The organism is Halalkalibacter hemicellulosilyticusJCM 9152, assembly GCF_000513115.1.
Lineage (GTDB): Bacteria > Bacillota > Bacilli > Bacillales > Bacillaceae_D > Halalkalibacter > Halalkalibacter hemicellulosilyticus.
Window position 1 is genome coordinate 57,672 of the sequence record NZ_BAUU01000010.1, and the last position, 56,293, is coordinate 113,964.

Annotated in this window: 64 protein-coding genes, 3 pseudogenes and 1 riboswitch (1 of these 68 running past the window's edge); of the genes and pseudogenes, 50 read left to right on the forward strand and 17 right to left on the reverse strand. The window is 38.9% G+C overall.

Annotation, left to right across the window (positions count from 1 at the left end):
* The 4 genes from JCM9152_RS07510 to JCM9152_RS07525 all read left to right on the forward strand — a co-directional run.
* On the forward strand, positions 1 to 594 hold the end of the coding sequence (locus tag JCM9152_RS07510) for an Ig-like domain-containing protein (RefSeq protein ID WP_035342765.1). It extends 4,488 nt beyond the left edge of the window; only the last 594 of its 5,082 coding nucleotides appear in the window; its start codon lies beyond the left edge, outside the window; it ends in the stop codon at positions 592 to 594.
* A gap of 41 nt (positions 595 to 635) precedes the next feature.
* A complete protein-coding gene (locus tag JCM9152_RS07515) occupies positions 636 to 833 on the forward strand; it encodes a hypothetical protein (protein ID WP_035342767.1) in 198 nt (65 codons plus the stop codon).
* A gap of 207 nt (positions 834 to 1,040) precedes the next feature.
* On the forward strand, positions 1,041 to 1,739 hold the full coding sequence (locus tag JCM9152_RS07520; protein WP_035342769.1) for an ABC transporter ATP-binding protein: 699 nt from the start codon (positions 1,041 to 1,043) through the stop codon (positions 1,737 to 1,739).
* Positions 1,729 to 2,997, forward strand: coding sequence for an ABC transporter permease (locus tag JCM9152_RS07525; protein ID WP_035342771.1), 1,269 nt, complete (start codon positions 1,729 to 1,731; stop codon positions 2,995 to 2,997). Before JCM9152_RS07520 ends, JCM9152_RS07525 begins: the two co-directional genes overlap by 11 nt.
* Before the next feature lie 630 nt (positions 2,998 to 3,627).
* On the opposite strand, the gene JCM9152_RS07530 is transcribed toward JCM9152_RS07525, so the two are convergent.
* From JCM9152_RS07530 to JCM9152_RS07540, 3 genes are all read right to left on the reverse strand, one after another.
* A complete protein-coding gene (locus tag JCM9152_RS07530; protein ID WP_035342773.1) occupies positions 3,628 to 4,032 on the reverse strand; it encodes a secondary thiamine-phosphate synthase enzyme YjbQ in 405 nt (134 codons plus the stop codon).
* Between the two features lie 255 nt (positions 4,033 to 4,287).
* Complete coding sequence (locus tag JCM9152_RS07535; RefSeq protein ID WP_035342775.1) at positions 4,288 to 4,608, reverse strand: spore coat protein; 321 nt, start codon at positions 4,606 to 4,608, stop codon at positions 4,288 to 4,290.
* A gap of 16 nt (positions 4,609 to 4,624) precedes the next feature.
* A complete protein-coding gene (locus tag JCM9152_RS07540) occupies positions 4,625 to 4,909 on the reverse strand; it encodes a hypothetical protein (RefSeq protein WP_035342777.1) in 285 nt (94 codons plus the stop codon).
* A gap of 186 nt (positions 4,910 to 5,095) precedes the next feature.
* Here JCM9152_RS07540 and JCM9152_RS07545 point away from each other — a divergent pair, with 186 nt between their 5' ends.
* From JCM9152_RS07545 to yunB, 19 genes and pseudogenes are all read left to right on the forward strand, one after another.
* Entirely contained in the window at positions 5,096 to 5,452 is a 357-nt protein-coding gene (locus JCM9152_RS07545) for an arsenate reductase family protein (protein WP_035342778.1), read from the forward strand.
* Between the two features lie 66 nt (positions 5,453 to 5,518).
* Entirely contained in the window at positions 5,519 to 5,905 is a 387-nt protein-coding gene (gene gcvH, locus JCM9152_RS07550) for a glycine cleavage system protein GcvH (protein WP_035342780.1), read from the forward strand.
* Between the two features lie 187 nt (positions 5,906 to 6,092).
* Positions 6,093 to 6,335, forward strand: coding sequence for a YusG family protein (locus JCM9152_RS07555; RefSeq protein WP_235715654.1), 243 nt, complete (start codon positions 6,093 to 6,095; stop codon positions 6,333 to 6,335).
* 166 nt (positions 6,336 to 6,501) lie between these two features.
* Positions 6,502 to 6,618: riboswitch (SAM riboswitch) on the forward strand.
* A gap of 101 nt (positions 6,619 to 6,719) precedes the next feature.
* Positions 6,720 to 7,744: pseudogene (locus tag JCM9152_RS07560) on the forward strand (methionine ABC transporter ATP-binding protein).
* Positions 7,734 to 8,402: a methionine ABC transporter permease gene (locus JCM9152_RS07565; RefSeq protein WP_035342782.1), complete on the forward strand. Its 669-nt coding sequence runs from the start codon at positions 7,734 to 7,736 to the stop codon at positions 8,400 to 8,402. Before JCM9152_RS07560 ends, JCM9152_RS07565 begins: the two are co-directional and overlap by 11 nt.
* Before the next feature lie 17 nt (positions 8,403 to 8,419).
* A complete protein-coding gene (locus JCM9152_RS07570) occupies positions 8,420 to 9,241 on the forward strand; it encodes a MetQ/NlpA family ABC transporter substrate-binding protein (RefSeq protein WP_035342784.1) in 822 nt (273 codons plus the stop codon).
* 194 nt (positions 9,242 to 9,435) lie between these two features.
* Complete coding sequence (locus JCM9152_RS07575; RefSeq protein WP_052015716.1) at positions 9,436 to 9,825, forward strand: carboxymuconolactone decarboxylase family protein; 390 nt, start codon at positions 9,436 to 9,438, stop codon at positions 9,823 to 9,825.
* Between the two features lie 265 nt (positions 9,826 to 10,090).
* On the forward strand, positions 10,091 to 10,876 hold the full coding sequence (gene sufC, locus JCM9152_RS07580) for a Fe-S cluster assembly ATPase SufC (protein ID WP_035342786.1): 786 nt from the start codon (positions 10,091 to 10,093) through the stop codon (positions 10,874 to 10,876).
* Between the two features lie 38 nt (positions 10,877 to 10,914).
* Positions 10,915 to 12,222: a Fe-S cluster assembly protein SufD gene (gene sufD / locus JCM9152_RS07585; protein ID WP_035342789.1), complete on the forward strand. Its 1,308-nt coding sequence runs from the start codon at positions 10,915 to 10,917 to the stop codon at positions 12,220 to 12,222.
* Positions 12,222 to 13,442, forward strand: coding sequence for a cysteine desulfurase (locus JCM9152_RS07590; protein WP_035342791.1), 1,221 nt, complete (start codon positions 12,222 to 12,224; stop codon positions 13,440 to 13,442). The genes sufD and JCM9152_RS07590 overlap by 1 nt, the downstream gene beginning before the upstream one ends.
* Positions 13,432 to 13,866, forward strand: a complete 435-nt coding sequence (gene sufU, locus JCM9152_RS07595; RefSeq protein ID WP_035342793.1) for a Fe-S cluster assembly sulfur transfer protein SufU — start codon at positions 13,432 to 13,434, stop codon at positions 13,864 to 13,866. The genes JCM9152_RS07590 and sufU overlap by 11 nt, the downstream gene beginning before the upstream one ends.
* Before the next feature lie 29 nt (positions 13,867 to 13,895).
* Positions 13,896 to 15,293: a Fe-S cluster assembly protein SufB gene (gene sufB, locus JCM9152_RS07600; protein WP_035342795.1), complete on the forward strand. Its 1,398-nt coding sequence runs from the start codon at positions 13,896 to 13,898 to the stop codon at positions 15,291 to 15,293.
* 948 nt (positions 15,294 to 16,241) lie between these two features.
* Positions 16,242 to 17,080, forward strand: a pseudogene (locus JCM9152_RS07610) (DUF72 domain-containing protein).
* A gap of 22 nt (positions 17,081 to 17,102) precedes the next feature.
* Positions 17,103 to 18,470: a bifunctional metallophosphatase/5'-nucleotidase gene (locus tag JCM9152_RS07615; protein ID WP_035342799.1), complete on the forward strand. Its 1,368-nt coding sequence runs from the start codon at positions 17,103 to 17,105 to the stop codon at positions 18,468 to 18,470.
* Between the two features lie 73 nt (positions 18,471 to 18,543).
* A complete protein-coding gene (locus JCM9152_RS07620) occupies positions 18,544 to 18,846 on the forward strand; it encodes a YunC family protein (RefSeq protein ID WP_035342801.1) in 303 nt (100 codons plus the stop codon).
* Positions 18,847 to 19,001: 155 nt separating this feature from the next.
* Complete coding sequence (locus JCM9152_RS07625) at positions 19,002 to 20,102, forward strand: HD-GYP domain-containing protein (RefSeq protein ID WP_035342803.1); 1,101 nt, start codon at positions 19,002 to 19,004, stop codon at positions 20,100 to 20,102.
* Between the two features lie 15 nt (positions 20,103 to 20,117).
* Complete coding sequence (locus tag JCM9152_RS07630; RefSeq protein WP_035342806.1) at positions 20,118 to 20,912, forward strand: thymidylate synthase; 795 nt, start codon at positions 20,118 to 20,120, stop codon at positions 20,910 to 20,912.
* A complete protein-coding gene (locus JCM9152_RS07635; protein WP_035342808.1) occupies positions 20,909 to 21,397 on the forward strand; it encodes a dihydrofolate reductase in 489 nt (162 codons plus the stop codon). Before JCM9152_RS07630 ends, JCM9152_RS07635 begins: the two co-directional genes overlap by 4 nt.
* A 90-nt stretch (positions 21,398 to 21,487) precedes the next feature.
* Positions 21,488 to 22,228: a sporulation protein YunB gene (yunB, locus tag JCM9152_RS07640; protein ID WP_035342810.1), complete on the forward strand. Its 741-nt coding sequence runs from the start codon at positions 21,488 to 21,490 to the stop codon at positions 22,226 to 22,228.
* Between the two features lie 253 nt (positions 22,229 to 22,481).
* Here yunB and JCM9152_RS07645 read toward each other — a convergent pair whose 3' ends face one another.
* Entirely contained in the window at positions 22,482 to 23,480 is a 999-nt protein-coding gene (locus tag JCM9152_RS07645; RefSeq protein WP_035342812.1) for a M23 family metallopeptidase, read from the reverse strand.
* Positions 23,481 to 23,637: 157 nt separating this feature from the next.
* Between JCM9152_RS07645 and lipA the strand changes: the two genes are divergently transcribed.
* Positions 23,638 to 24,552, forward strand: coding sequence for a lipoyl synthase (lipA, locus tag JCM9152_RS07650; protein WP_369384540.1), 915 nt, complete (start codon positions 23,638 to 23,640; stop codon positions 24,550 to 24,552).
* 44 nt (positions 24,553 to 24,596) lie between these two features.
* On the opposite strand, the gene JCM9152_RS07655 is transcribed toward lipA, so the two are convergent.
* Entirely contained in the window at positions 24,597 to 25,172 is a 576-nt protein-coding gene (locus tag JCM9152_RS07655; RefSeq protein ID WP_052015719.1) for a YhcN/YlaJ family sporulation lipoprotein, read from the reverse strand.
* A gap of 283 nt (positions 25,173 to 25,455) precedes the next feature.
* On the opposite strand from JCM9152_RS07655, the gene JCM9152_RS07660 reads away from it, so the two are divergent.
* Entirely contained in the window at positions 25,456 to 25,773 is a 318-nt protein-coding gene (locus JCM9152_RS07660; RefSeq protein ID WP_052015722.1) for a YutD family protein, read from the forward strand.
* Between the two features lie 205 nt (positions 25,774 to 25,978).
* On the opposite strand, the gene JCM9152_RS07665 is transcribed toward JCM9152_RS07660, so the two are convergent.
* Entirely contained in the window at positions 25,979 to 26,236 is a 258-nt protein-coding gene (locus JCM9152_RS07665; protein ID WP_035342816.1) for a hypothetical protein, read from the reverse strand.
* 240 nt (positions 26,237 to 26,476) lie between these two features.
* The gene (locus tag JCM9152_RS07670; RefSeq protein WP_035342818.1) at positions 26,477 to 26,743 is read right to left on the reverse strand and encodes a DUF3055 domain-containing protein; all 267 of its coding nucleotides are present in this window, start codon (positions 26,741 to 26,743) and stop codon (positions 26,477 to 26,479) included.
* 115 nt (positions 26,744 to 26,858) lie between these two features.
* Here JCM9152_RS07670 and JCM9152_RS07675 point away from each other — a divergent pair, with 115 nt between their 5' ends.
* The 3 genes from JCM9152_RS07675 (at position 26,859) to JCM9152_RS07685 (ending at position 28,798) form a co-directional block, all read left to right on the forward strand.
* A complete protein-coding gene (locus JCM9152_RS07675; RefSeq protein WP_035342820.1) occupies positions 26,859 to 27,302 on the forward strand; it encodes a DUF86 domain-containing protein in 444 nt (147 codons plus the stop codon).
* 69 nt (positions 27,303 to 27,371) lie between these two features.
* On the forward strand, positions 27,372 to 28,004 hold the full coding sequence (locus JCM9152_RS07680) for a helix-turn-helix transcriptional regulator (protein ID WP_235715655.1): 633 nt from the start codon (positions 27,372 to 27,374) through the stop codon (positions 28,002 to 28,004).
* 17 nt (positions 28,005 to 28,021) lie between these two features.
* Entirely contained in the window at positions 28,022 to 28,798 is a 777-nt protein-coding gene (locus JCM9152_RS07685) for a TIGR01457 family HAD-type hydrolase (RefSeq protein ID WP_035342824.1), read from the forward strand.
* A 68-nt stretch (positions 28,799 to 28,866) separates the two neighbouring features.
* Here the strand turns inward: JCM9152_RS07685 and JCM9152_RS07690 are convergent, their stop codons facing one another.
* Entirely contained in the window at positions 28,867 to 29,364 is a 498-nt protein-coding gene (locus tag JCM9152_RS07690; protein ID WP_035342826.1) for a phosphatidylglycerophosphatase A family protein, read from the reverse strand.
* A 288-nt stretch (positions 29,365 to 29,652) separates the two neighbouring features.
* Between JCM9152_RS07690 and yutH the strand changes: the two genes are divergently transcribed.
* The 5 genes from yutH to JCM9152_RS07715 all read left to right on the forward strand — a co-directional run bounded on the left by yutH (position 29,653) and on the right by JCM9152_RS07715 (position 34,548).
* Complete coding sequence (gene yutH / locus JCM9152_RS07695; RefSeq protein WP_035342828.1) at positions 29,653 to 30,687, forward strand: spore coat putative kinase YutH; 1,035 nt, start codon at positions 29,653 to 29,655, stop codon at positions 30,685 to 30,687.
* A 303-nt stretch (positions 30,688 to 30,990) separates the two neighbouring features.
* Positions 30,991 to 32,286 carry a homoserine dehydrogenase gene (locus JCM9152_RS07700; RefSeq protein ID WP_035342830.1) on the forward strand — a complete coding sequence of 432 codons (1,296 nt, stop codon included), beginning with the start codon at positions 30,991 to 30,993 and terminating at the stop codon, positions 32,284 to 32,286.
* Between the two features lie 3 nt (positions 32,287 to 32,289).
* Entirely contained in the window at positions 32,290 to 33,354 is a 1,065-nt protein-coding gene (gene thrC, locus JCM9152_RS07705; RefSeq protein ID WP_035342832.1) for a threonine synthase, read from the forward strand.
* Positions 33,351 to 34,271, forward strand: coding sequence for a homoserine kinase (gene thrB / locus JCM9152_RS07710; RefSeq protein WP_035342834.1), 921 nt, complete (start codon positions 33,351 to 33,353; stop codon positions 34,269 to 34,271). Before thrC ends, thrB begins: the two co-directional genes overlap by 4 nt.
* A 46-nt stretch (positions 34,272 to 34,317) precedes the next feature.
* A complete protein-coding gene (locus JCM9152_RS07715) occupies positions 34,318 to 34,548 on the forward strand; it encodes a transcriptional regulator SplA domain-containing protein (protein WP_035342836.1) in 231 nt (76 codons plus the stop codon).
* 141 nt (positions 34,549 to 34,689) lie between these two features.
* Here the strand turns inward: JCM9152_RS07715 and JCM9152_RS07720 are convergent, their stop codons facing one another.
* Both JCM9152_RS07720 and JCM9152_RS07725 read right to left on the reverse strand, forming a co-directional pair.
* A complete protein-coding gene (locus JCM9152_RS07720) occupies positions 34,690 to 34,929 on the reverse strand; it encodes a NifU family protein (RefSeq protein ID WP_035342837.1) in 240 nt (79 codons plus the stop codon).
* A 125-nt stretch (positions 34,930 to 35,054) separates the two neighbouring features.
* Positions 35,055 to 36,122, reverse strand: a complete 1,068-nt coding sequence (locus tag JCM9152_RS07725) for an NAD(P)/FAD-dependent oxidoreductase (protein WP_035342839.1) — start codon at positions 36,120 to 36,122, stop codon at positions 35,055 to 35,057.
* Positions 36,123 to 36,351: 229 nt separating this feature from the next.
* Between JCM9152_RS07725 and JCM9152_RS07730 the strand changes: the two genes are divergently transcribed.
* From JCM9152_RS07730 to dapF, 3 genes are read left to right on the forward strand one after another with little or no spacing between them, the layout of a single operon-like run.
* Complete coding sequence (locus JCM9152_RS07730) at positions 36,352 to 36,588, forward strand: YuzB family protein (RefSeq protein ID WP_035342841.1); 237 nt, start codon at positions 36,352 to 36,354, stop codon at positions 36,586 to 36,588.
* Between the two features lie 29 nt (positions 36,589 to 36,617).
* Positions 36,618 to 36,860, forward strand: coding sequence for a hypothetical protein (locus JCM9152_RS07735; protein WP_035342843.1), 243 nt, complete (start codon positions 36,618 to 36,620; stop codon positions 36,858 to 36,860).
* 5 nt (positions 36,861 to 36,865) lie between these two features.
* A complete protein-coding gene (gene dapF, locus JCM9152_RS07740; protein ID WP_035342844.1) occupies positions 36,866 to 37,714 on the forward strand; it encodes a diaminopimelate epimerase in 849 nt (282 codons plus the stop codon).
* A 702-nt stretch (positions 37,715 to 38,416) separates the two neighbouring features.
* Here dapF and mqnE read toward each other — a convergent pair.
* Positions 38,417 to 39,511 carry an aminofutalosine synthase MqnE gene (mqnE, locus tag JCM9152_RS07745; RefSeq protein WP_035342846.1) on the reverse strand — a complete coding sequence of 365 codons (1,095 nt, stop codon included), beginning with the start codon at positions 39,509 to 39,511 and terminating at the stop codon, positions 38,417 to 38,419.
* Positions 39,512 to 39,818: 307 nt separating this feature from the next.
* Between mqnE and JCM9152_RS07750 the strand changes: the two genes are divergently transcribed.
* Both JCM9152_RS07750 and JCM9152_RS07755 read left to right on the forward strand, forming a co-directional pair.
* Positions 39,819 to 40,004: an aspartyl-phosphate phosphatase Spo0E family protein gene (locus JCM9152_RS07750; RefSeq protein WP_035342849.1), complete on the forward strand. Its 186-nt coding sequence runs from the start codon at positions 39,819 to 39,821 to the stop codon at positions 40,002 to 40,004.
* An 86-nt stretch (positions 40,005 to 40,090) separates the two neighbouring features.
* Positions 40,091 to 40,444: a HesB/IscA family protein gene (locus tag JCM9152_RS07755; RefSeq protein ID WP_035342851.1), complete on the forward strand. Its 354-nt coding sequence runs from the start codon at positions 40,091 to 40,093 to the stop codon at positions 40,442 to 40,444.
* A gap of 118 nt (positions 40,445 to 40,562) precedes the next feature.
* On the opposite strand, the pseudogene JCM9152_RS07760 reads toward JCM9152_RS07755, so the two are convergent.
* Positions 40,563 to 41,554 (reverse strand): annotated as a pseudogene (locus tag JCM9152_RS07760) (NAD(P)/FAD-dependent oxidoreductase).
* 334 nt (positions 41,555 to 41,888) lie between these two features.
* Here JCM9152_RS07760 and JCM9152_RS07765 point away from each other — a divergent pair.
* The 3 genes from JCM9152_RS07765 to spsC all read left to right on the forward strand — a co-directional run bounded on the left by JCM9152_RS07765 (position 41,889) and on the right by spsC (position 44,733).
* On the forward strand, positions 41,889 to 43,085 hold the full coding sequence (locus tag JCM9152_RS07765; RefSeq protein WP_035342853.1) for an NAD(P)/FAD-dependent oxidoreductase: 1,197 nt from the start codon (positions 41,889 to 41,891) through the stop codon (positions 43,083 to 43,085).
* 390 nt (positions 43,086 to 43,475) lie between these two features.
* Entirely contained in the window at positions 43,476 to 43,793 is a 318-nt protein-coding gene (locus JCM9152_RS07770; protein WP_035342855.1) for a YuiB family protein, read from the forward strand.
* Positions 43,794 to 44,031: 238 nt separating this feature from the next.
* On the forward strand, positions 44,032 to 44,733 hold the full coding sequence (gene spsC / locus JCM9152_RS07775) for a stationary phase survival protein SpsC (protein WP_035342857.1): 702 nt from the start codon (positions 44,032 to 44,034) through the stop codon (positions 44,731 to 44,733).
* 73 nt (positions 44,734 to 44,806) lie between these two features.
* Here the strand turns inward: spsC and JCM9152_RS07780 are convergent, their stop codons facing one another.
* Entirely contained in the window at positions 44,807 to 45,283 is a 477-nt protein-coding gene (locus JCM9152_RS07780) for a divergent PAP2 family protein (RefSeq protein WP_035342859.1), read from the reverse strand.
* Between the two features lie 498 nt (positions 45,284 to 45,781).
* On the opposite strand from JCM9152_RS07780, the gene JCM9152_RS07785 reads away from it, so the two are divergent.
* The 4 genes from JCM9152_RS07785 to JCM9152_RS07800 all read left to right on the forward strand — a co-directional run bounded on the left by JCM9152_RS07785 (position 45,782) and on the right by JCM9152_RS07800 (position 49,642).
* Positions 45,782 to 46,297, forward strand: coding sequence for a TRAP transporter small permease (locus JCM9152_RS07785; RefSeq protein WP_035342861.1), 516 nt, complete (start codon positions 45,782 to 45,784; stop codon positions 46,295 to 46,297).
* Positions 46,298 to 46,332: 35 nt separating this feature from the next.
* On the forward strand, positions 46,333 to 47,598 hold the full coding sequence (locus tag JCM9152_RS07790; protein ID WP_035342863.1) for a TRAP transporter large permease: 1,266 nt from the start codon (positions 46,333 to 46,335) through the stop codon (positions 47,596 to 47,598).
* A gap of 47 nt (positions 47,599 to 47,645) precedes the next feature.
* On the forward strand, positions 47,646 to 48,779 hold the full coding sequence (dctP, locus tag JCM9152_RS07795; RefSeq protein WP_035342865.1) for a TRAP transporter substrate-binding protein DctP: 1,134 nt from the start codon (positions 47,646 to 47,648) through the stop codon (positions 48,777 to 48,779).
* Positions 48,780 to 49,033: 254 nt separating this feature from the next.
* Positions 49,034 to 49,642 carry a hypothetical protein gene (locus tag JCM9152_RS07800; RefSeq protein WP_148296453.1) on the forward strand — a complete coding sequence of 203 codons (609 nt, stop codon included), beginning with the start codon at positions 49,034 to 49,036 and terminating at the stop codon, positions 49,640 to 49,642.
* Positions 49,643 to 49,799: 157 nt separating this feature from the next.
* On the opposite strand, the gene JCM9152_RS07805 is transcribed toward JCM9152_RS07800, so the two are convergent.
* A complete protein-coding gene (locus tag JCM9152_RS07805; RefSeq protein WP_035342869.1) occupies positions 49,800 to 50,390 on the reverse strand; it encodes a biotin transporter BioY in 591 nt (196 codons plus the stop codon).
* Between the two features lie 161 nt (positions 50,391 to 50,551).
* Between JCM9152_RS07805 and JCM9152_RS07810 the strand changes: the two genes are divergently transcribed.
* Complete coding sequence (locus JCM9152_RS07810) at positions 50,552 to 51,034, forward strand: RDD family protein (protein ID WP_035342871.1); 483 nt, start codon at positions 50,552 to 50,554, stop codon at positions 51,032 to 51,034.
* Positions 51,035 to 51,082: 48 nt separating this feature from the next.
* On the opposite strand, the gene hbs is transcribed toward JCM9152_RS07810, so the two are convergent.
* Complete coding sequence (gene hbs, locus JCM9152_RS07815) at positions 51,083 to 51,355, reverse strand: non-specific DNA-binding protein Hbs (RefSeq protein WP_035342873.1); 273 nt, start codon at positions 51,353 to 51,355, stop codon at positions 51,083 to 51,085.
* 266 nt (positions 51,356 to 51,621) lie between these two features.
* Complete coding sequence (locus tag JCM9152_RS07820) at positions 51,622 to 52,446, reverse strand: YihY/virulence factor BrkB family protein (RefSeq protein ID WP_035342875.1); 825 nt, start codon at positions 52,444 to 52,446, stop codon at positions 51,622 to 51,624.
* Positions 52,447 to 52,612: 166 nt separating this feature from the next.
* On the opposite strand from JCM9152_RS07820, the gene JCM9152_RS07825 reads away from it, so the two are divergent.
* Together JCM9152_RS07825 and JCM9152_RS07830 are read left to right on the forward strand one after the other, a co-directional pair.
* Positions 52,613 to 53,017 carry a hypothetical protein gene (locus JCM9152_RS07825; RefSeq protein WP_035342877.1) on the forward strand — a complete coding sequence of 135 codons (405 nt, stop codon included), beginning with the start codon at positions 52,613 to 52,615 and terminating at the stop codon, positions 53,015 to 53,017.
* A 58-nt stretch (positions 53,018 to 53,075) separates the two neighbouring features.
* The gene (locus JCM9152_RS07830; RefSeq protein WP_035342879.1) at positions 53,076 to 53,549 is read left to right on the forward strand and encodes an S-ribosylhomocysteine lyase; all 474 of its coding nucleotides are present in this window, start codon (positions 53,076 to 53,078) and stop codon (positions 53,547 to 53,549) included.
* Positions 53,550 to 53,781: 232 nt separating this feature from the next.
* Here the strand turns inward: JCM9152_RS07830 and JCM9152_RS07835 are convergent, their stop codons facing one another.
* A complete protein-coding gene (locus JCM9152_RS07835; protein WP_035342881.1) occupies positions 53,782 to 54,327 on the reverse strand; it encodes a cysteine hydrolase family protein in 546 nt (181 codons plus the stop codon).
* A 148-nt stretch (positions 54,328 to 54,475) separates the two neighbouring features.
* Here JCM9152_RS07835 and JCM9152_RS07840 point away from each other — a divergent pair, with 148 nt between their 5' ends.
* Together JCM9152_RS07840 and JCM9152_RS07845 are read left to right on the forward strand one after the other, a co-directional pair.
* On the forward strand, positions 54,476 to 54,970 hold the full coding sequence (locus tag JCM9152_RS07840; protein ID WP_035342883.1) for an Lrp/AsnC family transcriptional regulator: 495 nt from the start codon (positions 54,476 to 54,478) through the stop codon (positions 54,968 to 54,970).
* Positions 54,970 to 56,148 (forward strand): aminotransferase, encoded by a 1,179-nt coding sequence (locus JCM9152_RS07845; RefSeq protein WP_439644198.1) that lies wholly within the window; start codon positions 54,970 to 54,972, stop codon positions 56,146 to 56,148. Before JCM9152_RS07840 ends, JCM9152_RS07845 begins: the two co-directional genes overlap by 1 nt.
* Positions 56,149 to 56,293: the final 145 nt, after the last annotated feature.

Consider the following 56,293-nt stretch of genomic DNA (forward strand, 5'->3'; position numbering starts at 1 on the left):
GAACAACTAAATGGTATCGAGAATCGACATAATGAGCAAGTGACTGTTGAAGTAATTATGGATAATCCGATTATTATGTCAGTTGAATGTTTAGAGGAAATAACGGTTGTGAATGGAACGAATCGGGCAGACTTAAAGTTACCGAAGTATGTCGAGGTACTATTAAACAATGGAGAGACAATAGGAGTGAATGTGACGTGGGTTGATGGGAAGCCGCAGTATGATGGAATGAAAGCTGGCTCCTATGAGTTCATTGGAACGTTGGATCAGTTGACTGATATACAAAATCCTTCTAGTATCCATGCAAGCCTAACCGTTTACGTCTCTGAAAGGGTAGATCCAATTAAGGATGCCCCCCATTTAGAAGACCCTTTCATTAATGAAGAACATCATCATGAAAATGAGCATTCTCCAAAAAATCAAGAGATTTTAAGAAGAGAACATGAAGAATACACACCTTTGAGTGAAGAGGAAGAACGATTACCAGAAACAGCAACTCCATATTTAAAAATATTATTAGTTGGATTGTTTCTTGTAGTATTTAGCAGAGTTTTGCTGTTTTTGAAAAGAATGAAGCAAAGTGGAACTGAATAAAACAGTGGTGGCTGTGAACGAAGGACTATTTTCGTATTGAAATGGAGTTCGAAACCGTTGCCTTCTTTGAAAAGATTGATACGAGTGGGTTTCTCGTATCAATTGAGAAACGAGTGAAGCCATTGCTTGTCAAATCAAAGGTACTGAAAAAGTTGATTTGTACTTTTTCAGTGGCCTCGAAAGCGAGTGGCTGGAGCGCAATGGAACGAATCTGTGACAGCCACTTATTTAAGGAGTAAGCCGGAGAAATTTTACGATAAGTAAAATTTCTCCGGCTTTTTCAATTTAGAGGAGGATTTTGTCTAGCCTCATTATGTTATTTCGGTTATAACGTCTTTTGATCATCAAGAAAAATATATTGACAAAATAACTAATTGTTATTAGAGTATTAACTGTATTAATATGAATGATACAGTTGGATCAGATTGAGAAAGAGGAGTGAGACGATGATCGAGATAAATAATCTATCTTTTTCCTACAAAGTAGGAAAAGGAAATAACAAACAAGTTATTCCTGTTTTGAAAAAAAATAATTTTATTATTAATGAAGGAGAGATGGTTTCAATTGTTGGACGAAGTGGTTCTGGTAAATCGACGTTGTTAAGTTTATTGGCAGGGTTTATGCCTTTAAGTGAAGGAAGTATCAGCTTTGATGGACGAGAGGTAATGGCGTTTTCTGAAAAAGAATGGGCTCAATTCCGATTGGAGCATATTGGGTTTGTTTTTCAAAATTTCCAGCTGATTTCAAGTGCGACGGTTTTTGATAATGTCGAATTACCGTTGATTTTAAAAGGTGTCAATAAGAAGGAAAGAAATAAGAAAGTGCTCGACATATTACAAGAGGTTGGCTTAAAAGATCACCAAAATCATTTCCCAAACGAGCTTTCTGGTGGTCAGCAGCAGCGTGTAGGGATTGCACGAGCCATTATTACGGAACCTAAATACGTGTTTGCAGATGAACCAACTGGGAGTTTAGATACAAATACAGAACTGGAAGTTTTAGCTATATTAAAGAAGCTTAATCAAGAACGAAAGATGACGTTTGTGATGATTACTCATGATGAGGAAGTGGCGGCGATTGCAGATCGCACCTTACTTTTGGAAAATGGAGAGCTTCAATCAGGGGGAAAGCAGCATGCAATTTAATGATCAGTTTCAATATGTAAAACGGAATATGGGGAAAAATCGATTACGCTTATTTATGACAGTTCTAGCTACTACGATGGGGTGTGCGTTCTTAATCGTTCTTGCTTCAGTCGGCTTTGGGCTTCAAGACTCGATTGTTGATGAGATGATGCAGCATCAAATTATGAATGAGATTTCGATTTACGGGCGAGAGGAAGGTGAAGATTGGAAGGAAGTAGAGGAGAGTGATATAGAGGAAATCCGTCAGCTTGAGCACATTCAAGCGATCGTAACTCGAAGTCACGTAAGATACCCAGTGGAGATCTCTGTTGGCTCATATTCAGGTTCAGTAACGACACAGTTGACGAACTTAGAAGAAGAAGAGAAATCAGGCTATTCATTGTTAGATGGACGTTTTCCTGAACAGGAAAATGAAATCATTGTCGGATATCATACGAATGAAATATTATACGATTCAGATGAAAACGAAGAACCTACTTCTTATCAAGGTAGCCTATTAAATGAGACTGTTACATTAACCGTTTACGACTGGGAAGAAGATATTAGATATGAAGAGGAGTTTGTTATTGTAGGTATTGGAGCAGAGCCTGAACAGGAATGGCGACATGATTCATCTGTATTTATTTCTGAATCCATGTCAGGAAGGGAGATCCTTCTTTCTGAAGAAATAGACGGTGAAGTGTATTCATATGAATTAGACGTGATAAGTGTATATGCAACTGACGCTCAACAAGTTGAAGGCTTATCTAATTCGCTTAAGGATAAAGGGTTTATGATTGATTCAGTTAGTGAACGTATTGATGGAATGTCGTTATTTTTTACAGCGTTAAAAACGGGATTAATTATTGTTGGGACAGTAGCGGTCGTTATAGCTTCGATTGGAATCTTTAATACGATGACAATGGCGGTAACAGAACGAACGCAAGAAATCGGGATAATGAAAGCGATTGGAGCTGACCCGACTGTGATTAGGAGATTGTTTTTAATGGAAAGTGCGATTATAGGCTTATTAGGTGTCGTCATTGGTGTGATTCTTTCTTACGCAATTAGTTTTGCCGTTAATTGGATTATTCCAAGAGTACTCGTGGAAGTAACAGAAACCCCTGAATTTATGGATGTGACGTTTTCAGCGATTCCGATTCAACTCGTTGCTATTGCAGCATTTATTAGTATGACGGTGGCCATCGTATCAGGAATACGTCCAGCTAAGAAAGCAACAAAAATCCATGTGCTATCTGCATTAAGAAGAGAAGCATAATGATTTTGAGGTTGGAACAAAAAATGTTTTAGCCAAAGAAATGTAGTCCAGTAAAATTTCAATCTCCATATATAAAAGGTTCAGCGTTGTATTTGTTGGTAGTTTATTTTCTGAAATTAGGGGGAGGTGCAGTCTGACTGCTCCTTCCCCAATACTTTGCTTCCGTGAGAACAGAGCGAGGTCACGAGCGAATGCGGTTCCTCGTTCCTCTATTCTCGCTTTATTTCGTCTTTTCGTATGGTTTCGGTTCCTCGTTCCGCTATTTTGTCTTTTCTAGCTCATTTCGGACCTTTTGTACTCAACTAGAGGAACAAGGATTCCCTTTTCCATCATTGTAAGTGCGTTTCACCTAATTAGAGGAACGAGGATTCCCTTTGTCCTCTCTACTTGGCGTTTAGAGCGGCGGAGAAGGGCACGTGAAGACACGAGCTTCCTCGTTCCACTTTTCTCGCTTTATTTCACCTTCTCACGTGGTTGTGGTTCCTCCTCGTGCCTACTTACATTTTGCCTGGTCTATGGTATGTCTCTGCTTGAAGAGGAGATAACCCCTATAGCGAAGTGTATATTCTAAGAGAAGATCAGAGCAGGGTATCCATGTCTGTTTAATTGTTTGCTCTTACGTTGTGACACTCATATAGTGGAAATGGCTTTTAAAACGCATTTTCGTTGGCGAGGTCCATCGAATTCACAAAAATAGACTCCTTGCCATGTACCGAGCAAAAGTTGTCCATTTGAGACAATAATCGTTTGAGAGTGGCCGACCGTACTTGCCTTTAGATGAGAAGCGGTATTCCCTTCCATATGACGATCCTTTGGGTGGTTCCATGGATATACTTCATCTAGTCTCATCAGCATGTCTGTCTTCACATCAGGGTCGGCATTTTCATTAACGGTAATTCCTGCTGTTGTATGTAAAGAGTTGACGATAATGATTCCATCCTGAAAGTTAATGGATCTGATCCATTCTTGTATTCTATGCGTTACTTCAACCATTTGATCACGAGCTTCTGTTTGAATATGTAGCGTTGTTTTCATTTTCTTCTCTCCTTTCGTTTATATTTAAGTCATATCAAAAGGAAAGCTTGCTTTCAAGTGGGGAATAGGATATTTCTCGGGAAATATCGACAACGCCCGTGTGTGGTGGTATTAACGTGTGGCTTAATCCTTTTTCAATATCCTTTCTTCTAAAATCAGAAATGACTTTCATAATAACTTAAGAACGTTGCGAGCAACGCTAGAAAAAGGTCTATCCAGAGGATCGAATTAATCCTATGGAAGACCTTTCTTTTTTTATTGATAAGGAAATTGTGATTGGTATCCTGAAAATTGCTGATATGCTTCTGAAAGCTTTTGTTGTTCAGCTGCTTCTAAAGCATAAAATCCTTTTTTGAACATGACATTATAAATGGTGCGTTGACAATTTTGGGTTTCGTTATAAATGGATGAAATGTCTTGATAAAGCTGATCGTGACTTAATTCGTTTAATGCCACAGTATAGGCGTTTGACATATATTTTTCCGTCGCTAATTGATCATTGATAAAGTCACGTTCAGACATTTGTGGTGTTTTTGGTACTTGCAGTTCAGGATTTTTAATTTTTTGTTGATTCATCTATTGGCCCTCCCTATTATTGAACCGGTATTGATTGCTGTTGATTTTGAGTCGCATTCAAGTGAGTTAATATTTTTTCGTAATGGCGTTGATGCATGGATCCGGCATTTTCAAGGGCTTGAATAATGTCTTGGTCTTGACATTGCTGAGCGAAGAAATGAGCCTTTTTCATCGCTATTAAATTCCATGAAAGCATGTCTGTTAAATACAATTGGTCTTTTGTTGAAATAATCGCTGGTGGTTGCTGCATAATAGCTTGATTTTGCTGGCTTTGTTGGTTTGGGATTTGTGTTTGCTGCATGTTGATCCTCCTTTGGAATGCTGCACTTCATGCAGCGTATCCTTATGATTTGGATACACACTTAGTTTTAAGGAAATGGCAATAGTCTATTCTAGTGAGAAGTTGTTAATATTGAAACATATTGGTTGTGGTTTTACATGAATTAAGCAATACTAAGAATGAATAAATGAGAAAGGAATGTTTGTAATGGCAATAACTTTTTATCATTATCCGAAGTGTGGAACATGTCGAAAAGCTAAAAAATGGTTAGAGGAAAAAGGGATAGAAGTGAATGATGTACATATTGTCGAGAATCCACCTACTAAAGATGAACTAAAAATCATGGTGGAAAATAGTGGTTTAGATATTAAGAAATTCTTTAATACGAGTGGAAAGAAATATCGTGAATTAAATGTAAAAGAGAAACTACCAACAATGACAGAAGATGAAGCGTTAGAATTGCTTGCTTCTGATGGAATGCTCATTAAGCGCCCGATAACGACTGATCGGAAGAAAGTGACGGTTGGTTTTAAAGAGGACTTATTTGAGCAAAATTGGAAATAGGCTGTTTTTCTTTTCAACATTATCACGTTATACTAAAGAGAAAAGATGAAAAGTAGGAGGTTAACCATGAGTCAAGTACCAAAAGAGTTAACGTATTCGAAAGAGCACGTATGGGTGAAAAAAGAGGATAATCAAGTACGAATTGGGGTCACTCATTTTGCACAGGAAGAATTAGGGGATATAGTATTTGCTGAATTGCCTGAAGCGGGTGATGAACTGACAGCTAATGAGCCATTTGGGAATGTTGAGTCAGTGAAAACGGTTTCGGAGTTGTATGCTCCAATCAGTGGACAAGTGGTTGAAGTAAATGCAAATTTAGATGATTCACCAGAGCTTGTCAATGAGTCTCCGTATGAAAAAGCATGGATGCTTCTTATTAAACCAAGTAAGGAAGCTGAGTTAGACGAGCTTATGCAAGCGGAACAATATGAGGAAATGATTAGTCAAGAGTAGAAATGACAATGTAGAGGTTTCAAAGGATCTAGGTTTAAATCTTTTGGAACCTCTTTTTTATAAAGAAATTCGGTAAACATTAACAGCCGACGCTTTCTTAGAAAGTCGGCTGTTAATCGTTATGATAAGTTTGCTTATTCTGGGGAAACTATGCGTATCTTCTGTAAAATAAGGAGGAGGTGCTTACGTGAACTTGGAATTTGTGAAGGTTGATGTGACCAGTCAAGTGAAGGGGAAGTATGAAGGCGGGAAGCTTAGCCTGTATATGGGTGAAGCTAAGATTGGTCAAGTAATAGAAACAAACCAAGGCCTGCAGCATGAAATGGCAGAGGGCTTTGAATTTGATGAAGATAAAATATACAGATACGAAAATAAACAACGTAACGATGTTCAATCCTATGTAGAAAATTGTGATGAGGGTTGGTGCTAATTTGTGAGCGGTGTCCCGAAAGGGAAGTAATCCCTTTTGGGTCATTAACATAAATGGCTATTCACAAAATTGGCAAGAAATACTGATCATCATTCATTGACAGTTGATTTTTTCCTATGATATTATTCATAGGAGCTAAAATATTAGTATTTTCATATAATAAAAACTCTTATTGCGAGAGGCGGAGGGACTGGCCCTATGATGCCCAGCAACCGATAAGATGATTCATCATCTTATAAGGTGCTAAATCCTGCAAAGTGTTTACCACTTTGAAAGATGAGAGGAAGGACGAATGTATCATCCTTTCTGTCATGCGCAGGAAGGTTTTTTTATATTTAATAATATAGGCTTTTGTTTAAAGTTTTATAAGGGAAGTGGTTTTCGGTGATTTCATTAAAAGGAATCAAGAAACGTTTTAATACGAAAAATGGGCCAGTTCAAGCAGTGGACGGTGTCGATTTAACGATTGAGGAAGGTGAAATATTTGGTGTGATTGGTTATAGTGGAGCAGGTAAGAGCACACTAATCCGCATGCTAAATATGCTGGAAAGACCGACAGAAGGTAAGGTGATTGTTGGGGATCGTGATCTGTCCTCTTTGTCAGCAAAAGAATTGCGAAAGGCGCGTCAAGAAATTGGCATGATCTTTCAACATTTTAACCTTCTATGGTCACGTACCGTGCGAGAAAATATTGCTTTTCCTCTGGAAATTGCTGGTGTCGATAAAGCGCGAAGAAAAGAGCGTGTCGATGAATTAATTGAGCTTGTTGGACTTGAAGGACGTGGTGATAGTTACCCTTCCCAATTGAGTGGGGGTCAAAAGCAACGTGTCGGCATCGCTCGAGCATTAGCCAACAATCCAAGTGTGCTTTTGTGCGACGAAGCTACATCGGCTCTTGACCCGAAAACGACAGACTCGATTTTAGAGCTATTAGTTGATATTAATCAAAAGCTTGATTTAACGATTATTTTAATTACTCATGAGATGCATGTGATTCGAAAAATTTGTCATCGGGTTGCGTCATGGAAGAAGGACAAATTGTTGAAATGGGTCCTGTTCTTGAAGTTTTTCGAAGACCGCAGCAGAAGATGACAAAAGAATTTGTGAAACAAATTACCGAGCCAGAAGAGACCGTTGAGGCGATAGCTACCTTGGCGAGTGAACCAAATAGCCGAATGGTTCAATTAACGTTTGTCGGGGAGGAAACAGAAAGCCCGCTTATTACCGAATTGATTCGAGCATTTGATATTGAAGTAAATATTGTTCAAGGTAAGATTACAAAGATTCAAAATGGTTCATATGGGACGTTGTTTGTTGCACTTAAAGGGGAAGAGCACATAATCAATGATGCGATTGCCTTCATCAAAGAGAAAAAGGTTGATGTGGAGGTGATCAAGAATGATCAATGATTTTCTTGAGGAAATTAAGGTCGATCGATTATGGGAAGCAACTGTTGAAACAATTTACATGACAACGATCTCCGTTGCCGTTACATTTGTATTGGGAATCATACTTGGACTTATTTTATATGTAACGAGTAAGGGTGGCTTATGGGAGAATGCCATTATCCATTTTATTTTTAGTACGATTGTCAATGTATTCCGCTCGATCCCATTTATTATCTTGCTTGTACTACTCATTCCATTTACAAGGGCGATTGTTGGGACGATGTTAGGTGCCAATGCAGCATTGCCAGCATTAATTATTGGTGCTGCACCTTTTTACGCTCGAATGGTAGAAATTGCTCTTAGGGAAATTGATAAAGGGGTCATTGAGGCTTCACAAGCAATGGGGGCGTCCTCATTCACTATCGTTCGTAAAGTATTAATTCCAGAGGCAATGCCAGCTTTGATTTCAGGTATAACGGTTACAGCGATTGCACTCGTTAGTTATACTGCTATGGCAGGTGTTATTGCTGCTGGCGGGCTTGGACACTTGGCTTATTTAGAAGGTTTTCAACGTAATAATAGTATGATTACTTTGGTGGCAACAGTAGCCATCCTGATTATTGTTTTTATCATTCAATGGATCGGGGACTACTTTACACATAAAACAGACAAACGATAAGAGTGGGGGAAAGAAAGATGAAAAAAGTAGCAGGTTTAGTTGCAGCGTTAGGGTTATCAGTTACATTAGCAGCATGTGGGAATGGAGCAGATGAGGATACGTTAGATACGTTACGTGTTGGAGCATCAGCTGTACCACATACGGAAATATTAGAAGCTGCGGCTCCTTTATTAGCGGAGAAAGGGATCGACCTAGATATTACAACTTTCTCTGACTATATTCTACCTAATGAAGCGTTATTGGAAAATGAAATTGACGTCAATTATTTCCAAACACCTGGGTATTTAGCTTCGCAAATGGATGATAACGAAGCATATGATTTTGTTAGTATTGGTGAAATTCACTATGAGCCAATTGGTGTGTATTCAAAAGAATATAACAGTTTAGATGAATTGCCAGACGGTGCAACGATTATTATCAGTGATTCGATTAGTGACCATGGGCGTATTTTACCGATTTTTGAGCGCGCTGGATTAATTGAACTTGATGTTGAAGAAGGAGAGCTTGCACGTGTGGAAAACATCGTATCGAATCCGAAAGACTTAAAATTTGATGAATATCAAGTCGAAGCAAGAATGTTAGCTCCTTCATTTGAAAATGACGAAGGTGATGCGGTTGTGATTAATACGAACTATGCACTTGAAGGTGGAGTTGATATTGAGGCCTTTGGAATTGCTTTTGAGGGTGAGGATGTTCTCCAGCCAAATCTATTAGTTGTTCGTGAAGGTAATGAAGAGGGTGAATTAGTTCAAGCTTTATATGAAGTGTTAACTTCAGATGAAATTCGTGAATTTATTTATGAGCAATATGATGGAGCGGTTATTCCTGTTCAAAACTAAATGAACCATATAAAAGCACTAGAAACGAGCCACTGAAAAGTACAAATCAACTTTTTCAGTGGCTTTGATTTATTTGGCAATGGCGTCACTCGTATCAAGCTTTAAAAAGTAACGGCTTCGCACATTGCTCGTATATCTTACAACCTCCCTGTAAATAATACGGATGTTTAAAAGTGATTAGGAGGGATTAGGAAATGGATCAGCAACAGCAGCAAGATCAACAGGATCAAAGTCCAATTCAAATGGCGTTACAAGACTATAAAGAAGGAATAGGTGTATTTACAAAAAAAATGCCTACGATAGCGAAGAAATACAATGCTTTTACAGAGGCGTGCTTTGAAAAAGGAAAGCTAGCGAAGAAGGAAAAACAGTTAATTGCCTTAGGGATTAGTATTTTTTCTCAAGATGAATATTGTATTATTTATCATACTAAAGGATGTTTAGATGAGGGCTGCACGGAGGATGAAATTTTAGAAACGGTTGGCGTTTCAGCCGCATTTGGTGGTGGTGCAGCTATGAGCCAAGCGGTCACACTTGTTCAAGAAGCTATGAAAGAGCTAGGAGATAACCAACCTGTACAGTAAGAAATAAAAAATAGGATGATTCGATTTCGCTTGGTTCAAATTTTATGATAAAATAAAACAGAGTAGTGCCATCGGTGCTACTCTGTTTTCAATGCTTATTATAAAAAAGATAAGGTGAAAAGCCACGATCAGTCAGAGGTGGTTTCTTGAATTTTATCTAGATTTGTTATAAGATTGTAATGAGAATAAATTGAGAATCAACAATCAATTACATTTACTCGCTAACGATGAGAAATTAGCGAAATACATTGGAGGTATGGGAATTATGTCAGCACCATTTTTGAAGATTGAAAACTTGCAAGTGTCTATCGAAGGTAAAGAGATCTTAAAAGATTTCAACCTTGAAATTAAAGGTGGCGAAATTCACGCTATCATGGGTCCAAACGGTACAGGTAAATCAACTCTTGCATCGGCTATTATGGGACACCCTAAGTATGAAATTACAGGCGGATCTGTTCATATGAATGGAGAAGATGTTCTAGAGATGGAAGTGGACGAGCGTGCCCAAGCAGGATTATTTTTAGCGATGCAATATCCAAGCGAGATTAGTGGGATTACTAATTCTGACTTCTTACGTTCAGCGATTAATGCGAAGCGTGAAGAAGGAGACGAAATCTCATTAATGAAATTCATTCGTAAGCTAGATGAAAAGATGGAGTTACTTGAGATGGATGAGTCTTTCTCACACCGTTATTTAAATGAAGGATTCTCTGGTGGGGAGAAGAAACGTAATGAAATTCTTCAACTGTTAATGCTCGAACCCCAAATTGCAATTCTTGATGAAATAGACTCAGGTTTAGATATTGACGCCTTGAAAGTCGTTTCAAAAGGAGTTAATGACATGCGAGGGGAAGAATTCGGTTGTTTAATTATTACGCACTATCAACGTCTACTGAACTACATTAAGCCCGATAAGGTTCACGTTATGATGCAAGGTCGAATTGTCAAGTCTGGTGGATATGAATTAGCTGAACGTCTAGAGGCTGAAGGTTATGACTGGATTAAGAATGAGCTTGGCATTGAAGACGAGCGTGTGAATCAAGAAGCGTAAGAGAATTGAAGAAATATACGTAAAAGGTGGGTATATGTATGTCAGTAGAGACGAAAATATTGATCGGAAAAGATCAAGTTCAGGCATTCTCTAAGAAGAGAAAGGAACCTCAATGGTTAGAGGAACTTCGTTTGAAAGGATTAGAGCTTTCAGAAAAAACGGCTCTACCAAAGCCAGAAAAAACAAATATAAAAAATTGGAGCTTTCAAAAGGCTACATTTGATTTAGCTGAAAAAGAGGTTGTTTCAAGCGTTAATGAGCTACCAGCTACTGTGAAAGAGCTTATAGATGAAGAAGCGAAGGAGCAAAACCTTTTTGTTCAACAAGATACGACAGCAGTGTTTAAAAAGGTTACGAATGAATTGGCCAATAAAGGTGTTATTTTCACAGACCTTCAAACAGCAGCTCAAGAGCATGCAGATAAATTGAAGCCATATTTCTTCGGTGAAGCTGTGAAGGCAGAAGAAAACCTGCTACTTGCACAACATGCATCTGCTGTTAATGGTGGCGTATTTATTTATGTCCCACGCAATGTACATGTAGAAGTACCGTTACAAGCGATTTTCTCGTTTGAAACAGCTGAAGCATCGTATAACAACCATGTAGTCGTAGTTGCAGAAGAGAATAGTACAGTAACATATGTTGAGAACTATGCTTCACAAACAAATAGCGAAATGGTTGCGAATATCGTTGCAGAGGTTTATGCAAAGCAAGGTGCGAAAGTGGCATTTGGTGCAGTTGATAACTTAAGTAGCAACGTGACAACTTATGTTGTACGTAGAGGCCATGTTGAAAAGGATGCACGTATTGATTGGGCTTTAGGTCAAATGAATGATGGTGATACGATCTCTGAAAATACGACTCACCTTGTAGGAGACGGATCATGGACAGATACAAAGACTGTTTCCATTGGTCGTGGAGATCAAAAGCAAAACTTTACAACACAAATTTTCCATCATGGTAAGCATTCTGAAGGGCATATCTTAAAGCATGGTGTTATGCGCGAAGCGGCAACATCAATCTTTAACGGTATTACGAAGATTGAACACGGTGCAACAAAATCTAATGGTGTTCAAACTGAGCGTGTACTAATGTTAAGTGAAAAAGCACGTGGAGATGCGAACCCGATTTTATTAATTGACGAGGATGATGTAACAGCAGGTCACGCTGCTTCAGTTGGGCAGGTGGATCCAATCCAAATGTTTTACTTAATGAGTCGTGGTATTTCTCGTCAAGAAGCAGAGCGTCTTGTCATTCATGGCTTCTTAGCACCGGTCGTCGAACAGCTACCGATTGAATCTGTCAAGTTACGCTTAAGAGAAGCAATTGAAGGGAAAGTTAAATAATGAATGCAAAAGAGATTAAGCAGCTGTTCCCGATATTGAATCAAGAAGTAAACGGCCACCCGCTTGTTTACTTAGACAGCGCAGCAACATCTCAGAAGCCTGTTCAAGTCATTGAAGCGCTCGATCGCTATTACCGTGAGTACAACTCAAATGTTCACCGTGGTGTGCATACGCTTGGTACTCATGCAACGGATGGCTACGAAGGTGCACGTGAAAAAGTGCGTTCATTTATTAACGCTTCTTCAACTGCTGAGATCATATTTACAAGAGGAACGACGACGGCGATTAATACGGTCGCTTCAAGTTATGGCAGAAGTCAATTAACAGAAGGTGATGAAATCGTCATTACCCCGATGGAGCACCATAGCAACATTATTCCATGGCAACAGGTTGCAAAAGCAACTGGAGCGACGTTGAAATACGTGAAGCTCCATCCCGATGGGACAATTGATTTAGATGACCTCGAGGAAGTTCTGTCAACGAATACGAAGATCGTTTCTGTTATGCACGTATCAAATGTGTTAGGTGTTGTAAATCCTGTAAAAGAAATAGCTAAAATGGCTCACCAAAAAGGTGCTATAATGATAGTAGATGGGGCACAAAGTGCACCACATTTTAAAGTCGACGTACAAGATTTAGACTGTGACTTTTTTGCCTTTTCTGCGCATAAAATGTGTGGACCGACTGGAATAGGAGTTCTTTATGGAAAGAAAGAGCTGTTAGAGAAGATGGAGCCAATTGAATTTGGCGGAGAAATGATTGATTTCGTTGGTTTACAGGATTCAACCTGGAAGGAGTTACCTTGGAAATTTGAAGGGGGAACACCGATCATTGCGGGAGCGATTGGGTTAGGTGCAGCCATTGATTTTCTAGAGGAAATTGGCCTTGATGAGATTGCCCGACATGATCATGATCTAGCTCAATATGCAGCAGAGCGTTTAACGGATATTGAAGGAATGGCCATTTACGGTCCGAAGCAACGTACAGGTCTTGTTACATTTAATATCGATGATGTGCATCCGCATGATGTTGCAACAGTACTAGACACGGAAGGTATTGCAGTTCGTGCTGGTCACCATTGTGCTCAACCATTAATGAAATGGTTAGATGTCACAGCGACAGCGCGTGCGAGCTTCTATTTGTATAATACAAAAGAGGACATTGATGCACTTGTAGCAGGATTAGTGAAAGCAAAGGAGTACTTTGGAGATGTCTTCTAATCTTGATACACTTTATAGACAGGTTATCATGGATCATTATAAAAACCCACGCAATCGTGGTGAATTTGATGGTGATGCTGTAACAGTTAATATGAATAACCCAACATGTGGAGATCGAATTCAGCTTCAATTATTAATTGAAGACGGTAAGGTGAAAGATGCAAAATTCGAAGGTGAAGGTTGTTCAATTAGTCTTGCTTCTGCTTCGATGATGACACAAGCTGTAAAAGGTTTGGAAACAGAAGAGGCAGTAGCGATGGCTGATATTTTCTCTAATATGATGCTTGGTAATGAATATGATGAAGAGCGGTTTGATCTTGGTGACATTGAGGCACTTCAAGGTGTGACGAAATTCCCTGCACGTATCAAATGTGCTACACTTGCATGGAAAGCGATGGAAAAGGGGATTGAAGATAATAAGTAGTGCTTATTTATAAATAAGGAGGGTTCAACATGGCAAAAAAAATGCCAGATATCGGGGAATACAAATATGGGTTTTCGGATCGTGACGTATCAATTTTCCGTTCAAAACGTGGTTTGACAAAGGAAATTGTTGAAGAAATTTCCCGAATGAAAGACGAACCACAGTGGATGTTAGATTTCCGTTTGAAATCATTAGAAACGTTTTACAGTATGCCAATGCCACAATGGGGCGGCGACTTAGGTGAGCTAAACTTTGATGATATTACGTATTATGTTAAGCCTTCTGAGAAGTCTGAGAAATCATGGGATGAAGTACCGGAGGAAATTAAGAATACGTTTGACAAGCTTGGAATTCCAGAAGCGGAGCAAAAGTATTTAGCTGGGGTTTCAGCTCAATATGAATCAGAGGTTGTTTACCATAATATGAAGGAAGACCTTACAGAGCTAGGCATACTTTTCACAGATACGGATACGGCTCTTAAAGAGCATGAGGACATTTTCAGAGAACATTTTGGAAAAGTGATTCCTCCTTCTGATAATAAATTTGCGGCTTTAAACTCTGCGGTTTGGTCAGGTGGATCGTTCATTTACGTACCAAAAGGTGTGAAAACAGATACGCCATTACAAGCTTACTTCCGTATTAACTCAGAAAACATGGGGCAATTTGAGCGTACGTTAATCATTGCTGATGAAGATAGCTCCGTTCACTATGTAGAAGGGTGTACAGCTCCTGTTTATTCAACAAACTCGCTTCATAGTGCGGTTGTTGAGATTATCGTTAAGAAGGATGCGTATTGCCGTTATACAACGATTCAAAACTGGGCGCCAAACATTTACAATCTTGTAACGAAGCGTGCGGTTGCTGATGCTGGCGCAACAATGGAATGGGTTGACGGTAATATTGGTTCGAAGCTAACGATGAAATATCCAGCTGTTATTATGCGCGGTGAGGGAGCAAAAGGTACGATTCTTTCCATTGCGATTGCGGGTAAAGGGCAGCACCAAGATGCTGGCGCGAAGGTCCATCATCTAGCACCGAATTGTTCATCGACGATTGTATCGAAGTCGATTTCGAAGCATGGTGGTAAAGTAACGTACCGTGGAATCTGTCACTTTGGTCGTAAGTCAGAAGGGTCGAAGGCGAAGATCGAATGTGATACGCTTATCATGGATAATGAATCAACATCAGATACAATTCCATACAATGAAATTCTAAATAATAACATCACTCTTGAGCACGAAGCGACGGTTTCAAAAGTATCAGAGGATCAATTATTCTATTTAATGAGCCGTGGTATTCCTGAGCAAGAAGCAGTTGAGATGATTGTAATGGGCTTCATTGAGCCATTTACGAAAGAACTTCCTATGGAATATGCGGTTGAGATGAATCGTCTTATCAGCTTTGAGATGGAAGGTTCTATTGGATAACTTGTAATAAGTCTGTTGCTATAAAAAATGCTTGATTAAGGATAATTCCTTATCAAGCATTTTTTTTGATGAAATACAGCAAGTAGATGATTAGCTATTTTACTTGAGCGTCAAGCAGTAGTAGCGATATGGTTACAAACCATTGGTTCTGGTTTATCGGCTTTTGGCTATAGCTTGAAGTCTTTAGAGATAAAGAGAAAGAAATTCAAGGAAGAAAATTAGGTATCATTGGTTCGTGGTTTGAAGCATATGGATCAGCAGTAGAAGCTCTTGTTGAGACAGCCTTATTGAGAGCTGATATTGAAGAGCAAGTTCCGTTTTGATGTGTAAATGTTTGAGAAAAACGATATAGGTATTGAAAGATTCGGTATGCGTTAATGGGAGCGGTTTTCTTATTGCCATGTGGAAATCAGGTTCACTATGGATGAGTATAGGTCTTCATTGGGGTGGTAATTTCACGTTTTATCTTCTGCTCACAAGCCAAGGATTTTTCCCATCATCGACTGATCTTTTTACTCAAGATAGCTTTAAAGGGTGGGTTGGTGCAGTGTGCGCTTTGCTCTTGTTAATAACGATTATGACATTCTTTAAATTATATAAAAGAGAGAAGAGTGTATCTATATGTCTAGATGATGGCTCAATCATAAAGAGGGATATTTAAATACAATTAATCTCTTCACTTTTTCCGGTGTCATCTAGCAAGGCTATGACTGAGGACATTGAAAAAGCACAAGTTAACTTTTGTAGTAATTTAATAAGACTAGCAATAGCTTCACTCGTTGCGCGCTTGATACGATAAATCCACTCCTATCAAGCTTCTTAAAACAGGAAACCAAAAAAGTTGATAACCAAACTTTTTTAGTACCCCTCTTATGACTCGTTTGTTTTGAATAGGAATGGTATGATAGGATTATTCAATTTGTAAGTTTACATAGGAGGAGCATGACAATGATTTATATTGGCCTTGCTGGTTGGGGAGACCACTATTCATTGTATAAAGGTGAGACAGGGGCAAAGCTGCAAACATATGCAGGGCATTTTCCTATTGTTGAGTTAGATTCATCATTCTATGCGATTCAACCGAAACGGAATATGGAAAAGTGGGTAGCTGAAACTCCTGAGCGCTTTCAATTCATCGTCAAGGCTTATCAAGGGATGACAGGTCACCAGAAGGGGACGGATCCTTATGAAACAAAAGAAGAAATGTTTGAGGCGTTTCGCTTGTCGATTGAACCATTACAGAAAGCTGGCAAGTTAGCGATGGTGCTTTGTCAATTTCCGCCTTGGTTTGATTGTAAAAAGGAGCATGTTCAATATTTACGGTATATGAAGCAAGAGCTTCGCGATTTGCCTGCTGCTTTAGAGTTCCGTAATCAAACATGGTTTACACAAGAGATGAAAGATAAGACGTTAGCTTTTATGCGTCAAGAGAAGTGGATACATAGTATTTGTGATGAGCCACAAGCTGGAATTGGCTCCATTCCAACTGTTCTTGAAAGTACACAAAAGGAAAAGACGTTAATTCGTATGCATGGTCGTAATGTACATGGATGGAATGATCCTGGAAATGGGAAGTGGCGCGACGTTCGTTATTTGTATCGTTATCGAACAGAAGAACTAGAAGGGTGGCTCATTCTATGAAGCAAATCGACTCGAAGGATGTCTATGTCATATTTAATAATAACTCGGGTGGAGATGCAGCAGATAATGCGGCACAATTTATAGATATGCTACATATTGAGTATGAAGGGCTAGCACCAAGACAGCTTGATCTCTTTGGTGAGTAATCGGTAAATTGGAGAGGGTAGAATGAAAGAAAAACAAGTACGTCTTTTTCATACGAATGACATACATAGTGGATTCGAGTATTGGTCAGGCATGATTGCTCATATAAAAGCAAAGCGGGATTCTAATACATTGTATGTGGATATAGGTGACCATGCAGATCGAAGTCACCCAATTACTGAGGCTTCGCTAGGGAAGGGGAATGTGGCCTTATTGAACGAAGCTGGGGTTGATTATGTAACTATTGGAAATAACGAAGGAATCACATTTTCATTTAAACAGTTAAATGAGATGTATGATCAGGCTCATTTTCAAGTACTATTAGCCAACCTAGTTGATCAAGATGACCGAAGGCCTATTTGGTGTAAACCATATGATGTTTGTATATTAGAAAATGGTGTGAAGGTTGGTTTCATTGGTGTCACTGCACCATTCGAACTTTTTTATGGACAGCTAGGTTGGAAGGTTCTCCCACCAATTGAAGCTATATTAAAATGGTTACCCATTGTACAAGAGGAAGCAGATGTAATTGTACTTCTATCTCATTTAGGATTACGTTCGGATCGTAAGCTTGCAGAAAGCGTTGCTGGACTTGATGTGATTATAGGTGGACATACACATCATGTGCTAGAAGAAGGAGAAGTCATCAATGAAACATTAATTGTACAAGCTGGAAAGCATGGTGCTTATCTAGGCGAGGTGAACCTTATCCTTGATGTTGATCAGCATACGATTGTTAGCAAACGCGCATGTATTCATTCTAGTCAGAACCTGTTATCAACAGATGATAAGTCTGATACTTGTCTCAAGAGATTAGCAGAACAGGCACAGCAACAACTATTACAAGTTGTGACGACATTGCCGAACAGTTATGAAGTAAATTGGTTTGAGGAAACAGAAATTGTAACGAGACTATGTGAGGCATTAGCCAAATGGTGTGGACAGACCATAGGCATGATTAATGCGGGTGTTATTTTACATTCTTTAACAAGTGGTGATATTTCTAAGGCGGACATCTTAAGTGCTTGTCCCCACCCAATTAACCCATGTGTAGTTCAACTGTCAGGAAAGGCACTCAAAGAAGTGATTATACGTGGGGAATCAAATGAAATACAAAAATTAGCGCTGAAAGGATTTGGCTTCCGAGGGGAACTACTAGGGAAAACAATCTTCACAGGATTATCGTATGACTGTGAGTTAGGCGAGGTTCATTCGATTGAAGTACTTGGAGAACCGTTAAAGGATCATGACATCTATTCCATTGCAACTTTGGATATGTACACCTTTGGCCATTTGTTCCCAGCCATTTCAGAAGCGAAGGAGAAAGTTTATTTCATGCCAGAAGTCTTAAGAGATGTATTTGAAGTAGCTTTGAAGGAAATTGGGTCTTAGTAATGCTCACATAAGAAGATGATCATTCATACCGTACTATAGAACGTTATATGAATGAAAGGATGTGGGTCTTGTGCTAGAGATGACACCCATTCAAATTAAAGATCAAACGTTTATTGCTGTAACGTTAAAGCTCCCTAAAACAAATTTCATGGCTGTGACGAATGATGTCGGATATATTATGTGTGGTGCATTAGATGTTGCTTTATTAAATGAAAAATTAAAAGATCGAAAAATTGTGGCCGGACGTGCTGTCGGAGTTCGAACAATTGAACAATTATTGGAAGCACCACTTGAATCTGTGACATCAGAAGCGGAGCAGCTTGGCATTACTATTGGTGAAATAGGGAGAGAAGCCCTATTAAAAATGAAATAAATGTCGAATGGTGCAAGGAAATGGTTTTTTATTGTTATTTCCTTGCACTTTTCTTTGATTTTCGTCAAATACTTTCATAAAACTAAGGACGAGTAGACTAGAAATGATGTAAACTAAAGAATGAATAATGGTAAAATATAAAGGGGTAGTACATCATGAGACTAGTTTCTACTCAGGCAGTGACTGAAGGGGATATATTAGCAAAAACGATACATAATGATAGTGGACAGGTTCTCCTTCAAGAGGGCATTTCTTTGTCTAGTCGAATGATTGGTCGTTTACATGAACTCGGTATTTCGTTTATATATATAAAGGATGATCGAACGGCTGATATTGAAATTGAAGAGGCGATACAACGAGAGACGAAACAAAATGCAATCAAAACGATTAAAAGAGAATTTCGTGTCGTTTCAGAAAAATCGACATTAAACAAAGCGTTCAATAGTCCGCAGATGAATAAACATTTTAGTAAAGTTATTGATGAAATATTAAATGATTTAAACAGTCACCAACAAGCATTATCGATTTTATCTGATGTCATCACATATGATAACTACGTTTTTACTCATTCCTTAAATGTAACGGTTTATACGCTAAGGCTTGCGCTTGAATTAAACTATAATGAGAAGCAGCTTAAAGAGATAGGACTTGGAGCGATCCTACATGATGTTGGGAAAATGATGATCCCGTTAGAAATATTGAATAAGCCAGGTAAATTAACGGATGAAGAATTTAGTATGATTAAAGCCCATGCGAGTGAAGGCTTTGAGTATTTGCGTAAGCAACATGATGTGCCTTTGCTCGCTGCCCATTGTGCGTTTCAACATCATGAACGTCTTGATGGATCTGGATATCCACGAGGAATTCAACATAATGAAATACACGAGTATGCAAAGGTGATTGCTATCGCAGATGTATTTGATGCCATTACATCACAACGAGTCTATCGTCACGCAATGCTACCAAATGAGGCATTAGAATTATTGTACGCAGGAGCTGGTACTCAGTTTGACCAAAGTTTGGTTGAAGCTTTTAGGAGTGTAGTTGCATTGTATCCAGAAGGGCTTTCTGTTACGCTAAGTGATGGTAGAGAAGGCATCGTTGTTAAGCAAAATCAAAGTTTAACGACGCATCCGATCGTACGTATTATAAGAGAAAATGGATGTGATCTTCAAGATTGTTATGATCTGGATTTAGCGCAACAATTAGATGTGACGATTGTGAAGATCGAATCTATATTAGCAAACACTGTATAGTGAGGGGATCAAACGATGGAGCAATATTTAAATTTATGTAAGCATGTACTGGAAACAGGAAATGAAAAAACAGACCGAACTGGAACTGGTACAATTAGTACATTTGGCTACCAAATGAGGTTTGATTTAGATAAAGGTTTTCCGTTATTAACGACGAAAAAGTTGCACTTACGTTCCATCATTCACGAATTATTATGGTTTTTAAAGGGTGATACGAATATTGAGTATTTACAGGAGCATGGTGTTCGAATATGGAATGAATGGGCGGATGAGAAAGGAAACTTAGGTCCTGTCTACGGGAAGCAATGGCGGTCATGGCAAGGAGCAAATGGCAAGACTGTAGATCAAATCAGTGAGGCCATTGACCAAATTAAAAATAACCCTGATTCAAGACGGATCATTGTTAACGCTTGGAATGTGGCTGAGATTGATGAAATGGCATTGGCGCCTTGCCATTGTTTGTTTCAATTTTATGTGAATGATGGGAAGCTATCGTGTCAGCTATATCAACGAAGTGCAGATATCTTCTTAGGTGTACCATTTAATATTGCCTCATATGCTCTTTTGACGATGATGATGGCACAAGTTACTGGATTGAAACCTGGTGAATTTGTACATACATTTGGAGATGCACATATTTACTTAAATCATATAGAGCAAGTTAAATTGCAATTAACACGTGATGCACGGCCATTACCTAGAATGGAGATTAATCCAGAGAGAGAATCTATTTTTGATTTTGAGTTTGAGGACTTTCAATTAGTTGGTTATGATCCACATCCGCATATTAAAGGAGCTGTTTCAGTATGATTTCCTTTATTTTTGCAATGGACCAAAATCGAGCAATCGGCTATCAAAATGACTTACCGTGGCACCTTCCTAATGATCTTGCCTTCTTTAAACGTGTGACGACAGGACATACAATCGTAATGGGGAGAAAAACGTATGAGTCCATTGGTCGTCCGTTACCTAAACGTCGAAACATCATCATTACTCGTAATGATGCGTTTGTAGCTCAAGGGTGTGAAGTGGTTCATACGAAAGAGGAGCTTCAACGACTGACAGCTCAAGAAGATGAAGTGTTTGTTATAGGAGGAACAGAAATCTTTACCCTTTTCTGGGATGCTGTTGATCGATTGTATGTCACATATATTGATGATACATTTAAAGCAGATACTTATTTCCCGAATATCGATCCCAAAGAGTGGCACTTGAAATCTACTGAAAAAGGTACGGTTGATGAAAAAAATAAACATCCTCATGAATTTCGAATATATGAGCGCATTCGCCATTAAGAATTTTTTTCATTGATTGGCTTTGTACTTATTTTTTTATCAAGCTAGGCCCCCTTTTTGCATATAAATTATGCAAAGGGGGTTTTGAGCGTGAGAGCACCAAGAAAAATACGACCAAGGACACGTAAAGGCCCACTGCCGTTTCGGTATGTCCTTCTTTTGTCTTTTGTTATTTTTATTATTTTAACCGTTCAAGGCCTTTGGATTGTAGATCAAGGGATTCGACCAACGCTCATTCATATAGCGACAACCGAGACAAAGGTCATTGCAACTAAAGCCATTAGTGATGCTGTTAATTCACGAATTACAGCTGAATTAAATCAGGAGGATTTATTTATTCAGGAGTTTGGAGACGATGGAACGATTCGATCGATACAATTTAATACTCAAATTTATAACCAAGTCGTACAAGAATCGCAGCAGCTTGTTCAAAATCATTTAAAAGCAATTGAGAGAGGTGAGGTTTTCTTACCGAGTTATAATGATGAATTTGATGGAGAAGGTGGAATTGTTTACCGTATCCCGTTAGGTCAAGCGACTAAGAATGTGTTATTGGCTCAATTAGGACCGCAAATTCCTGTGCGCTTCTCAGCTATTGGAGATGTACAAACCGATTTGGATGCTCAAGTCATTAATACAGGAATTAATAATACGACCATTCAAGTGAATTTTCATATAGAAGTTGATGTGAAAATTGTTATTCCATTTGCGACAAACACAGAGGCTGTTAGTACGACGATTCCTATTGGTTTAGTGACAATTCCGGGAGAAGTTCCAGATGTATATTCAAGTGGAGGTGGACTTGTCATTCCATCTGATATTTCTAATTAGTAATAATAGAAGAGGAGAATGTTTATTTTGGAGGCTGCTGAAAAGTACTAATCAACTTTTTCAGTACCTTTAATTTGAATAGTAACAATGACTTTGCTTTTTGCTTGCCAGATATGAGAAACCTAATCGTATCAAGCTTTTAAAAATGGGTCGGTTTCGTATATTTCTTAAAGGGCACCGAAAAAGTTAAAAACAAAACTTTTCGGTGCCCTTCTATTTTGACCTTTTGCTTCCTCGATTATAACCTGAATTCTTATCGATTACGTCGAGATTCTTTCTCCCAGCTTTTCAATGATGGATAAGGATCAAACGACCATTCGGTGTAACCGTTGTCTCGATACATACCATAGTGAAGGTGTGGAGGGAATTTCCCTTGGGTTCCTGGTTTTCCGTATCCAGAGCTTCCACAATAACCGATGACATCACCTGGAGCAACGACCTTCCCTTTTTCAATTTCTTTTTCAAAACCGCTTAAATGCGCATAGTAATGATACACATTATTTAAGTCACGAATTCCAATTCTCCAACCGCCGAATTTATTCCAACCTTTTATCTCGACGATACCGTACGCGGTCGCTAAGATTGGCACGTTGTAATTGGCAAAAATGTCTGTTCCTTCGTGTATTCGCCTTCCTCCCCATCCTCTACGATCTCCCCATGTATTTTTATAACTATAATTGTGATGAAGGGGCATTGGGAAAGAATGATCATCAAGATCTAAAGTATCGAATTGTTGGTACACTTTTGCATGACCAAAGGGAATATTAACGGATTGTACACGGTTGTATCGCTCCCATAATGCAATTTTGAAATCAGATTCAGTGACACCGTACCCTTCTAAATAATGCGCAAATGTATAGAGTACGTCCTCATCATCTTGTCGATCAGCCTTCCCATCCCCATTGCCATCAAGTCCGACGCCGTCAAAGAACTGTATAGAAATAGGGTTCGTATCTTGACGATTGGGGTTCGTAACACCAGACCATTCTTCCTCAGAAAAATAAATGGCAATAAACCCATCCTCGTTAGGACGATCTTTTTGTGACCTTCTTAAGCCACGCTCAAATGTATCAACAGCTGCTAAGTAGTACCAAGGAACATTTGTAATGGCTTCGGTTTTAACATATAAAGCCATTCGATTTTCATATATGTCCTCAGTGGACAAATCTTTTGTCTCTTTGGCAAGAACAGCTAGAGGGGATGAAACGACAATAAAGCAGGTTATAACGAGAATATATTTTGCAATAGTCATACAATGCTCCTTTCCTTGCCACTCTACTAGTCATTAGTGTGTTAAAATAATGAAAAATCATCATAGTGAATCATTGGTAATTAGTTCACATCGTTTGGTCATTTACGAAAAATCATGGTAAAGTATAAGATATGAGAAATATGCAAGCTTGGATGGAGTGAATAGAATGGCAAAGAAGGAAGAGCATCTTCGAAAGCCGGAATGGCTTAAAATAAAATTAAATACGAATGAATCCTATACAGGCTTGAAGAAAATGATGCGCGAAAAGAAATTACATACGGTTTGTGAAGAAGCGCGTTGTCCAAATATTCATGAATGCTGGGCAGTTCGTAAAACGGCGACATTTATGATCTTAGGTGATATTTGTACTCGAGCTTGCCGCTTTTGTGCAGTGAAAACAGGTTTACCTACCGAGTTAGATTTACAGGAGCCAGAACGAGTTGCAGAGTCAGTTGAACAGATGGGGTTAAAACACGTCGTTATTACGGCGGTTGCACGTGATGATTTAAAAGATGGTGGGGCTGCTGTCTTTGCAGATACAGTACGGGCAATTCGAAAGCGTAATCCATTTTGTACGATTGAAGTATTACCGTCAGATATGCTCGGAAACTTTGACAGCTTAAGGACTTTAATGGATGCAAGGCCAAATATTATGAATCATAATATAGAAACAGTACGTAGGCTAACACCAAGAGTTCGTGCTCGTGCAACGTATGAGCGAACGTTAGAATTCTTAAAGCGTGCAAAGGAAATCCACGAAGATATCCCAACGAAATCAAGCTTAATGATCGGACTTGGTGAAACGAAGGAAGAAATTATTGAAACGATGGATGATCTTCGTGCAGTGGATGTTGATATTATGACAATTGGTCAGTATTTACAACCTACTAAGAAGCATTTAAAAGTACAGAAGTATTATCATCCAGACGAATTTGCAGAGTTGAAAGAAATAGCGCTTAGCAAAGGGTTCAGCCATTGTGAAGCAGGCCCTCTTGTCAGGTCATCCTATCATGCTGATGAACAAGTGAATGAAGCACAAGTACGTAAAGAAGCTATGAAGGTTCAAAACTAAAGAGAAAAGAAGGGTTGTCCTGTAGCTGGACAACCCTTCTTTCGTTAATCAGCTTCTGCGTCGTAGTTGCCTTGAGGAGATTGCTTAAATAACTCAATGGTTTGTTCAATGGAGTCCTGAACGTTTGAATGAGCACTTAACCCTTGGAATCGCTCAATCTCATCAAAGTGGTGTTCATTATCTGAAATATATACCTCATAATAATGAGGGACGATAGAGATAGCTGAACGTTTAACTTGATCTGCAGTCAGTTCTCGATCATCTGACGTCGCAGAATATGCAACGAGAGCGTATTGATCAGTGACAAGAGTTGCAGCTTCTTCAACATCGTTATTGGTTAAAACTAATCGTGTAATGCTATCTGAAAGCTTTTCACGATTGACATAAATAATCTCTTGTTGCTGACCATTTGGTTCAACATCATGTTTGTTGTAACGAACATAGCTGTAATCGTTAAAATCGCCAACACTCATGCGGTTATAAGGTTGAGATCCATGGTTTTGTTGAGTTATTTCACGATCCATTTGAACACGTTGCATTGTTTGCGGATCATCGGCTAAGTGACAGCCTGAGAAGATAAGTAGACATGCTATTAATAGTATGGTTTGTTTCGTTTTCAAAACGATCCCTCCTTTAGTTTCAGAGTGCCCGATAAATGATTTTTTAAACGAAAAGGATGAATGTCATTCTTAGAAGTAGGTGATGGAAAATACCAATTCAATCAAGGGTAGAGTATCGGCAACGTATGCTCAATATTTAGCTCATTTTTACTAAAGTAATAACTGCTCACGATGTCTCTGAGACAAGAAGTTAGGCATTTTCTTAGCTAAAAAAAGAGCTGGCTGTTGTCTTCGCTTTCATATGGTATAATTCAAATCAGAGTGAAGGATTGAGGTGAAAAGTATGGTTCGATTGCAAGGGCTACAATTTGAAGTCATTGAAGATGTAAAAAATGGTTGGAATGAAGAGGCCTTTAAGGAACGATACAGTGAAGTTTTAAATAAGTATGATTACATAGTTGGTGACTGGGGCTATAGTCAATTGAGGTTACGAGGTTTCTTTGAAGACAAACATAAGAAGTCGACATTTGATACAAAGATTAGCACACTCCCTGACTACTTGTATGAATATTGTAATTTCGGATGCGCTTATTTCGTGATTAAACGAGTGAAAGATAAAAGTAAGCCAAAGAAAAATAATGGCGCTGCAGTTTCTTCATAGTTTCAAGAAAACAAATGGAGTCTTTTATGAGAATGTAGGCTGACTCTTCTTAGATGTTGAATCAAGTAGGAAGTAGGCGGGTTAGTGGGAGCGACGGCTTCACTCGTTACACGCATTTTTGAAAGAACCCCACTTTCAAAAATGCTCAACACATTGTAACGGCTCAGCACGGCGCAATTAAGAAAAGACTGCTGCGCAGCTTTTCTTAGCCATCATGTGTTGGATGGGCTCCAGGGTCTTTTCGCGGATTGTTCTCGTGTAATGATTTATTTTCGTAATTAAAGGCGCTATAAGGACGTTGACCTTTCTTAAACGGGGTTGTCTTATTGGAAACAGGCTTTTCTTTATTGAAAGGTGATCCATATGGCCCTTCAGGTGTTTGTTCTGGTACGAGAAAATCTCTCATCGCTTCAACATTAGCGAAATCAGAGTAATCTTCCTTTTGTTTGTTCTCTTTCTCCATTGCGAAAGCACCTCCTTATGGTTAGCGTACCCAAAGGAGGTGCTTTTCAAAAGATCATGTTGAGTGAAATAAAGGAAAATGGATTCGTATAAACAGATACTATAAGAGCTCTTTATTGTAAAAATAGTTTAACCAATGTAAGTGCGTGGGTGAATTCTCCGTAAGTTACACACAATTTCTGTAGAGCTCAACTTGACTGAGCACAACGCGTAGAAGAAAAGACCGCTACGCATGTTTTTCTTATACGACTTCGTATAGAAATAATTTAAGTTCTTCTGCTTCTTCATTGTTGAGGTTGAAGGCAGTTTCTATGTAATTAGGTTCGTCTAGGTCGTCTTGACCAATAATCGCAAAACGGTTGGATTGAATATCAAGAACAAGCTTCTTCCCATAGTAACGACTTGATTGAATAATGGCTAAATCAAAGCGGCTTGCTTCTCCCATAAAGCTAATAAAGCGGATGTTTGTTTCTTCGGTATCATCATAAAGAAAAAAACGTTCAGACATTTTATGCCCCCCAGTTTTGTCAGAGTTTCTTATTTACAATAGCTGAAAGTGTGCAAGTTTGCAATAAAGGCAAGAGAAGAATGACGGAAAAATAAAACGTAAGGAGTTCGAATGTATGTATTTTGTTGATCGAAATCAAATTGAGGTAGCATTAACGTATATGGAAACATCAATTGAACATTTTGAGACATTAACGAATATAGAGGAGTCGTTTACGGATCAGCTTGCACTTGAACGAATCGCAATGGTTGTGATTGAATCGATCATTGATGTCGGTAATAGTATGATTGATGGGTTTATTATGCGCGACCCAGGGAGCTACGAGGACATTGTTGATATTTTGGAGGATGAGAAAGTGATTGATCATAAACAAGCTAACGATTTGAAAAAAATTGTCAGCAAACGAAAAGCGCTTGTACAACAGTTTCAAAAAATCGATCATCAGTCTTTAAAGGAGCTGATGAATGAGCATAAAGATGCGCTGTTAAGCTTTCCTACTCAAGTAAGGCGTTACCTTGTTCAAGAGCTAGGCCCTGTATCTGCATTTATTCCCAAGTAAGATCAATAGTCGAAGCTTCCCTTTTTGTGTTACAATTGCTAACAATAAAAAGGAAGGATGGTGAACGCTGTGAAAAAGGATACGTCGACTCGTCAATTAATCCTGTCCATTTTAAAACGGAACGAGGAGCAAACGATAGCCGACCTTGCCACCCAACTAGGTATTACTGAAATGGCTGTTCGCCGTCATATAAAAGAGCTAGAAAAAGAAGAGCTCATAGAATCTTGTTTGAAACGTCAAACAATGGGACGACCAACATATATCTATTCATTAACTGAAAAAGGAAAAGAGTCATTTCCGCGGAATTATAGCGACTTGTCAATTGGAATATTAAAAGACATAGAACAGCTTAGTGGCAAGGAATTAGTAGATCAAGTATTTGAAAAAAGGCGAGATCGTCTTTTTTCAAATTATGCCTTAGAGATGGATGGGAGCTTTAAGGAGCGCATCGAAGCGTTGGCTCGTATTCAAAGTGAAAATGGTTACATGGTTGAATATAAGGAAACAGAGGATGGCTCATTTGAATTCACTGAATATAATTGTCCTATTGCTCAAGTAGCTAAGGAATATCCGGTTGCATGTAAATGTGAGCATGAATTATTTAAGAAACTTTTACAGACAGATGAGGTTGAGCGTACGTCGTGTATTGCGAAGGAAGGTTCTACTTCATGTGTTTATAAAATTAAAGAACAGCGAAAATGAGTGGAGAGGTTAATAATATGACAAAAGCATACAAAGGCTATTTAATTGACTTAGATGGAACGATGTATCGAGGTAGTGAAAAGATCCCGGAAGCCATTGAATTTGTGAAGGAACTAAAACAGCAAGAGATTCCTTATTTGTTTGTCACAAATAATTCGACTAAGCCTCCATCCGATGTTGCGAAGCACTTGCGCGAAATGGATGTGCCAGCTGATGAAAAGCATGTATTTACAACAAGTATGGCAACCGCAACATATATTAGTCAAATTAAAAACAAAGCAAAGGTTTGTATGGTTGGTGAAGAAGGGCTTAAATTAGCATTGCTTGAAGAAGGCCATGAACTAGTAGAAGAAGGAGCAGACATCGTTGTCATGGGGCTCGATCGACAGATTACGTATGAAAAGCTGGCAAAAGCAGCATTGAATATACGTGCTGGAGCAACGTTTATTGCGACCAACGGGGATGTAGCGTTACCGACAGAGAGAGGACTTGTACCAGGAGCTGGTTCACTAATATCGGTGTTGTCAGTTAGTACAGGAGTTACACCAACGTTTATTGGGAAGCCAGAAGCCGTCATTGTCGAGCAAGCGTTAGATGTCATGGGTTTAACGCATAAAGAGACCATCATGGTGGGTGATAATTATCATACAGATATCTTAGCCGGTATTCGTACACAAATGGATACGTTGCTTGTTTATACAGGTGTTTCAACAAAAGAACAGGTTGCAACATATGACGAGTCGCCTACTTTTGAGATCGATTCATTATCTGAGTGGAATATCGTGAAATCATAACCTCATGAAAAGAACCGCGTGTCCTATTTTAGGATGTGCGGTTCTTTTGTTTAGGATATCGCGCTTTTCTATTCGGTATTGGCTGCACTGTGTGCAAGCCTACTTGATGCTGCCGCTGCTATGGCTCCAACAATATCATCTAAAAATGTATGACACTTCCCTGAGCTTTTATCATTTAAGTGTTCTAAAATACCTGGCTTTTGTTTATCAATATAACCATAGTTTGTAAAGCCTATAGAACCATACACATTAACGATTGATAGAGCAATGATTTCATCAACACCATATAGCCCCTCGTCTCTATCGATAATGTCTTGAAGTGGTTCTTCTAGCTTCTTTTGTTCGGCCAAAATATCAAGCTGAATACCGGTAAGAACGGCATTTTGTACTTCCCGTTTACGTAGAACTCGGTCTACATTCTCTTTACAGTCTGCCATTTTCAAGTCAGGATGGTATTTTGCTTGTAAGTAGTACACGAGTTCTGCGATATCATCTAATGTTACGCCTCGTGCATTAAGTAATTCCCGCGCCTTTTTCTCTACGACGTCCATTTGTCTGTTAGTCATTTGTACACCTCGTTCTTCTTGTAAGTTAAAAAGTAAAAAATTCTAGAAGTCAAAATCATGGGAGACGAAAGCTTATTCGGTTAGAGCTTCGGCTTCATTCGTTACATGTTTGGATGAATAAAGCCTAATGTTGATGGTACGGCTGTACGCTAGTAAAGAAAAGACATATAGCAGCCATCATTGTTCATTGTGACAGAAGAAGTATGTTTAGTCTACTGTGCACATACACAATTTATTCACACTAGGCATAGACTGAAAAAAGGAATGCCTAGAATAGGAGGGGTGTTGATGTTTGAACGTACGATATATGATGCTTATGGAATTTATTGCGAGGGGCGATTCTCATTAAAAGGCTATGATGGATTTTATACGGGGAATCAATCGTACTTACTTTTTCCGAAAGAAGAATGTTTAATTAGTGAAAAAGAAATGCTCGATTTTACGAATTATGTTCGCTCACTTGGAGATTTTTCTGTTCTTGAGCCATTAATGACAAAGTACAATAAACGAATTGCGTTAGTAGAAGGACAAGAGGTTTATGTTAGTCCGTTGCCTAATGAACGCTCTTCCTCAGTCGTACGGATTCAATCAGAAAAGGAAAGAGGTGCCCACTTAGCTCAACTGCATCACTATGGAAAGAGACTCTCATATTCGAAAAACAATGAATTTTTTGGCCAATGGCCTAAGCTTTGGGAGGCTAGGCTAGAGCAATTAGAAGGCTGGTATCAACAAATTCTTTATTCAGGCCCTCAATCAGAGGTCGATGAGGCATTTTTATATACGTATCCTTATTTCATGGGTTTGACTGAAAATGCGATTCAGTACGCTGTTGATGCTACGCTTGATGATCCGAGTCGTGACCAGGAAACACCGACTATTGCTCATCGCCATTTCTCAGAACGAACATGGATGACGATTTCAGAAGATGGGACGATTGTGAAACGGCCAACGGAGTGGTTATATGATCACCCTTGTCGCGATATAGCCGAATGGCTACGTGATCAACGACTTCGAAACGAAACATTCCCATGGGAAAAAGCAAATGAATTTTTGTCGGGATATGAGCATGTAGACTTATTATCAAGTTATTCAAGACGATTGTTGTATGCCCGCCTATTATTCCCGCTTCATTATTTTGAAGCAGTTGAATTATTTTATTCGGCTCAGGTGAAAGAGGAACGAATGCAAAGAGGACAACAGCTCATGCAAATGTTAATGAATGAGGGAAGTAACGAACAATTCTTAAAGGATTTTGCAGTCTACTTCTTACAATCAAGATCAGAGGCAGCGTTAACTATTCCTACGCTTGAATGGTTAGGTTAAAGGTCATGAGAAACAAATGATGTGATTTAGACCACTAAATACTTTGGTGGTCCTTTTTGTTGTTTAGGAAAATTTATACGAATATCTTTCTTTCTAAATCCTCTTTTGAGGTGCTCGTTCGCTATTTATTTACTTGTCATATCGAATCATTTAAAATAAAGAAAGCGCCTTCTCGAAATTTTTCTAATTTTATCGAATTTGTCTATTGTAGTTCCGTAAAAAGAGGTCTATAATGTCCTTTATAGATAAACATTTGTGCATTTTAGGAATACAATATAGAGTGGCGAGAAGGAGTGTAACAGAATGGCAGCAGAAGTGCGTGTTGGTTTAATTGGATTAGGTACAGTAGGTTCAGGTGTGGTTTCGATTATTCAAAGGCACCAAGATGAGTTACGTCATCAAGTCGGTTGTCCTGTAACAGTGAAAAAAGTAGCTGTACGTAATCTAAATAAACAAAGGCCTGTCCATATTGACTCAAATATGATGACGGATCAAATTGAAGATGTACTATTCGATCAAGAAATTGATGTTATTATAGAAGTAATGGGTGGAGTCGATACGACAAGAGAGCATGTGCTCAAGGCGCTGCAAAATGGAAAGCATGTTGTCACCGCTAACAAAGATTTAATGGCCGTACACGGTGCGGAACTATTACGTGTAGCTGCGGAGAATCATTGTGACCTATACTATGAAGCGAGTGTGGCAGGTGGTATTCCAATTATTCGTGGTTTGAGTGATGGGCTATCGGCTGATCGCATTAAGAAAATTATGGGTATTGTAAATGGAACGACAAATTACATTCTAACGAAAATGTCTCAGAATGGAAGCTCGTATGATGATGTATTAAAAAAGGCTCAGGAGCTTGGGTTTGCTGAAAGTGACCCGACAGCAGACGTCGAAGGTCTTGATGCAGCAAGGAAAATGGCGATTTTAGCTACGCTTGGATTTTCGATGGATGTAAGTCTTGATGATGTTAGTGTAAAAGGAATTTCATCTGTTACAGAAGAAGACCTAGATTACTGTGATCAACTTGGGTATACTATGAAGTTAATAGGTTTAGCGCAGCGTGATGATGGCCGTGTTGAAGTAAGTGTAGAACCGACTCTATTGCCGAAGCAGCATCCACTATCTTCAGTGCATAATGAGTACAATGCGGTTTATGTATATGGTGAAGCGGTTGGTGAAACGATGTTTTATGGACCTGGAGCAGGATCATTGCCAACAGCAACTGCTGTTGTATCTGATTTAGTCTCCGTTATGAAGAACATGCGCTTAGGTGTTTGTGGCAATGCGATTCAAGAACCGTTGCATAAGCGAACGTTAAAGGAAGATAAGGAAATTGACTCAAAGTATTTCTTACGCTTACGTGTGATTGATAAAGCGGGTACATTTCAAGCTGTTACGAGCTTATTTGCTAGTTATGATGTCAGCTTCGAGAAGCTGTTGCAATTACCAATTGAAGGTGAAGAAGTAGCTGAAGTGATTGTAATCACACACCATACAAACAAAGAAAATTATTTAAAGCTTTACAAAAAACTATCTGAGCTTGATGTCATTGAATCGATTGAAAGCTGCTATCGTGTTGAGGGAGGAAAATAAATCATGAGTCGTTGGAAGGGATTACTTCAAGAGTACAAAGATTTTTTACCAGTAAATGAAGAGACACCATTATTAACATTACAAGAGGGGAATACACCACTTGTACCACTTATCCACTTGTCGAAGGAGTGGGGGGTTGATGTGCATGTGAAATATGAAGGAGCAAACCCAACGGGATCGTTTAAAGACCGTGGAATGGTTATGGCGGTTGCCAAAGCAAAGGAAGAAGGCAGCGAAGCGATTATTTGTGCGTCAACAGGGAATACATCAGCTGCAGCGGCTGCATATGGTGCAAGAGCTGGATTAAGATGTATCGTTGTTATTCCTGAAGGGAAGATTGCATTAGGGAAGCTTGCTCAAGCTGTTATGTACGGAGCTGAAGTTCTTGAAATTCAAGGTAACTTTGATAATGCTCTTGATATTGTTCGTGAAATTAGTAAGACAGAACCTATTACTCTTGTAAATTCAGTCAATCCATATCGGATTGAAGGACAAAAGACGGCAGCATTTGAAGTGTGTGATGTGTTAGGAAAAGCGCCGGATGTATTAGCAATTCCAGTTGGGAACGCAGGCAACATTACTGCTTATTGGAAAGGGTTTAAGGAGTACGATGAGCAAAAAGGAACAGGCTTACCAGAAATGCGTGGATTCGAAGCGGAAGGTGCTGCTGCTATCGTTCGCAATGAAGTGATTGCAGAGCCAGAAACGGTTGCGACGGCAATTCGAATTGGAAATCCAGCAAGCTGGAATCAAGCAGTAGCAGCAGCAGAGGAGTCTAATGGTAAGATTGATTATGTAACAGATGAAGAAATTCTTGAGGCGTATCAGCTGTTAGCGCAGCGTGAAGGTGTATTTGCAGAGCCTGCGTCTTGCGCGTCAATTGCTGGTTTGATCAAACAAATTAAGTCAGGTGAAATTAAAAAAGGTTCAAGTGTAGTATGTGTCTTAACAGGGAATGGGTTAAAAGATCCGAATACGGCGATTGACACAGTTTCGGTTAAGCCAACATTATTACCGAATGATCGTGAAGCATTCCTTTCCCATCTTAAGGGTGGTGTATCATCATGAGCCAAGAGCCTTTTATGATAAAGGTTCCGGGAAGCTCAGCGAACTTAGGACCGGGATTTGATTCGGTAGGACTTGCGGTTAATCGTTACTTAACACTAGAAGTTCAACGAGCGAATTCATGGTTGTTTACATCGTCCTCACCTGGACTTGAAGACGTTCCGAGTGGAGAAGATAACTTAATTTGTGAAGTAGCCTTACATGTTGCAAAGGAATTAGGTGGGGTATTACCAACATGTAAAGTAAATATGATTAGTGATATTCCGTTAGCGCGTGGCTTAGGAAGTAGTGCAGCAGCGATTGTAGCTGGAGTTGAGCTAGCTAATCAGTTACTAGGAGAACCTTTAACGTTAGAGGAGAAGGTGCGTTACTCATCTTTGTGGGAGGGGCACCCAGATAATGTAGCAGCTTCTGTTTATGGGGGACTTGTTATTGGCACACATACTGAGGAAGCTACCGATGTCATTTATGGGGGGATTCCTGAAGTAGATCTTGTTTTACTCGTTCCTTCAGAGGAATTGAAGACGAAGAAGGCACGAGGGGTTCTACCAACTGACCTCACCTATAAAAGCGCTGTACGCGCGAGTAGTGTAGCGAACGTACTTATTGCTGCATTACTACAAGGAAATTGGCAACTTGCAGGAAAGATGATGACAGAAGATTTGTTTCACCACCCTTATCGACTCGCACTCGTACCTCATATGGAGGAAGTCATACGAGTTGTTCAACAAGAAACGATTGCTTATGGAGTCGCATTGAGTGGCGCTGGTCCTACGATGCTATGTTTAGCGCCGATGAATCGTGGAGAAGAGTTAAAAGAACAGCTTCAACGAACATTCCCATCATTAGAAGTGCAAGTGATGCAACCAGCAGTTGCTGGTATTGAAGTGCAACGGGAGTCCTTGCACGTCAGTGAATAATGGATATGAAAGCGGGCATTCTATAGAAAAAAGGAGGATGCCCGCTATGTTGTCTTTAAATGATCTAGTAGAAGGTCAACAAGTGTATGTTATTTATCAGAATCCACATACCCCTTCCGTTTCCACGATACAAGAAGCGACGATTGCAAGAGATCCAGAAAATCCTGAAATGCTTTCATTGTTATTATATGATTTCTATCATCCAATCGAAGAAGATGATGCGATTTTTGCGACGTATGAATCGGCTGAATTACTCTATAATCAATTCATTATGTAGATAAGAATAAGAGTAAGGTGCAATGTTAGTTATCATATTTTCATGAAAAAAAGGAGCCAATGAATGAACATTGGGCTCCTTTTACTCATCAATTGAAGGTAGCATCACACCAACCAAGACGAAAAAGGTCTTTGTCTATGATTAGAATACTTGCTCGATTTCTTTTACTCCCGGTACTTCCTCAAGAAGAGCGCGTTCAATACCTGCCTTCAACGTAATGGTTGAACTTGGGCAAGAGCCGCAAGCACCAAGAAGACGTACTTTAACAATACCATCTTCTACGTCAACAAGCTCAACATCTCCACCATCTCGTAATAAGAATGGACGAAGCTTATCTAATACTTCTTTCACTTGTTCTGTCATTTCAGTACTTGTTGCCATATGAAACAACTCCTTTCTATACTCTTTATTATAAAGGTCTAACGAAAAAAAATCCATGAATCTGCTTGTTTTTTTAGAATAGAGCCAACTATTTCATTTTTATTATTAGGATGTAAAAATAAGTCCTATGAGCCAGAATGATATTTATACATCCATAGAACGCCACTCTTTAACACACGTGGTACTCGCCCAAGTAATGTACGCTCTCCCATCAATCCGAAACCGTGTTTTTTTCCTAAAGAGCCTAAAACCCCTTTGAGCTTAATTTTTGGTAACTGTTCAGGTAGTGGTTCATTATTCCATTGTTTCTTTAATATCGTGACAATTTGCTCGCCTTGTCCTTCAGCAAGCTGCGCGCTCGGAGCATGAGGTAAGCTAGCGCAATCACCTACAACAAATACGTCTTCATCTGTCGGCAGAAAATGCTGTGGAGTTAGAATAATTCTATCATGTGCATCTTTTTCGACATCTAGATTACGAACGACTTCAACAGGTTGAACGCCTGCTGTCCAAATAATCGCATCACTCTTTATTTTCTCATCATGGTTATATAAACCATCTTCCTCAACTTTTGTAATGTTTGATTTATTTATAACTTCAACGCCGTGTTCAATAAACCAATCTTGAACATATGTGCTTAATTTTCGTGGAAACATGGAAAGGATAATTTCACCACGATCAAATAATTTAATCGTTAAATCGGGTCTGCTTTCACGTAATTCACTTGCTAATTCTACTCCACTTAAACCTGCACCGACAATCGAAATAATTCCATTTGGTTTAACATTATTGATCGTTTCGTATGTCTTACGAGTTGCGTCCATAGACTGAATACTATGAGTAAATTCCTTTGCACCGGGAACATTGTGATATTTATCTTCACAACCCAGACCAATGACCAGTTTGTCATACGTCAGTACACTTTCGTCCTTGAATTGAATCTGTTTGTCTTGAAGCTGAATAGAAGTGACTGTTCCATAGCGAATAGAAACACGTTGATCATCAGGAAAAGCAACACGTAGGTTGTGATCAGCCGCTGTACCGGCAGCAAGTGCATAGTATTCTGTCTTAAGACAGTGATAGGGAAGTCGATCAACTAATATAATTTCAATATTGTCTGGTAAGTCAGGAAGTAAGCGTTGGATAATTCGCATTCCACCATATCCACCACCGAGAATAATTAATTTCTGCATAAGAGTCTCCTTTGACATGAAAGTGAAAGTAAGAAAATTGCAAACGATTGCATTTAAAGGATTACCTTTACTTAATGATATTGTCAGTTTGATTATATCAATTTGAGATAAAATAACAACAAATTGGTGAACTTTTTGATTATTGTGTGTATTGTGAAAAAAGATAAACTTAATTGACTTCTCCCATGAGCGAGAGTAGCATAAATGTTAGATCAAATGAGGTGAAAGTATGCGACCAATTATTGAATTTTGTTTAAGCAATTTAGCAAGTGGCTCTCAGGAAGCGATGGAAATGCTAGAGAAGGATCCTAACTTAGATATTATTGAATATGGATGTTTGAATCATTGTGGTCAATGTGCACTTGCTCCTTTTGCACTGGTAAATGGTGAATATATTACCGGAGAAACCAATGAAGAGCTTGTCGATCACATCTATGAATATTTGGAAGAGAATCCGATGTTCTAATGAAGTGGGAAAATGAGGAGAGATAAAAAATGGAGATGATTCCTTTTACTCATACGTGGCCATATGAGATGATGATGGGAGATATTTATTTCCAATCATGTCCATTTTGTCATGAAGAACAAGTGAGAACCAATATGAAGAAAGCAGAGTTTCAACGAGCGCACGAAGGAATTAAAACAAGGCTAATCATGCCCTGCTGTCATGGAGTTATGACGATACTAGAGGCTGATGATGATTATTTTTGGACAGACAAGCCATTGCGAAAGGGGTAACAGATATGCAATTTACAAAGATGCATGGACTTGGAAACAGTTATGTTTATGTTGATGTGTTTAAGCAGTCATTAAATGAAGAGGAACTACCAAAGCTTGCGATTGAAGTGGCTGATAAAAATAAGGGAATTGGCTCTGATGGATTGATTTTAGTAGCTCCATCAGAACAAGCTCCAGTTAAAATGAGGATATTTAATAACGATGGCTCTGAAGCAAAAAATTGTGGAAACGGGTTAAGGTGTGTGGCAAAGTTTGCTTATGAGAACGATTATGTGACAGAGGAGACCTTTACCATTGAGACACTAGCAGGACTTGTGGAAGCAGAAGTACATGTGGAAGCAGAACGTGTCACAAATGTCACCATTAACATGGGCAAACCGATTTTGCACCGGGAACGTATTCCGATGCTTGGAGAACCGATTGAACAGGTAGTAGCTGAACCATTTTTAGTAGGTGAAGAAACTGTAGATGTAACGGCTGTTTCAATGGGAAACCCCCATGCAGTTATGTATGTTGACGATATTGATCAAGCTCCTGTTTCGACAGTTGGTCCTTTAATGGAGAAGGATGAACGCTTTCCTGATTGGGTAAATGTTGAATTTGTTGAAGTTGTTTCTGAACATGAGCTTCATTTTCGAGTTTGGGAAAGAGGGTCTGGGATTACACAAGCGTGTGGAACTGGAGCGTGTGCAGCTGTTGTTGCTTCTGTACTTAATGGATATTGTCATAAAGGGGAAGAGGTTGTTGTCCACTTATTAGGGGGAGACTTACGCATTACTTGGAATGAGGATGGTGATGTACTCATGACAGGTGGAGCAGAAGTAATTTGTGAAGGGATATTTAAACGTAAGTAATGAATAAGAATTTATAAGTGGTTTCCAAGATGAATCGTTCCCAGGGACAGTGGAGGGATAGAGGGCGTGGTCGTAGAAAGGTCATGTGCTGTATGCGGTTCCTCACTCCTCTGTTTCATTTTTGCTGCAATATCGGCAGGGGGATTCCTTATTGGCGTGCGCTCTTTCATGCTCTGAGAGAAGAGAGAGAAGGCCACTGAAAAAGTTAAAACGAAACTTTTTCAGTGGCCTTATGAAAGAGCGGAGTACGACGACGAGGCAGGTGACCTCGTCTGACATGTGTTCCTCGTTCCTCTATTCACTTTGTATGTCCCTTTTTACTGTTATTACGGTCTCCTCATTCCTCTATTTCGAGTTTTATTTCTTCTTTTGACCTTGTTTAGCTCAAATAGCGGAATGAGGATTCCTTTTTCTTCTCAGGAAGCAGGCTTTTCCTGATTTAGGGGCAGGAGGATTCCCTTTTTTTTGTGCGCTCCTGATGTTTTTTCACCAGTGGATAGAGAAAAGAAGGTGTAGACGAATTCGTGTGGCGTTGGTATCGCTCGTTACGCGTTTTTCTGACAGAACCCCGCTTTCAAAAAAACTTAACCCAGTTGTACGGCTCCACACAACGCTAATAAGAAAAGACCGCTACTGGAGGATACCGAAAAAGTTAAAAACCAAACTTTTTCAGTGCCCTTGCTACTGCGGTCTTTTCTTAGGTTAATATTCTTTAATAACGTTATAGAATGTATCTCGTTCAACAGGCGTTTTGCCTGCGCTCTTTATAAGATATATCAGTTCTTCACGTGTAATTCCTTGAGAGGTTAGAGCACCAACCGAGTGAGAGATGCGCTCTTCAATTAAAGTTCCATGAATATCACTTGAACCGAATGTTAATGCCATTTGCGTTAATTGAACACCGATATTAATCCAATATGCTTTAATATGGTCGAAATTATCAAGCATCAGACGACTTATCGCGAGTGTACGCATGTCATCAAACGCACTAGTACGGCGTTTTAAGCCAGCTTTTACACTGCGGGGCTGCATCGCTAATGGTATAAAGACCATAAAGCCGTTCGTGCGATCTTGAAGTTGACGCAGACGATCCATATGAATAAGACGCTCTTCCATTGATTCAATTGAACCATAGAGCATAGTAGCATGTGTCTGTAATCCAAGTCCATGAGCAATTTCATGTGCTTCAAGCCATTGATCAGTTGATGCCTTCTCAGGGCTCATCTTAGCACGGTATCGTTCCGTTAAGATTTCTGCACCGCCGCCAGGGAGTGTATCAAGTCCAGCTTTCATTAATTCTTCTAAAACTTCCTTCATTGTTAATCCTGATATTCTAGAGAAAAATTCAATTTCAGCACCGGTATATGCCTTTACTGTTACGTGTGGATAATGCTTTTTCAATGTGCGTATCGTGTCTAGATAGTAATCAAAGGGAAGTTCATTGTTATGGCCACCAACGATGTGGAATTCACGAATGTTATCGTTCCAGCGTTGTTCAACATACTCTAATAATGCTGCTTCATCCATCGTATAGGCGCCTTCCTGTCCTGGCTTTCGTTTGAAGCCACAAAAGCCACAGTTCGCTTCGCATACATTTGTTGGGTTAATGTACATATTTTCAATGAAATAAACACTTTGACCATTTTTCTTTATGTTCACTTGGTTGGCTAGTTGTGCGATACCAAGGAGGTCAGGTGATTCAAATAGGTACAAACCATCTTCCATACTTAAACGAACCTGGTTATGTACTTTCTCAGCAATTGCTTCTAGTTTTGTGTCAGTTAACATGATGCTCATATATTCGTTCCCCCATTTCCTTAGCCTTTAATGCTAATTCCATATTAAATTAATTAAGAAACTTATGCAGAAAAAGAGGGCTACACCCTCTCAATGTCGAAATAATTGATATATCATTGACGTTTAGAAAGCTCTATTTTCTATTATACTATTAGTTTGAAGTGAATGAAAGGAAGACATCTATTCCACATTGTAACATAATTGTTCGTAAAAATATGGAATCGTATTGGTAATTATTGCGTTCTAACTGTTAGTTTTGTAAACTAAAGGTAGCTGAAGAATCAGTATTTGGAGAGAGGTGATAGGGATGTGTAATGTAAGCCATGAAGCCTATTTTAAGAAAATAGAGGACCTACGTTATAAGATGATTGATGCTGCGAAAGAATATGGAATGAATCACCCTATTGTCCTACAATACAGTCAAAAATTAGATCATACGCATAATGAACTAATGATGATTACCAATACAACTTCTCAGTTAAACAATCATTGATGTTGTTCCATAAAATGAAGTCGTCTTCCTTGAGTGGTAAGGAGTAAATGACGTATAATAGAAATAGTGTTAGGAGGAGGGATGTTATGATTAAAATAACGGAATCCGCCGTGAGTCAAATCTTAAGTATGAAAGAAGCAGAAGGTGATGACACTCTTATGCTCCGTTTTGGAGTAAAAGGTGGGGGCTGTAGTGGTCTTTCATATGGTATGGGTTTTGACAATCAAAAAACGGAAGATGATGAACAATTTCACATTGATGGATTAGATGTGTTAATTGATAAGGACAGTATTCCTATAGTGAAAGACGTAGTCGTCGATTATAAGCAAAATATGATGGGGGGCGGATTCACAATTGATAATCCAAATGCGATTGCCAATTGTGGCTGTGGCTCATCATTCAGAACAGCAACTAATGCTGGAACACCAGAGGAATGTTAATACTACGTGAAAACGTGGCTATCTATAGAGGTAGCCACGTTTTCTCTTTATATATAAGATTAATCAAGGGCAAAGTCGATTCCCAGATGCTCCATATAACGATCATCCACGAATGCTTTTAAAAAAGGCTTGTGCTATGTCCAGGGAATACTTTTGCAGTCGGATCGATGTATGTTTTGGCGTTGTTAATCGCAGTAGGAGCCTCTCCAAAGCCAGTTGCAATTAACTTAACCTTACCTTCGTATGTACAAACATCACCTGCAGCATAAATACCAGGAAGGTTTGTTTCCATTTTAGTATTTACCTTGATAGCATTTCGCTCAATGTCCAGGCCCCATTTTTTGATTGGGCCAAGAGAAGAAACAAAGCCGAAATTAACAATGACAGAATCGACATCTATTGTGTGTGTCTGACTCCCTTTGATCTCAGCGAGTTTGACTTGATTAATCGCCTCTCCATTCCCAATTAACTCTTGAATTTGGAACGGTGTTAAGATTTTCACGTTTGATTTCTTTAACAAGTCGAGGCTGTGCTCATGAGCACGGAATTTGTCACGGCGGTGGATAAGAGTAACTTCCTTTGCAATCGGTTCAAGCATTAATGACCAGTCGACTGCGGAATCCCCTCCCCACATACGATTACGCGCTTCCCTGCGAAAGCACTCAAATCTTGAATGAAATAGTGTAAATTCTTTCCTTCGTAATTACTGGCGCCTTCTACTTCTAACCGTCTAGGCTGAAAGGCACCAGCACCTGCTGTAATGATAACAGCTTTGGTAAAATGAGTATCTTTATCTGTTTGGATAATATAAGATTCATCTTCTTGTTTAATCAATTCTTGTACAGACTGCTCTAAAACAATCGTGGGGTTAAATTGACTTGCTTGTTCAGCAAGGCGGTCAACTAGCTCTTGGGCACGAACCTTTGGAAAACCAGCAACATCGTAAATATACTTTTCAGGATAGAGGGCAGATAATTGTCCCCCTAGTTGTGGCATACTTTCAATTATTTTGACTTTTGCTTGTCTCATTCCACCATAAAAAGCAGCGAAGAGCCCAGTAGGTCCTCCTCCGATAATTGTAATATCATACATATTTGTTGAATCTGACATGTTCGGTCACCTCCGAGTATTCATATGAATTATTATATGCACAAATAGAAACAAAAAGAAAGAAAGTAAGGGGAACCTTCTTATGAATATTCCTCATTGTGTTCGCTTACATTAAGAGTAGGTAAAATATAAGAAGATACGTCATGGTATTTATTGAAATGTTTAAAAAGTAGTTGAAATATGTCAAGAAAACGCATATTATAGTACTGTGTTGAGTGAATTCTTTGCGAGATTATCTGACAAACTATTTCTTTGTTTCTATTCGTGAAATTATTCACAAAAAGTTCGTTGCAATTTTCTATGAAAATCTATACAGAAAGCGGAAGTGATTTTGTTGAAGAAGCCCAATATTGTCCTTTTAGGTGCCGGATATGGTGGTATGATAACGGCAGCTCGTTTATCAAAGAAGGTAGGTCATGATGCTAATATTACACTAGTTAATAAGCATGATTACCATTACCAAACGACATGGTTACACGAACCAGCAGCAGGTACATTATCAGCTGATCGTACTCGTATGCCAATTGATAGCGTTCTTGATTTAAATAAGATTAACTTTGTAAAAGATGAAGTTGTAGAAATTAAACGGGAAGAGAAGAAAGTTGTTTTAAAGCAAGGTGAATTAGAATATGATTACCTTGTTGTTGGATTAGGTTCTGAAGCAGAGACATTTGGTGTTCCGGGTGTTCATGAGTATGCTTATTGCAAATGGACAGTAAACGGTGTTCGTGAAGTAAAGGAGCATATTGAATATCAATTTGCTAAGTATAACAATTTATCTGAAAAGAAGGACGAGTTGTTAACATTTATCGTTGCAGGAGCTGGATTCACTGGTATTGAATTTATTGGTGAACTTTCTGAGCGCGTTCCAGAGCTTTGCAAAACATACGATATTCCACAAGAAAAAGTAAAAATGTATGTGATTGAGGCAGCGCCAACAGCACTTCCTGGTTTTGATCCAGAGCTTGTTGAATATGCAATGAACTTACTGGAGAGCCGTGGAGTTGAATTCAAGATCAACTGCCCAATTAAGGAAGTGACAGAGGCTGGCGTCATTCTTGCAAGTGGTGATGAAATTAAAGCCGAGACGGTCGTTTGGGCAACTGGAGTTCGAGGCAGCTCGATTATCGAAAAATCTGGCTTTGAAGCAATGCGTGGTCGTATAAAAGTCGAACCAGATTTACGTGCACCAGGTCATGAAGATGTATTCGTCATTGGTGATTGTGCGCTAATTATTAATGAAGAAATTAATCGGCCGTATCCTCCAACTGCTCAAATTGCGATGCAAATGGCTGAAACCTGTGCAAGCAATATAAAAGCATTGATGGATGGAGGTTCATTACAATCATTTACTCCAGAGATTAAAGGGACTGTTGCTTCATTAGGTGGGAAAGAAGCAATTGGAGTCGTAGGATCGAAAAAGTTATTTGGATCAACTGCTAATTTCATGAAAAAGATGATTGATAATCGTTATTTATTTTTATTAGGTGGACCGGGACTTGTCCTAAAGCGCGGTAAGAATCCTATGTAATAAAATGTGATAAAAATGGCGTAAGAGGTACTCCCTTTTACGCCATTTTTTTAACACCAGTAGGGTGGCGTTGCTCGTTTCAAAAGCTTGTTAGGTAGTTTTTCTTAAAAGCTAAGAATTTATAAAGTTCGAGGAAGGAAATGTGAGAAGAATCGAAGAAGCTAGTGGGACCATTCAAAGAAGAGCGTTAGCTTCGCGCGTTACACGTTATTCTGAAAGAACCCCACTTTCAGAATAACTAAAAACCGTTGTAACGGCTCCGCGCAACGCAATTAAGAAAAGACTGCTGCGCAGTTTTTCTTAATGTAACAATTTGTTCATAACGTATGTTATTGACTGTCATTTTAAATGTTGATTAAATTATAACAGGTACTATTGGGGGTGCAATGGGTGAGTATACCACAATTAATTATTTCAATTGTGCTATTCCTAGTTCTCTTTTTTGGGATAGGTTTTTTGTTAAATATGATTTTACGCTCAACATGGATCATGGCATTTATTTATCCTCTTGTGATTATATGGATTGTAAATGATGCTCGTTTAGTTGAGTATGTTACACAGCCTGCGGTGGCGTTTTCGTCTATTGGGGAAAGCGTGTTTTCTTTGCAGCCTGTCGATTTGATTATTTTGTTAAGTGGTTTTGCTGGAGCGATTATTTCAGGTGTAGTGATTAAAATGCTTCGTGTTCGTGGCTATCAGATGTTTTAGCAGAAAGGGTATGGTAAAGGAAACTTTGCTGTACTCTTTTTTGTGCTGAAGATCCGTCTGAAATCCAAAGCGAAAACGACAACTCCTGAGATGAGGGCACTGAACTAACTGGCTACGCCTGTGGATTTCAGCATACCCTAAGAGCACTTATATGGAAAAGCGCATGTCAAATTTCGATTTTTACGTATAAATCATTTTACTTCTGGGGATGATGATTTCATGAGAGGAGTGAAATCGATTGGTGCTTATCAAAACGTTAAGTCGAAATTTAGTTGTGTTTGTGCTATTTATGACAGCATTATTGACGACGTTTGAAACCTTCTCCAATGTGAGTGCGGCTGAGCTGCAACGATGGATTTACGAACAAGTGAAAAATTCTCAAGATGAAGAATTACATACAGCAAGAGACAGTGGTGAAAAACGGTCGTCCTTATCATTAAGATCTTTACCTTTTTTGTCAACGAGCGAGAAGGCAATGTCTCAAGAGGTTGTGGAGTCAGATCCTGTTTCTTTGGAAGACGCGATAGACTGGTCACAATATCCTTCAAATCGTGTTGTAGCAACTGGATATACAGCAGGGTATGAATCGACAGGGAAAAACCCTGATCATCCGAGCTATGGCATTACGTATTCTGGTGTACGAGTGAAGAGAGACCTTTATTCAACGATTGCAGCAGATACAAGTATTTATCCGATTGGAACCATTTTGTTCATCCCAGGTTATGGGTATGGAGTTGTAGCAGATACTGGCTCTGCTATTAGAGGGAATAAAATTGATCTTTACTATGAGACTGTTAGCGATGTGTATGATCAATGGGGGAAGAAGGAAGTGGACGTCTATTTAGTAAAGAAAGGCGAAGGACAGCTATCAGAAGAAGAATTAATTGATATGAATGAAGAGGAAACGGTTCAAGTATTTCGTAACCAAATGGAATTTTAAATGAAAAAGAGTGAGATACGACTATAATATACCGTACCTCACTCTTTTTTTGATAAAAAAGTCAGTGCGTTTTTTAATGTACGATCGCGTGTAAGGCGAGTGTGAGAATAATACCAAGTAATGCTCCGAAAAAAACCTCAATTGGCTGATGTCCTAATAGTTCCTTAAGCTCTTTTCTTTTTTCATTCTCTTCCTTTTTCGGCCACGTTTTTACTTCAGACAATAGTTTATTAAAATCAGTTACGAGCTGATTAATGACAGTGGCGTGGTAGCCTGCGTGTCGTCTAACTCCCGTTGCATCAAACATGACAATAATTCCAAAAACAGCAGCGATCGCAAAGACCGATGAATCAAGTCCGAACTCGAGCGCAATCGCTGTTGATAACGATGTAACAGCTGCAGAATGCGAACTTGGCATACCACCAGTGCTCGTTAATAATGACCATTCGATTTTTCGTGTTGCAATGAAATTTAATGGAACTTTCACAAATTGGGCAAACCCAATCGCAAACAGTGAAGCCCACAAAGGGAAGTTTTGGAATATTTCCATAAGTGCATATACGTCCTTTCGCATCTATCTGATAAAGTCGGTTCTTATTATTAATATGTGGATATTTCTATTGTTTTACTATAGAAAAAGATAATAGAAGCATCAAGATTTCATTAAGTTTTTATTATAGCACAGTCTTATTTGCCTGTCTTTTTTTGAAGGAAGTCGCATACATAGAATAAAGGCGTGTATTTGTATGTTGACTCCAGATAGAAGGAAGGAGGGATTCAAAGTAAAGTATAAATTAGTGGTTTTAATGTTATATCCAAATATTTCAATATTGATATGGAGTATTTGGGATTATTTAGATGCTGAGAAGAGTATCTTTTTAGCTCAGTTGTATGACTTTGTCTCACACAGCAATATGCAATCTTATCCGATGTTAAGCCAATATTTCGCATTTGAGCGCAGTTTGTGAATTCTGTATCATAATATATATCGTTGCTTTAAACGTTTACATTATGTTGGTGACGTTTGAAGAGAGGAGGAGAAAGGCTCTTGGGAGTTCTGAAGAAGCTTGATCAATGGGTGATTAAGATAGAAGAATGGATTCTTAGCTATGCCATTATAACCATTGCCGTTATGGTTATTGGAAATATGTTAAGTCGAACGATAACAGGATCAAGCTGGGCTTTTTCAATGGAAGTGAGTAATTTTGCCGTTATTATTGCTACTTTTTTAGGGATTAGCTATGCAGCTAGGAAAGGAAGGCACATTAGTATGTCTGCTTTCTATGATTTAGCTCCTTTCCCTATTAGAAAGGCATTAGCCATTTTTATACCAGCTGTAACAGCATTGACGTTATTGGTCTTAGCATGGTTTAGCTTTAGCTACTTTCAGGCGTTGTATGAGTCTGGTCGAGTAACTACAGCCATGCAATTACCTGCTTATATTTTTGCGTTTTTTGTACCGATAGGCTTCGTTTTTGGCAGCATTCAATTTATGCGTAATATGTGGATTAATATTAAAGAAAAAGATGTATATTTAGCACAGGAACGGAAAGATTATTCTTAATATTCTGAATCTATAAAGACTGTGAGGAACAATGTATGCTAGCGACTATGCTAATCGTAATGATCATATTGCTTTTTTTGGGGTTTCCAATGATGATTCCTATATTTGTCGCGTCGATCATTGCTGTGTTATTTTTCTTACCTGTAGATCCTTCCTTTTTAGCGCAACAAATGATAAATGGTATTTCTTCTTTTGAGTTACTAGCCGTTCCGTTGTTTATTTTTGCTGCGGATATTATGTCTTCCGGAAAGACATCTAAAAGGTTGCTAGACTTTGTTGGAGCATTTGTTGGGCATATTCGTGGTGGCTATGCGATTACGACAGCGGCTACATGTACGTTATTTGGATCTATCTCAGGTTCTACCCAAGCTACCGTAGTGGCAATCGGTAGACCTATGAGAGAACGGTTGTTGAAGGTTGGTTACAAGGATTCAAGTGCGATTGCTTTAATTATCAATGCTAGTGATGTTGCACTTTTAATACCACCAAGTATTGGTATGATCATCTATGCTTTATCTGCCCCACGTGTATCTTTAGGTGATCTATTTATCGCTGGGATTGGTCCAGGAATTTTAGTATTATCTTTGTTTGTGATTTACAGTTATATTCACGCAAGAATATTTAATATCCCATTGGGAGAAAAGCTACCTTGGCGAATGAGAGGTAAATTTACGGTTAAAGCTCTCCTGCCACTTGGTTTCCCCGTTATTATTATTGGTGGTATTTATTTAGGCTACTTCAGTCCGACAGAAGCAGCTGGGGTTTCGGTTTTATATGCACTTATTCTAGAAGTACTTATTTTTAAAACGATAAAAATACGTGATATCTCAAAGATTGCACTATCTACTGGATTAGTAACAGCTGCGGTATTTATATTAGTAGCAGCAGGGCAAGCTTTCGCTTATGTCATCGCGAGAGCACGTATACCGCAAATGTTGTCAGAAACGGTTCTCGGTAATGATCCGTCGGCCTTATATGTGCTATTAATTGTCGCAATATTCTTCTTTGTTGGGTGTATGTTCGTCGATCCGATTGTCGTTATTTTAATTTTGACGCCGATCTTTTATCCAGCAGCCATTGCGGCTGGTGTCGACCCTATTCATTTAGGAATTGTCATTGTATTCCAGGCGGCATTAGGTTCTGCGACTCCTCCATTTGGAGTCGATATATTTACAGCGAGTGCTGTATTTAACAAATCATACTTAGATGTTATTAAAGGAACACCACCGTATATTATTATGTTGTTAATAGCAGCGGTGTTGATTATATTATTTGAAGAAATATCTCTATTTTTGCTATAGGAGATCATTTCTTTTAAATAAAACTATATTTTTATAGGGGGAATTAGATGTTTTTTAAGAAAAAAGGTTGGAAAGCTTTTGCAGTAGCAGGTGCTCTTTCAGTTGCATTAGCAGCGTGTGGAGGAGAAGATACGGATGGCGATTTAGGAGAAGATCCAGTAGATCCTGATACGAATGGCGATGAAGCTCCTGCGGATGAAGGTTCTGATGGTGCAGCTATTGAAGAATCGTACCACTGGGATTTCGTAACTGAAGAAGTTGATGGTCAAGTTCAATATGAATATGCGCAGCAATTTGCTGATCTCTTAGAAGAAAAATCAGATGGAAAAATTACAATGGATGTTTGGGAATATGGTGCATTTGGAGGAGCTACAGAGGTTGACCAAGTGGAGTCACTTCAAATGGGCGATGTAGAGTTTGCGATTGTTTCACCTGGTTTTACCGGTGGAATGGTTCCTGAGGGCCAAGTGTTCGCTCTTCATTTCCTTTTCCCAGATGACTTAGAGGTAACACAAGAAATTTTGAATACGAGTGAAGCATTAAATGTTCACTTAGCAGAAATGTATGAAGCACAAGGCATTAAGCCACTGGCATTCTTCACTGAAGGTGCGATGCAATGGACCGGTAACCGTGAGTTACGTACACCAGACGACTTTAATGGTTTCCAAATGCGTACACAAGAGTCTCCATTAATTATGAGTTCCTATGAAGCGTATGGTGCTGATCCAGCTCCGTTAAGCTGGGGTGAGTTATACTTAGCTCTTGATCGTGGAAATCGTGATGGACAAGAAAACCCTATCTTCTTTATTGAAGATGCTTCATTCCATGAGGTTCAAGATCATATGACGATTTCTAACCACAATAACTATGTGGCGATGACAACAGTGAACCCTGATTTTTACAATGAATTACCTGATAACGTTCGTGCGTTAATTGATGAGACGGTTGAAGAGATGCAACCAATTGTATTTGACATGCAAGCTGGAATGAATGAAAGCTATTTAGACTCAATTATTGATGATACAGAAACACCAACAGAGGTTATTACATTAACGGAAGAAGAGCGTGAAGCTTTCCGTGAATTAGCACTGCCAATTCGTGATGAATTCCGTGACAGTGTTGGTGAAGATGGTGCAGCGATGTTAGACTTACTAGAAGAGGAAATTGCGGCATTCGAATAATTCATGCTTAGAATGAAGAGCGCTTCTTTAAAAGGGGCGTTCCAGCCTGTCGGCAAGTCTCGCAAAAGCGAGATAGTCGACAGGCTTTTTTGTGATTAGAGAGTAAAGTCCCTTCTGGGAGGCACGCACTATCCGGAGAACATGAGAGCTAGTGGTAACTTTAAAAGGCTGTTGCTCAATATTCTTAATAAATATGAAACTAAATGATGCTTTCATTCGTTTATATAAAGAGAGACATTAAAGGAATGAAGGAAATGGAAAAAGGAAGAATATGTTTATGGTTGTTGGTCGGTTTTTTATTATGTGGGTGTCAAACAAACTCCATGCAGGAAGAGGTTATCATAAAACAATTTGATCAATTCTTTGAGCAAATTCGAGTTCTCTTTGGTCACCATATTAAGGAAGATGGCGTGTTTTTTAATGAGCATTATCATACAGAAAACGATATAAATGAGAAGCTGGCTCCATTAATGACTGACGAAGGAATGGATCAGCTGTTAGATGAATTATATGAATTTAAAACTGGAAAATACGTGTACAATGGTAAGCTCCAAGAATATTTACATGAGAGAAGTCAAGCTGACTATTACCCGACTTTGCGAAGCACTGTATTTAATCCTGGGATTCGAATGATTCTCGAGGAGGATTTGAACATTTCAATAGAAGGAAACAAAGCAAAAGTGATAGCAGAGAATGCACCTGTCCTATATTATGATGAAAATAGTCCATACGGGCAGCACCATTTTGGCATGTTAGGCTACCCTGCGATAGATTACTTAACGGTTCATGTTGATATGGAACGTGAAGGGGAGGAATTTTTCATTTCATCCTTTTCAATTGAAGCAAGTTCATCATTGAATTAGGGGATAACTGAAATCGATAATAAATTCCGATTAGAATATGAAAGAAGTGTAAGCGGACTGAATTAGTAAAGGCTTGGATGATGAGAGAACTCTCTTCATCCAAGCTTTTATGCTTATGTAACGCCTTTTTCGTTGTCATGTTACGAATCCTGGGGCTTTAAGCAGCTTTTGATCGACTTGTTGGATTTGATAATTGCACCATATGATAGACTCGTTTCGCTAGTATAGCTGCAAAGCAAGTAAAGATAAAATCTTTTACAAATGGGGCTGCCATCCAAGCCCAAACGGTTCCATAGCTGACCGCTTCTCCGTCTGCTAGCAAATTTAGATTCACGTACATGTAATTTGTTCCGAGTAAATAATTGATTAATAGACCAACAAAGCACGCGATGAAAAAGGTCGAAATATTCTTCTCTTTGCTCTTCTCAATGATCCATCCAGCTACAAACGCTAAAATAATAAATGATAGCAAAAAACCAAAGGTTGGACTGACAAAGGTAGAAAATCCGCCTCTAAATTGTGCAAACACAGGAAAACCAACTAACCCTACGACAATGTAAACAATCATAGAAATAGATCCTAGTCGTTTTCCTAGTAATGCTCCTGCCAACATTGCAAAAAACGGTTGCAAAGTAATAGGTACAGAACCTATTACGAGAAACGATGTGACATTTGCACCAATGGTCATTAATGCGGCGAATAAAGCTACGTATACAATTTGTCTTGTTTGAAATGTCTGTTTGATCATAATCACCTCCTTGTAAGTGCTCTATAGTAGAATAAAATGGAAAGGATTAATTGTCAACCTAATTTAATTTTATGTTGACAATTAATTTTGCAAAAATGGTGGCATTCAATTCCATTAATTTGTATAATAAGAACAGTTTGATAATATAGGAGGTTTATAGAATGACACAAAACCCAGCAGGATTTTGGATTCGCTTAGGGGCGAGTATTCTTGATGGTATCTTTATTAACATCGCATTTTTCGTTATCTTTTTACTTATACCCTTACCTGGTGCAAGTGTAGAGTTATTTAATTTAGAGGATATCATTGTGTACACGCAAGAACAATTATTAAAAGATACGATTCTGGGAATTGGAAATCTTTTATATATGCTAGTGATTCCAGTCGTTTGGTTTGGTTTTACAGTTGGTAAACGTATTTGTGGTGTTCGTATCGTGAAATTAGATGGTTCGAAATTGGGAATTGGAGCGATGATTTTACGAACAGTCGTTGCTGGAATACTTTACACTGTATCATTTGGACTTTTGTTAATTATTAGTGGTCTAATGGTTGCATTCCGTCAAGATAAGCGTAGTATTCACGATTTCATTGCTGGAACATATGTGACTCGTGATTTACCTGAACAAATTGCAGAAAATGAATAATGACTAGAAAGAAGTTGATCTTGCTTAAGCAGGATCAACTTCTTTCGTTTACTTAACAGCTTCTTTCAATTGTTTTCCAGCTTTGAAAGCAGGGGTTTTCGTCGCTGCAATATCAATTTCCTCACCAGTTTGTGGATTACGCCCTTTTCTTGCTGCTCTCTCTCGAACTTCAAAGTTACCAAATCCGATTAATTGAACCGTTTCACCTGATGATAACGTTTCTGAAATGACCTCAAAAACAGCGTTAACTGCAGTGTTTGCATCCTTCTTAGATATTTGTGAACGTTCAGCTACAGCTTGTACGAGTTCAGTTTTATTCATTGCCTTTCATCTCCTTATTTTCAATGAGTATTGCTACTTTCCTGCTACCATCATGACCATTTTCTCCTGTTTTATACGTTTAATATGAAATTTAATAGCTTTTTTTGTGTAATCAGAACCGAAGAAGCTAGTGGGACAATGCAATGGAGAGCGTTGGTTGCGCACGTTACGCGCTTTTCTGAAAAAAACCACTTTCAGAAAAACGTAAACCCGTTGTAAAGACTACGCAAACGCAATTAAGAAAAGACGCTGTCGCGTTTTTCTTATTAAAACCTCTTTGTTCTGTGTAATTCATATAAGACAGCGTTCACTTGACCGCCAACAACAAGAATGATACCAGATAAGAAGAACCATAGCATAAGGACAATGACTCCACCAAGACTCCCATATGTAGCTGAGAAATTGCCAAATTGACTAATGTAAGTAGAAAATGCAATCGAAATAAACTGCCAACCTATCGTTGCTACAAAGGAACCTATTAATACTTGCGAAAAAGTCAGTTTCACATTTGGTGCTAATCGATAGATAATCATAAGAAGAAAGGACATTAATGAAATCCCAATAATCCAACGTAACATCTTTAATACTGTTGTCGTTTCATCTGGAAGAAAGAAGAAACGATCCAATATTGTAATGATCAAGTTTCCGAAAACGGGTAATAGCAGAGTGATAACAATCACAAAGATCATCGATATCGTTAAGCCAATAGAAAGTAAGCGAAGCTGTATGAAATTTCGGGTTTCCTCTACATCATAGGATCTGTTTACAGCTCGAATAAGGGCATTAATTCCATTTGATGCAGACCATATTGTAGCAAGAATCCCAAATGACAGCAGACCGCCTTGTCGTTCGCTGACTACTTCAAAAATGGTTGTAAAAAGAACATCAGCCAATTCGTCTGGAACATAGTCGGTAATGAAATGTTGTAAGCCATCTGTGTCAAATTGAAAGTATGGAACAAGTGCTAGTATAAAAATAAGCAATGGAAAGATTGAAAGCATAAAGTAGTAAGCTAAAGTTGCAGCCCAATCAAGAATAGGATCTGATTTGAGGCGATGTATGAGTGTCTTCGTGAAATGTGACGTGTTCAAATTCGTTTCTCCTTCCTAATAAATAGTGAATCCGTTTCTGTAAGCTCGTATCTACTACTTAGCATAAAATAGATGAAAAAGAATAGAAAGTGTTGGCTTGTATATCCCCTTCTTTTCCTTCGCTCAAACTTATGTATAATAGGGAGGTGAGAGGAGTGAAAAATGTATGTATAAAGCTAAAGAATCACCGTTTATTTGGATTGCATGGATTGTATTAGCATTAATGTATGGCTCCGTTTTAGATAATGGGTTTCAATATATCGCATATGCTAGTATTATCCTGTTTCTAGCCTTTTTAACAATTTCTTATGAGTTTGAGGTGAAGGAAGGTCGCTTATTGTATCGAACGCTCATTTTACGAAAGGTTATTGGGACACGAGAATTTCAAGTAACAGACATTAAGAAAATTTCTTTTATAAAATTCGCAAAGCGTACCCTTATCGTCATTCATCCAAAGAAAGGCTTACGAATTAAATTAAAACGCTTTGAGCCAGCTGGGTTGTCTGAAGAGATGCTCGAATTTTCGAATGAGCATGATATAGACAAAGAAGTATTTGGGAAAATGTCTTAATCATTTTAGAAATCGTGTTGCTATGTTACGATGGAGACAAAGAGGAGGAGGTATTCTCATGCCAACAGTTGAAAGCTTTGAACTTGATCACACAATTGTAAAAGCGCCATTTGTCAGGCCGTGTGGAACGATTCCAGTAGGATCTGATGGAGAAGTAAACAAGTTTGATATTCGGTTTTTTCAGCCGAATAAACAAGCGATGAAGCCTGATGTTATTCATACAATGGAGCATTTACTTGCCTTGAATATTCGTCGATTCGCTGAGAAATATGAGCATTTTGAAGTAATTGATTTGTCACCGATGGGCTGTCAGACAGGATTTTATTTAATTATGAGTGGGAAGCCAACGGTTGATGAGCTCATTGATATTTTGGAAGAAACGATGAACTATTCACTTGAGCTAACAGAAGTCCCTGCTGCTACGGAAAAGCAATGTGGGCAAGCGAAGCTCCATGATTTAGAGGGGGCAAAACGGTTAATGAGTTATTGGTTACAGCATGATAAAGCGGCGCTGAGGGAAGTGTTTGCATAATAAGGAGAAAGGTGAACCTATCCAGGGATTCACCTTTCTCTATATAAGGAGAGCAGGATCTAGTAACTCAGGCTCCACTCATTGCCAGGCTTGCAAAATCAGGCAACGGCGGCTACGCACATTACTTAAAGGCCACTGAAAAAGTAAAAATCATACTTTTTCAGTGGCCTCCTATGTAAGGGCAAGGAAAAATTAACAGCCAAGTGTGAGCGTTCTTCTCGATTAGGAAGTGTTATGAGGAGAACCATGGGCTAATGTCAGCTTTTAAGACATGTTTCATGAGTTCAAGCGCATGGTCATTTCGACTAGTCGTTTGTGAAGCGACTGCATCAGCCGGGATATGCAGGTCGTATCCGCGCATATAGCCGTCATTGGCCGTAAATTGAACACACATGTCGGCAGAGACCCCCGTTAGGATAAGTGATTGAATGTGTAAATGATCAAGTAATAGATGAAGTGGTGTACAAAAGAAACCTGAATATTGTGGTTTCAAAATGAAGTAGTCATCCTGTTCGGGTTGAAGAAGTTTAGCGATTGGTTGTCCTCTTACAGGCTGTTCTGCACAATGAGAAACGATATGACGAAAATCGGACTGCCACCTCCCATAATTATCATTTATATAAATGGTGGGTGTTCCTTCGCTCTTAAGCTGTTTCTTCATGGCTTTAATCGTATGTGCCGCTTTCATAGCGTATGGAATGAGCTGATCTCCGTGCTTAAATTCAAAATCATTTATCATATCAATAATTAGTAGTGCTTGCTTCTTTTTACTATACATAGGCTCTGAACGTTCCCTTCTGTTCTATAATAAGATAAAGAAATTTAGTTTTAGTAGGAAAAGCTATTCGTATCAAAGGGATGATATGTTATGATAAACAAAATACTGAGATACCATACATGTTTTTTGTAAGGAAGGGGCTAGGAAGATGGACGAGAAACGAATTGAAATATTACAAATAATAGAGAGTAACGGACGAATTCCCGTTGCCACTTTAGCGAAAATGGTAGATATATCAGAGGAGCAAACAGAAGCCATTTTAAAGCAACTAGAAGAAGAAAAGGTCATTCTTAGTTATTCGGCTGTGATTGATTGGAGTAAAGTACAAAAGCGCGAAGGCGTAACCGCAGTGATCGATGTGAAAGTTACACCGCAGCGTGGAGTAGGATTTGATCAAGTTGCGGAACGTATTTATCGTTTTCCAGAGGTGAAGGCTGTTTATTTAATGTCTGGCGCATATGATTTATCAGTTGTCATTGAAGGAAATACGATGCAAGAAACGTCCCGTTTCGTTTCAGATAAGCTGTCTACGATTGATTCAGTTATTTCAACAACAACTCATTTCCAATTGAAAAAATATAAACATGACGGTGTTGTTTTTGAACAAGGAGAAGAAGATCGTCGGATTGTGGTGACGCCATGATTCCTTCACATACAAAACAAAATAATCGTTTGTCTAAGCGTGTCCAAGCGATTAAACCGTCTGGTATTCGTCGATTTTTTGATTTGGCATCAAAAATGGATAATATTATCTCACTTGGTGTTGGAGAGCCAGACTTTGTTACACCCTGGCATACACGTGAGGCAAGTATTTCGTCATTGGAACGTGGTTTCACGGCTTACTCGGCCAATGCAGGTTTAATGGAATTGAGACAAGAGATTTCATATTATATGGAAGAGCGGTTTTCAGTTCAATATGATCCTGAAACAGAAGTGCTTGTAACAGTAGGAGCGAGTGAGGGAATTGACATTGGCATGCGGGCCATTCTAGATGAGGGCGACGAAGTGATCGTCGTTGAACCAAGCTTTGTATCCTATGCACCACTTGTTGAAATGGCAGGAGGAGTACCTGTTTCAGTGGGGACGTCGATCGAACATGATTTTAAAGTAACGGCATCAGCAATTGAAGAAGCAATTACCGATAAAACGAAGGCGATTATGCTCTGTTTTCCGAATAATCCGACGGGTTCAACGTTAAACCGTGAAGAGCTTAACGAGCTTGTTAATGTGATTGAAAAGCATGATCTTATTGTGTTTTCTGATGAAATTTATGCGGAATTAACGTATGATCATAAGCATGTTAGCTTTGCAGCTTTGCCAGGGATGAAAAATCGAACGATACTCATCCAAGGTTTTTCCAAAGCATTTGCAATGACAGGTTGGCGATTGGGCTTTGTGTTAGCGCCACCTGATTTATTAGCGGCTATGCTGAAGATTCATCAATACAGCTTAATGTGTGCACCAACTATGGCACAGTTTGGCGCTCTAGAAGCGCTGAGACAAGGGTTGGATGAAGTGGAACGGATGAAGCAATCGTATAAACAGAGACGGAACTTTGTCGTGAAATCCTTTGCAGAAATTGGTTTAACCTGTCACCGACCAGAGGGAGCATTTTATGCATTTCCTTCAATTGAAAAAACAGGTTTAACCTCAGAAGCCTTTGCTGAAAAGCTATTAATGGAAGAACGTGTAGCGGTCGTTCCTGGTTCCGTTTTTGGGCAAGGTGGAGAGGGACATATTCGTTGTTCATATGCGACATCAATGGACCATTTAGAGCAAGCAATCGAACGAATAGATGCTTTATTACAACGTTTGAAGTGAGTAAGTAAAAAGGAAAGGGGGTGTTTTAAAGGTTCGCATGTGACCTTTTAAGACATCCCTGAAATTATGTTAAGAAGATTATTTTTTTATGATGTAGTGAGTTTTCCTTTTTATGGGTGAGAATGACGAGGATCGGTCATACTAA

Excerpts from the sequence above, each read along its gene's own strand:
- thrB (WP_035342834.1), top strand. The coding sequence starts at position 33,351 with ATGAGCCAAGAGCCTTTTATGATAAAGGTTCCGGGAAGCTCAGCGAAC.
- JCM9152_RS07720 (WP_035342837.1), bottom strand. The coding sequence starts at position 34,929 with ATGGCAACAAGTACTGAAATGACAGAACAAGTGAAAGAAGTATTAGAT.
- gcvH (WP_035342780.1), top strand. The coding sequence starts at position 5,519 with ATGAGTCAAGTACCAAAAGAGTTAACGTATTCGAAAGAGCACGTATGG.
- hbs (WP_035342873.1), bottom strand. The coding sequence starts at position 51,355 with ATGAATAAAACTGAACTCGTACAAGCTGTAGCTGAACGTTCACAAATA.
- JCM9152_RS07545 (WP_035342778.1), top strand. The coding sequence starts at position 5,096 with ATGGCAATAACTTTTTATCATTATCCGAAGTGTGGAACATGTCGAAAA.
- JCM9152_RS07840 (WP_035342883.1), top strand. The coding sequence starts at position 54,476 with ATGGACGAGAAACGAATTGAAATATTACAAATAATAGAGAGTAACGGA.
- JCM9152_RS07730 (WP_035342841.1), top strand. The coding sequence starts at position 36,352 with ATGCGACCAATTATTGAATTTTGTTTAAGCAATTTAGCAAGTGGCTCT.
- JCM9152_RS07535 (WP_035342775.1), bottom strand. The coding sequence starts at position 4,608 with ATGAATCAACAAAAAATTAAAAATCCTGAACTGCAAGTACCAAAAACA.
- JCM9152_RS07645 (WP_035342812.1), bottom strand. The coding sequence starts at position 23,480 with ATGACTATTGCAAAATATATTCTCGTTATAACCTGCTTTATTGTCGTT.
- JCM9152_RS07825 (WP_035342877.1), top strand. The coding sequence starts at position 52,613 with ATGTATAAAGCTAAAGAATCACCGTTTATTTGGATTGCATGGATTGTA.
- JCM9152_RS07615 (WP_035342799.1), top strand. The coding sequence starts at position 17,103 with ATGAAAGAAAAACAAGTACGTCTTTTTCATACGAATGACATACATAGT.
- JCM9152_RS07725 (WP_035342839.1), bottom strand. The coding sequence starts at position 36,122 with ATGCAGAAATTAATTATTCTCGGTGGTGGATATGGTGGAATGCGAATT.
- sufU (WP_035342793.1), top strand. The coding sequence starts at position 13,432 with ATGTCTTCTAATCTTGATACACTTTATAGACAGGTTATCATGGATCAT.
- JCM9152_RS07670 (WP_035342818.1), bottom strand. The coding sequence starts at position 26,743 with ATGTCTGAACGTTTTTTTCTTTATGATGATACCGAAGAAACAAACATC.
- thrC (WP_035342832.1), top strand. The coding sequence starts at position 32,290 with ATGAGTCGTTGGAAGGGATTACTTCAAGAGTACAAAGATTTTTTACCA.
- dctP (WP_035342865.1), top strand. The coding sequence starts at position 47,646 with ATGTTTTTTAAGAAAAAAGGTTGGAAAGCTTTTGCAGTAGCAGGTGCT.
- JCM9152_RS07625 (WP_035342803.1), top strand. The coding sequence starts at position 19,002 with ATGAGACTAGTTTCTACTCAGGCAGTGACTGAAGGGGATATATTAGCA.
- JCM9152_RS07780 (WP_035342859.1), bottom strand. The coding sequence starts at position 45,283 with ATGGAAATATTCCAAAACTTCCCTTTGTGGGCTTCACTGTTTGCGATT.
- JCM9152_RS07530 (WP_035342773.1), bottom strand. The coding sequence starts at position 4,032 with ATGAAAACAACGCTACATATTCAAACAGAAGCTCGTGATCAAATGGTT.
- JCM9152_RS07790 (WP_035342863.1), top strand. The coding sequence starts at position 46,333 with ATGCTAGCGACTATGCTAATCGTAATGATCATATTGCTTTTTTTGGGG.
- JCM9152_RS07735 (WP_035342843.1), top strand. The coding sequence starts at position 36,618 with ATGGAGATGATTCCTTTTACTCATACGTGGCCATATGAGATGATGATG.
- sufD (WP_035342789.1), top strand. The coding sequence starts at position 10,915 with ATGTCAGTAGAGACGAAAATATTGATCGGAAAAGATCAAGTTCAGGCA.
- JCM9152_RS07755 (WP_035342851.1), top strand. The coding sequence starts at position 40,091 with ATGATTAAAATAACGGAATCCGCCGTGAGTCAAATCTTAAGTATGAAA.
- JCM9152_RS07800 (WP_148296453.1), top strand. The coding sequence starts at position 49,034 with ATGGAAAAAGGAAGAATATGTTTATGGTTGTTGGTCGGTTTTTTATTA.
- sufB (WP_035342795.1), top strand. The coding sequence starts at position 13,896 with ATGGCAAAAAAAATGCCAGATATCGGGGAATACAAATATGGGTTTTCG.
- JCM9152_RS07700 (WP_035342830.1), top strand. The coding sequence starts at position 30,991 with ATGGCAGCAGAAGTGCGTGTTGGTTTAATTGGATTAGGTACAGTAGGT.
- JCM9152_RS07565 (WP_035342782.1), top strand. The coding sequence starts at position 7,734 with ATGATCAATGATTTTCTTGAGGAAATTAAGGTCGATCGATTATGGGAA.
- JCM9152_RS07540 (WP_035342777.1), bottom strand. The coding sequence starts at position 4,909 with ATGCAGCAAACACAAATCCCAAACCAACAAAGCCAGCAAAATCAAGCT.
- dapF (WP_035342844.1), top strand. The coding sequence starts at position 36,866 with ATGCAATTTACAAAGATGCATGGACTTGGAAACAGTTATGTTTATGTT.
- JCM9152_RS07675 (WP_035342820.1), top strand. The coding sequence starts at position 26,859 with ATGTATTTTGTTGATCGAAATCAAATTGAGGTAGCATTAACGTATATG.
- JCM9152_RS07520 (WP_035342769.1), top strand. The coding sequence starts at position 1,041 with ATGATCGAGATAAATAATCTATCTTTTTCCTACAAAGTAGGAAAAGGA.
- JCM9152_RS07575 (WP_052015716.1), top strand. The coding sequence starts at position 9,436 with ATGGATCAGCAACAGCAGCAAGATCAACAGGATCAAAGTCCAATTCAA.
- JCM9152_RS07685 (WP_035342824.1), top strand. The coding sequence starts at position 28,022 with ATGACAAAAGCATACAAAGGCTATTTAATTGACTTAGATGGAACGATG.
- JCM9152_RS07525 (WP_035342771.1), top strand. The coding sequence starts at position 1,729 with ATGCAATTTAATGATCAGTTTCAATATGTAAAACGGAATATGGGGAAA.
- JCM9152_RS07715 (WP_035342836.1), top strand. The coding sequence starts at position 34,318 with ATGTTGTCTTTAAATGATCTAGTAGAAGGTCAACAAGTGTATGTTATT.
- JCM9152_RS07630 (WP_035342806.1), top strand. The coding sequence starts at position 20,118 with ATGGAGCAATATTTAAATTTATGTAAGCATGTACTGGAAACAGGAAAT.
- JCM9152_RS07810 (WP_035342871.1), top strand. The coding sequence starts at position 50,552 with ATGACACAAAACCCAGCAGGATTTTGGATTCGCTTAGGGGCGAGTATT.
- JCM9152_RS07660 (WP_052015722.1), top strand. The coding sequence starts at position 25,456 with ATGGTTCGATTGCAAGGGCTACAATTTGAAGTCATTGAAGATGTAAAA.
- sufC (WP_035342786.1), top strand. The coding sequence starts at position 10,091 with ATGTCAGCACCATTTTTGAAGATTGAAAACTTGCAAGTGTCTATCGAA.
- JCM9152_RS07515 (WP_035342767.1), top strand. The coding sequence starts at position 636 with ATGGAGTTCGAAACCGTTGCCTTCTTTGAAAAGATTGATACGAGTGGG.
- JCM9152_RS07635 (WP_035342808.1), top strand. The coding sequence starts at position 20,909 with ATGATTTCCTTTATTTTTGCAATGGACCAAAATCGAGCAATCGGCTAT.
- JCM9152_RS07830 (WP_035342879.1), top strand. The coding sequence starts at position 53,076 with ATGCCAACAGTTGAAAGCTTTGAACTTGATCACACAATTGTAAAAGCG.
- JCM9152_RS07570 (WP_035342784.1), top strand. The coding sequence starts at position 8,420 with ATGAAAAAAGTAGCAGGTTTAGTTGCAGCGTTAGGGTTATCAGTTACA.
- JCM9152_RS07835 (WP_035342881.1), bottom strand. The coding sequence starts at position 54,327 with ATGTATAGTAAAAAGAAGCAAGCACTACTAATTATTGATATGATAAAT.
- JCM9152_RS07665 (WP_035342816.1), bottom strand. The coding sequence starts at position 26,236 with ATGGAGAAAGAGAACAAACAAAAGGAAGATTACTCTGATTTCGCTAAT.
- JCM9152_RS07590 (WP_035342791.1), top strand. The coding sequence starts at position 12,222 with ATGAATGCAAAAGAGATTAAGCAGCTGTTCCCGATATTGAATCAAGAA.
- JCM9152_RS07805 (WP_035342869.1), bottom strand. The coding sequence starts at position 50,390 with ATGATCAAACAGACATTTCAAACAAGACAAATTGTATACGTAGCTTTA.
- yutH (WP_035342828.1), top strand. The coding sequence starts at position 29,653 with ATGTTTGAACGTACGATATATGATGCTTATGGAATTTATTGCGAGGGG.
- mqnE (WP_035342846.1), bottom strand. The coding sequence starts at position 39,511 with ATGAGCATCATGTTAACTGACACAAAACTAGAAGCAATTGCTGAGAAA.
- JCM9152_RS07690 (WP_035342826.1), bottom strand. The coding sequence starts at position 29,364 with ATGACTAACAGACAAATGGACGTCGTAGAGAAAAAGGCGCGGGAATTA.
- JCM9152_RS07750 (WP_035342849.1), top strand. The coding sequence starts at position 39,819 with ATGTGTAATGTAAGCCATGAAGCCTATTTTAAGAAAATAGAGGACCTA.